This is a genomic window from Pseudarthrobacter raffinosi (assembly GCF_023913835.1).
In the GTDB taxonomy this organism is placed as follows: Bacteria; Actinomycetota; Actinomycetes; order Actinomycetales; family Micrococcaceae; genus Arthrobacter; species Arthrobacter raffinosi.
In genome coordinates, this window is record NZ_JAMXBG010000024.1 from 1 (window position 1) to 55,522 (window position 55,522).

At 66.0% G+C, this 55,522-nt stretch carries 58 protein-coding genes and 2 pseudogenes; 29 read left to right on the top strand and 31 right to left on the bottom strand.

The features are described from left to right. Positions 1–245, top strand: a 245-nt coding sequence (locus NG697_RS18405) for a helix-turn-helix domain-containing protein (protein ID WP_252614892.1), incomplete at its 5' end; no start/stop codon positions are given. Between the two features lie 497 nt (positions 246–742). Then, positions 743–1,123: a VOC family protein gene (locus tag NG697_RS18410; protein WP_252575075.1), complete on the top strand. Its 381-nt coding sequence runs from the start codon at positions 743–745 to the stop codon at positions 1,121–1,123. Between the two features lie 230 nt (positions 1,124–1,353). On the opposite strand, the gene NG697_RS21095 is transcribed toward NG697_RS18410, so the two are convergent. From NG697_RS21095 to NG697_RS18430, 5 genes are all read right to left on the bottom strand, one after another. Then, positions 1,354–1,482: a hypothetical protein gene (locus NG697_RS21095; protein ID WP_256470929.1), complete on the bottom strand. Its 129-nt coding sequence runs from the start codon at positions 1,480–1,482 to the stop codon at positions 1,354–1,356. Between the two features lie 53 nt (positions 1,483–1,535). Beyond that, positions 1,536–1,685: a hypothetical protein gene (locus tag NG697_RS18415; RefSeq protein ID WP_252609358.1), complete on the bottom strand. Its 150-nt coding sequence runs from the start codon at positions 1,683–1,685 to the stop codon at positions 1,536–1,538. Between the two features lie 191 nt (positions 1,686–1,876). Then, positions 1,877–2,260, bottom strand: coding sequence for a PIN domain-containing protein (locus NG697_RS18420; protein ID WP_252567690.1), 384 nt, complete (start codon positions 2,258–2,260; stop codon positions 1,877–1,879). Then, entirely contained in the window at positions 2,257–2,526 is a 270-nt protein-coding gene (locus tag NG697_RS18425; protein ID WP_252567692.1) for a type II toxin-antitoxin system Phd/YefM family antitoxin, read from the bottom strand. Before NG697_RS18425 ends, NG697_RS18420 begins: the two co-directional genes overlap by 4 nt. A 143-nt stretch (positions 2,527–2,669) precedes the next feature. Continuing rightward, on the bottom strand, positions 2,670–3,074 hold the full coding sequence (locus tag NG697_RS18430; protein WP_252609360.1) for a DUF5997 family protein: 405 nt from the start codon (positions 3,072–3,074) through the stop codon (positions 2,670–2,672). Between the two features lie 112 nt (positions 3,075–3,186). On the opposite strand from NG697_RS18430, the gene NG697_RS18435 reads away from it, so the two are divergent. Further along, positions 3,187–3,936 (top strand): LysR family transcriptional regulator substrate-binding protein, encoded by a 750-nt coding sequence (locus tag NG697_RS18435; RefSeq protein WP_252614894.1) that lies wholly within the window; start codon positions 3,187–3,189, stop codon positions 3,934–3,936. A 38-nt stretch (positions 3,937–3,974) separates the two neighbouring features. Here the strand turns inward: NG697_RS18435 and NG697_RS18440 are convergent, their stop codons facing one another. Continuing rightward, entirely contained in the window at positions 3,975–4,310 is a 336-nt protein-coding gene (locus NG697_RS18440; RefSeq protein ID WP_252603372.1) for a hypothetical protein, read from the bottom strand. 17 nt (positions 4,311–4,327) lie between these two features. Beyond that, positions 4,328–5,068 (bottom strand): GntR family transcriptional regulator, encoded by a 741-nt coding sequence (locus NG697_RS18445; protein ID WP_252614895.1) that lies wholly within the window; start codon positions 5,066–5,068, stop codon positions 4,328–4,330. Positions 5,069–5,174: 106 nt separating this feature from the next. Here NG697_RS18445 and NG697_RS18450 point away from each other — a divergent pair, with 106 nt between their 5' ends. Genes NG697_RS18450 through NG697_RS18465 form a run of 4 tightly spaced genes read left to right on the top strand, consistent with a single transcriptional unit; the run spans position 5,175 to position 10,875 of the window. Further along, the gene (locus NG697_RS18450) at positions 5,175–5,933 is read left to right on the top strand and encodes a LamB/YcsF family protein (RefSeq protein ID WP_252614896.1); all 759 of its coding nucleotides are present in this window, start codon (positions 5,175–5,177) and stop codon (positions 5,931–5,933) included. Between the two features lie 59 nt (positions 5,934–5,992). Further along, entirely contained in the window at positions 5,993–7,345 is a 1,353-nt protein-coding gene (locus tag NG697_RS18455; RefSeq protein WP_252609363.1) for an MFS transporter, read from the top strand. Positions 7,346–7,364: 19 nt separating this feature from the next. Next, positions 7,365–9,092 (top strand): 5-oxoprolinase subunit B/C family protein, encoded by a 1,728-nt coding sequence (locus tag NG697_RS18460; protein ID WP_252614897.1) that lies wholly within the window; start codon positions 7,365–7,367, stop codon positions 9,090–9,092. Between the two features lie 7 nt (positions 9,093–9,099). Further along, positions 9,100–10,875 carry an ATP-binding protein gene (locus tag NG697_RS18465; protein ID WP_252603359.1) on the top strand — a complete coding sequence of 592 codons (1,776 nt, stop codon included), beginning with the start codon at positions 9,100–9,102 and terminating at the stop codon, positions 10,873–10,875. An 83-nt stretch (positions 10,876–10,958) separates the two neighbouring features. On the opposite strand, the gene NG697_RS18470 is transcribed toward NG697_RS18465, so the two are convergent. Next, entirely contained in the window at positions 10,959–11,180 is a 222-nt protein-coding gene (locus NG697_RS18470; RefSeq protein ID WP_252609375.1) for a hypothetical protein, read from the bottom strand. A gap of 176 nt (positions 11,181–11,356) precedes the next feature. Between NG697_RS18470 and NG697_RS18475 the strand changes: the two genes are divergently transcribed. The 9 genes from NG697_RS18475 (at position 11,357) to NG697_RS18515 (ending at position 18,077) form a co-directional block, all read left to right on the top strand. Continuing rightward, positions 11,357–11,737 (top strand): DUF1801 domain-containing protein, encoded by a 381-nt coding sequence (locus NG697_RS18475; protein ID WP_252614899.1) that lies wholly within the window; start codon positions 11,357–11,359, stop codon positions 11,735–11,737. A gap of 180 nt (positions 11,738–11,917) precedes the next feature. Beyond that, on the top strand, positions 11,918–12,220 hold the full coding sequence (locus NG697_RS18480; protein ID WP_252567738.1) for an urease subunit gamma: 303 nt from the start codon (positions 11,918–11,920) through the stop codon (positions 12,218–12,220). A 14-nt stretch (positions 12,221–12,234) separates the two neighbouring features. After that, positions 12,235–12,582, top strand: coding sequence for an urease subunit beta (locus NG697_RS18485; protein WP_252567740.1), 348 nt, complete (start codon positions 12,235–12,237; stop codon positions 12,580–12,582). Beyond that, positions 12,579–14,291 (top strand): urease subunit alpha, encoded by a 1,713-nt coding sequence (gene ureC, locus NG697_RS18490; protein ID WP_252609379.1) that lies wholly within the window; start codon positions 12,579–12,581, stop codon positions 14,289–14,291. The genes NG697_RS18485 and ureC overlap by 4 nt, the downstream gene beginning before the upstream one ends. 24 nt (positions 14,292–14,315) lie before the next feature. Beyond that, entirely contained in the window at positions 14,316–14,801 is a 486-nt protein-coding gene (gene ureE, locus NG697_RS18495; RefSeq protein WP_252614904.1) for an urease accessory protein UreE, read from the top strand. Further along, positions 14,782–15,492: an urease accessory protein UreF gene (locus NG697_RS18500; protein WP_252609382.1), complete on the top strand. Its 711-nt coding sequence runs from the start codon at positions 14,782–14,784 to the stop codon at positions 15,490–15,492. The genes ureE and NG697_RS18500 overlap by 20 nt, the downstream gene beginning before the upstream one ends. 42 nt (positions 15,493–15,534) lie before the next feature. Then, positions 15,535–16,149: an urease accessory protein UreG gene (ureG, locus tag NG697_RS18505; protein ID WP_252614905.1), complete on the top strand. Its 615-nt coding sequence runs from the start codon at positions 15,535–15,537 to the stop codon at positions 16,147–16,149. Next, the gene (locus tag NG697_RS18510; protein WP_252614906.1) at positions 16,146–17,015 is read left to right on the top strand and encodes an urease accessory protein UreD; all 870 of its coding nucleotides are present in this window, start codon (positions 16,146–16,148) and stop codon (positions 17,013–17,015) included. The genes ureG and NG697_RS18510 overlap by 4 nt, the downstream gene beginning before the upstream one ends. Beyond that, a complete protein-coding gene (locus tag NG697_RS18515) occupies positions 17,016–18,077 on the top strand; it encodes a HoxN/HupN/NixA family nickel/cobalt transporter (protein ID WP_252614908.1) in 1,062 nt (353 codons plus the stop codon). A gap of 52 nt (positions 18,078–18,129) precedes the next feature. On the opposite strand, the gene arfB is transcribed toward NG697_RS18515, so the two are convergent. Beyond that, positions 18,130–18,552 (bottom strand): alternative ribosome rescue aminoacyl-tRNA hydrolase ArfB, encoded by a 423-nt coding sequence (gene arfB, locus NG697_RS18520; protein ID WP_252609388.1) that lies wholly within the window; start codon positions 18,550–18,552, stop codon positions 18,130–18,132. A 163-nt stretch (positions 18,553–18,715) separates the two neighbouring features. Between arfB and NG697_RS18525 the strand changes: the two genes are divergently transcribed. Beyond that, positions 18,716–19,942, top strand: coding sequence for a multidrug effflux MFS transporter (locus NG697_RS18525; RefSeq protein WP_308293103.1), 1,227 nt, complete (start codon positions 18,716–18,718; stop codon positions 19,940–19,942). A gap of 36 nt (positions 19,943–19,978) precedes the next feature. Here NG697_RS18525 and NG697_RS18530 read toward each other — a convergent pair whose 3' ends face one another. From NG697_RS18530 to NG697_RS18545, 4 genes and pseudogenes are all read right to left on the bottom strand, one after another. Further along, entirely contained in the window at positions 19,979–20,272 is a 294-nt protein-coding gene (locus NG697_RS18530; RefSeq protein WP_056347463.1) for a type II toxin-antitoxin system RelE family toxin, read from the bottom strand. Next, the gene (locus NG697_RS18535) at positions 20,269–20,544 is read right to left on the bottom strand and encodes a type II toxin-antitoxin system Phd/YefM family antitoxin (protein ID WP_056347465.1); all 276 of its coding nucleotides are present in this window, start codon (positions 20,542–20,544) and stop codon (positions 20,269–20,271) included. The genes NG697_RS18530 and NG697_RS18535 overlap by 4 nt, the downstream gene beginning before the upstream one ends. Positions 20,545–20,646: 102 nt before the next feature. Further along, complete coding sequence (locus tag NG697_RS18540) at positions 20,647–21,351, bottom strand: alpha/beta fold hydrolase (RefSeq protein ID WP_252614909.1); 705 nt, start codon at positions 21,349–21,351, stop codon at positions 20,647–20,649. A 9-nt stretch (positions 21,352–21,360) separates the two neighbouring features. Further along, positions 21,361–21,996, bottom strand: a pseudogene (locus NG697_RS18545) (ABC transporter ATP-binding protein); the annotation flags it as partial. A gap of 140 nt (positions 21,997–22,136) precedes the next feature. Here NG697_RS18545 and NG697_RS18550 point away from each other — a divergent pair. Continuing rightward, positions 22,137–23,288 (top strand): GGDEF domain-containing protein, encoded by a 1,152-nt coding sequence (locus tag NG697_RS18550; RefSeq protein WP_252603829.1) that lies wholly within the window; start codon positions 22,137–22,139, stop codon positions 23,286–23,288. 87 nt (positions 23,289–23,375) lie between these two features. Here NG697_RS18550 and NG697_RS18555 read toward each other — a convergent pair. Continuing rightward, positions 23,376–23,543 (bottom strand): annotated as a pseudogene (locus tag NG697_RS18555) (SulP family inorganic anion transporter); the annotation flags it as partial. A gap of 213 nt (positions 23,544–23,756) precedes the next feature. Here NG697_RS18555 and mptB point away from each other — a divergent pair. Continuing rightward, the gene (gene mptB / locus NG697_RS18560; protein WP_252614910.1) at positions 23,757–25,376 is read left to right on the top strand and encodes a polyprenol phosphomannose-dependent alpha 1,6 mannosyltransferase MptB; all 1,620 of its coding nucleotides are present in this window, start codon (positions 23,757–23,759) and stop codon (positions 25,374–25,376) included. Positions 25,377–25,418: 42 nt separating this feature from the next. On the opposite strand, the gene NG697_RS18565 is transcribed toward mptB, so the two are convergent. The 6 genes from NG697_RS18565 to NG697_RS18590 all read right to left on the bottom strand — a co-directional run bounded on the left by NG697_RS18565 (position 25,419) and on the right by NG697_RS18590 (position 31,883). Further along, positions 25,419–25,715, bottom strand: a complete 297-nt coding sequence (locus NG697_RS18565) for a hypothetical protein (RefSeq protein WP_252614912.1) — start codon at positions 25,713–25,715, stop codon at positions 25,419–25,421. 38 nt (positions 25,716–25,753) lie between these two features. Next, the gene (locus NG697_RS18570; RefSeq protein WP_252603837.1) at positions 25,754–26,974 is read right to left on the bottom strand and encodes a glycosyltransferase 87 family protein; all 1,221 of its coding nucleotides are present in this window, start codon (positions 26,972–26,974) and stop codon (positions 25,754–25,756) included. 61 nt (positions 26,975–27,035) lie between these two features. Beyond that, positions 27,036–28,361, bottom strand: coding sequence for a glycosyltransferase family 87 protein (locus NG697_RS18575; protein WP_374209951.1), 1,326 nt, complete (start codon positions 28,359–28,361; stop codon positions 27,036–27,038). Between the two features lie 158 nt (positions 28,362–28,519). Beyond that, the gene (locus NG697_RS18580) at positions 28,520–29,629 is read right to left on the bottom strand and encodes a GTP pyrophosphokinase (RefSeq protein WP_252614915.1); all 1,110 of its coding nucleotides are present in this window, start codon (positions 29,627–29,629) and stop codon (positions 28,520–28,522) included. Positions 29,630–29,742: 113 nt separating this feature from the next. Beyond that, on the bottom strand, positions 29,743–30,792 hold the full coding sequence (locus NG697_RS18585) for a LacI family DNA-binding transcriptional regulator (RefSeq protein ID WP_252614917.1): 1,050 nt from the start codon (positions 30,790–30,792) through the stop codon (positions 29,743–29,745). A 47-nt stretch (positions 30,793–30,839) separates the two neighbouring features. Next, positions 30,840–31,883, bottom strand: a complete 1,044-nt coding sequence (locus tag NG697_RS18590; RefSeq protein ID WP_252609394.1) for an NAD(P)-dependent alcohol dehydrogenase — start codon at positions 31,881–31,883, stop codon at positions 30,840–30,842. A 127-nt stretch (positions 31,884–32,010) separates the two neighbouring features. Here NG697_RS18590 and NG697_RS18595 point away from each other — a divergent pair, with 127 nt between their 5' ends. The 5 genes from NG697_RS18595 (at position 32,011) to NG697_RS18615 (ending at position 37,095) form a co-directional block, all read left to right on the top strand. Then, positions 32,011–32,907: a helix-turn-helix domain-containing protein gene (locus tag NG697_RS18595; protein WP_252609395.1), complete on the top strand. Its 897-nt coding sequence runs from the start codon at positions 32,011–32,013 to the stop codon at positions 32,905–32,907. 36 nt (positions 32,908–32,943) lie between these two features. Then, entirely contained in the window at positions 32,944–33,513 is a 570-nt protein-coding gene (locus NG697_RS18600; RefSeq protein ID WP_252614919.1) for a DapH/DapD/GlmU-related protein, read from the top strand. 133 nt (positions 33,514–33,646) lie between these two features. Further along, a complete protein-coding gene (gene uriH / locus NG697_RS18605) occupies positions 33,647–34,693 on the top strand; it encodes a uridine-preferring nucleoside hydrolase UriH (protein WP_374209950.1) in 1,047 nt (348 codons plus the stop codon). Next, on the top strand, positions 34,694–36,121 hold the full coding sequence (gene uriT, locus NG697_RS18610) for a uridine transporter UriT (protein WP_252609397.1): 1,428 nt from the start codon (positions 34,694–34,696) through the stop codon (positions 36,119–36,121). It abuts the gene before it with no gap. Then, positions 36,118–37,095 carry a ribokinase gene (locus tag NG697_RS18615; protein WP_252614920.1) on the top strand — a complete coding sequence of 326 codons (978 nt, stop codon included), beginning with the start codon at positions 36,118–36,120 and terminating at the stop codon, positions 37,093–37,095. The genes uriT and NG697_RS18615 overlap by 4 nt, the downstream gene beginning before the upstream one ends. A 92-nt stretch (positions 37,096–37,187) precedes the next feature. Here NG697_RS18615 and NG697_RS18620 read toward each other — a convergent pair whose 3' ends face one another. Together NG697_RS18620 and NG697_RS18625 are read right to left on the bottom strand one after the other, a co-directional pair. Then, entirely contained in the window at positions 37,188–38,147 is a 960-nt protein-coding gene (locus tag NG697_RS18620; protein ID WP_252609399.1) for a polysaccharide deacetylase family protein, read from the bottom strand. Between the two features lie 52 nt (positions 38,148–38,199). Beyond that, positions 38,200–39,729 (bottom strand): purine-cytosine permease family protein, encoded by a 1,530-nt coding sequence (locus NG697_RS18625; RefSeq protein WP_252609400.1) that lies wholly within the window; start codon positions 39,727–39,729, stop codon positions 38,200–38,202. Between the two features lie 107 nt (positions 39,730–39,836). Here NG697_RS18625 and NG697_RS18630 point away from each other — a divergent pair, with 107 nt between their 5' ends. Both NG697_RS18630 and NG697_RS18635 read left to right on the top strand, forming a co-directional pair. Then, positions 39,837–41,393, top strand: coding sequence for a helix-turn-helix domain-containing protein (locus tag NG697_RS18630; protein WP_252609402.1), 1,557 nt, complete (start codon positions 39,837–39,839; stop codon positions 41,391–41,393). Positions 41,394–41,657: 264 nt separating this feature from the next. Continuing rightward, positions 41,658–41,855, top strand: a complete 198-nt coding sequence (locus tag NG697_RS18635) for a hypothetical protein (protein WP_252609404.1) — start codon at positions 41,658–41,660, stop codon at positions 41,853–41,855. A gap of 187 nt (positions 41,856–42,042) precedes the next feature. On the opposite strand, the gene purU is transcribed toward NG697_RS18635, so the two are convergent. The 7 genes from purU to glyA are packed head-to-tail and all read right to left on the bottom strand — an operon-like array spanning position 42,043 to position 50,934. After that, positions 42,043–42,939: a formyltetrahydrofolate deformylase gene (purU, locus tag NG697_RS18640; protein WP_252609405.1), complete on the bottom strand. Its 897-nt coding sequence runs from the start codon at positions 42,937–42,939 to the stop codon at positions 42,043–42,045. Positions 42,940–42,941: 2 nt separating this feature from the next. Beyond that, the gene (locus NG697_RS18645; protein WP_252614922.1) at positions 42,942–44,315 is read right to left on the bottom strand and encodes an L-serine ammonia-lyase; all 1,374 of its coding nucleotides are present in this window, start codon (positions 44,313–44,315) and stop codon (positions 42,942–42,944) included. Beyond that, positions 44,315–44,950, bottom strand: a complete 636-nt coding sequence (locus NG697_RS18650) for a sarcosine oxidase subunit gamma (protein WP_252609409.1) — start codon at positions 44,948–44,950, stop codon at positions 44,315–44,317. Before NG697_RS18650 ends, NG697_RS18645 begins: the two co-directional genes overlap by 1 nt. Then, entirely contained in the window at positions 44,943–47,885 is a 2,943-nt protein-coding gene (locus tag NG697_RS18655) for a sarcosine oxidase subunit alpha family protein (RefSeq protein ID WP_252614923.1), read from the bottom strand. The genes NG697_RS18650 and NG697_RS18655 overlap by 8 nt, the downstream gene beginning before the upstream one ends. After that, positions 47,882–48,292 (bottom strand): sarcosine oxidase subunit delta, encoded by a 411-nt coding sequence (locus tag NG697_RS18660; protein ID WP_252614924.1) that lies wholly within the window; start codon positions 48,290–48,292, stop codon positions 47,882–47,884. Before NG697_RS18660 ends, NG697_RS18655 begins: the two co-directional genes overlap by 4 nt. 27 nt (positions 48,293–48,319) lie before the next feature. Next, positions 48,320–49,540 carry a sarcosine oxidase subunit beta family protein gene (locus NG697_RS18665; protein WP_056347533.1) on the bottom strand — a complete coding sequence of 407 codons (1,221 nt, stop codon included), beginning with the start codon at positions 49,538–49,540 and terminating at the stop codon, positions 48,320–48,322. Beyond that, positions 49,537–50,934 (bottom strand): serine hydroxymethyltransferase, encoded by a 1,398-nt coding sequence (gene glyA / locus NG697_RS18670; protein ID WP_308216216.1) that lies wholly within the window; start codon positions 50,932–50,934, stop codon positions 49,537–49,539. The genes NG697_RS18665 and glyA overlap by 4 nt, the downstream gene beginning before the upstream one ends. A 158-nt stretch (positions 50,935–51,092) precedes the next feature. Here glyA and NG697_RS18675 point away from each other — a divergent pair, with 158 nt between their 5' ends. Further along, a complete protein-coding gene (locus NG697_RS18675) occupies positions 51,093–51,764 on the top strand; it encodes a GntR family transcriptional regulator (RefSeq protein WP_252602951.1) in 672 nt (223 codons plus the stop codon). Positions 51,765–51,875: 111 nt separating this feature from the next. On the opposite strand, the gene hxlA is transcribed toward NG697_RS18675, so the two are convergent. Both hxlA and hxlB read right to left on the bottom strand, forming a co-directional pair. Continuing rightward, a complete protein-coding gene (hxlA, locus tag NG697_RS18680) occupies positions 51,876–52,499 on the bottom strand; it encodes a 3-hexulose-6-phosphate synthase (RefSeq protein ID WP_252602949.1) in 624 nt (207 codons plus the stop codon). A gap of 58 nt (positions 52,500–52,557) precedes the next feature. Continuing rightward, the gene (hxlB, locus tag NG697_RS18685) at positions 52,558–53,160 is read right to left on the bottom strand and encodes a 6-phospho-3-hexuloisomerase (protein WP_252602946.1); all 603 of its coding nucleotides are present in this window, start codon (positions 53,158–53,160) and stop codon (positions 52,558–52,560) included. 130 nt (positions 53,161–53,290) lie between these two features. Here hxlB and NG697_RS18690 point away from each other — a divergent pair, with 130 nt between their 5' ends. Together NG697_RS18690 and NG697_RS18695 are read left to right on the top strand one after the other, a co-directional pair. Further along, positions 53,291–54,565, top strand: coding sequence for a helix-turn-helix transcriptional regulator (locus NG697_RS18690; protein ID WP_252602944.1), 1,275 nt, complete (start codon positions 53,291–53,293; stop codon positions 54,563–54,565). Between the two features lie 36 nt (positions 54,566–54,601). Further along, positions 54,602–55,414, top strand: coding sequence for an IclR family transcriptional regulator (locus tag NG697_RS18695; RefSeq protein WP_252602942.1), 813 nt, complete (start codon positions 54,602–54,604; stop codon positions 55,412–55,414). Positions 55,415–55,522: the final 108 nt, after the last annotated feature.

Here is a 55,522-nt window from a genome sequence, read left to right on the forward strand (position 1 = left end):
CAAATCCCCAGACGCACTCATCGCGTTGGCCATGCTCAGCCTCGGCGGTCCCAAACCAATGCTCCCGGGCCGAAATTAACCCACGGAAGAGTCAGGAGAGCCGAAAAAAGACACTCACACCGGAACGGGCCGCCGAACTGGTCCAGCGCGCCAGCAGCGGTGTACCTAAAGCCCTCCTTGCCCGTGACTACGGGATCAGCCGGGAGACCGTCTACCAGTACCTGCGCCACGCCAAGCTGGACTGAACCTCTTGCCGCCGGCGCGGCTGTTACTGCTAGGGAACGCAATTTGCTTGATGGAAGGTCCCATATCGGCCAGTTTCGAAGAGGGTCGGAATGCGCAGCTCTCGTGTCCGGTTTCAGTTTTGTTGGCAAGAATCTCAATAGCCCTGGCAATCTACGGACTGTCGGGATCTGCCTCGCCGTACTTGGCAAACGCAGCTGGCGGACTCTATTGGCGTTACCTTGCCAGGGGCACCTCGCGGCCGCTCACGGGACTTCGGCTCCGCCTACGATGGCACCGAAAGACATCTTCGAATCCGGATCCATGGCCGAGTCCACGCCACATTTCACCGCGGCCTGCGCAGCGATGCGGTTGCGGAGGCCAGCTGCCTGGCGGATGTGCCTTCAGTCTGGGCCCTGGAGACCGCTAATCTCCGGGCTGGCAGCTCTGATGGACACGTAGGACGGCTCTTCTCCGCTGAAGGTTCGCACGCCTCCTGCGGGCCGGGTAGCTTGGGACCATGAGACTGAAAATGTGCAGCATCCATGTCCAGGATCCGGTCACCGCCCATACGTTCTACACCGGGACCCTCGGGTTCGAGACACTCATGGCGATGCCTGAGTACAACCTCTTCATCATCAAGGATCCGGGCTCCGACGCCGGGTCGGTGGGGCTGCTGCTGGAGCCTAGCGACAACCCGATCGGCGCCAATTACATGAACGCACTGCACGACGCCGGTATCGCGGCCATCACCTTCGGGGTTCCGGATGTACAGGCTGAGTACGACCGGCTGGTGGCTGCCGGTGTGAAATTCCAGGGCGAACCGTCAGAGGATCCGTCTGGGATCAGTGCGGTCTTCGACGACGGCTGCGGCAACTTCGTGCAGCTGCACCAGGACTGATTAGCCGGCCTTCGGCACGGCGAGGAATGTGCTTTCCTGAAGTTCACACGTGGTTTCGATGCTGCCTGGCAGGTGGTACCAGCGGGGTGCGGGGCCGAAGTTGAGGACTCTGATGAGGTGGAAGACCTCAGCTTGCGCTTTCCGGCACTGTGCAGCCGCCGTCGTTCAAGGTCGACGACGGCTTCCTCGCCGCCGACCCCGAGCTTTCGGTTGCTCGCCTCAACTGTTGCTTAGTCGTAGTGACGCGCTGACCGGGCGCCGGCCCGGGCGTCCGGGAGGACGATTTTGGGGATCGGGGACCACTCGAAGTCGAGTGCGCCAATTGCTGCGGCGTCAGGCGTGTGCAGCGCCTCGGCCAAGACTTGCTCAATGATCGACGGCGAGGACGCCAGTTGCGCTTGAACTTCAGCGATCAGCGCGTGCTGGTAGTTCTGGCTGGCTGGTATCCCTTGTTGGGGCGAAGGCCCAGCCTCATCATGACGGCCGAGATGTTCTGGTGCTTATGCTCGACGGCGGTGCTGGTCCGGTTGTTCAGCAGGGCCAGCAGCCGATCCCGGAACATCGTTTTACTGTAGGGCTGCCCTAGCACTTCCAATCGCAGCATCTCAAGGTAGCTGGCTACGGTTGCCGCGATTTCAGCTGCTGACCAGTCTCTGGCCGTCAAGGTGTTTCGCTCCCGGTGCGCATAGCGTCCAGGCTATCGCTTCGGCGCACGGACCTGGCCCCGAATGGGTTGGATTGTCAGTCCCGCACTCAGTCGCCTGCCTCCAGGATCTCCACCACATCTTCGACCAACTCGAAGTCCCTGGCGTTGCGGGTCATCAACGGGATGCCAAGAGAGTGGGCTTGCGCGGCGATCATTATGTCCTTACTCCTGGCATGTTGGGGCCTCAGGCGCTTGACCCGCGCAGCCAGCTCGCCATAACTCTCGGCGGCATGCTCGTCAAAGAGAATCCAGTCCATCAGTTCCCGCCAGACGGCAAGGCGGTGCACCCGGTTCCGGCGGATCTCCTCAGACGCTGACGATCGGATTCCGAATTGGAGCTCCGCCAGCGAGATGATGCTCGAGCCGAGTACGGCGCCGGCCGGCCACACGGCCGGTGGTGCGATCAGGACATTCGTGTCAAGGAGGATCACTGGGTAGTCCACGGATCAACAAGGGGATCGGCATCTCTGGATTCTTCATGTTCCGTGAGCCACCCGGTCTGGTCTGCGCCGAGCTGGGCGAGCTTCAGGGCAATTGCCACTTCAGCGGCTGAAGTCCACTTCTTGCGATGCGTTACAGGTGAGATCACTGCGACCGCACGGCCTTGGAGGGTTATCTCAAGAGTGGCTCCGTGCTCAACCCGCTCAATGACAGCCCTTGGATTTTGCTTGAGTTCCCGAACCCCTACCTTGTCCATGGCTGCATTCTACGCTTGATGTAGCCCTTGTTCTACGATTGGCAATGAAAGGAACAACAGAGGCCTGTCCGCGGATCCTGACCGTGAAGGTTCGGATCCGCGAGCAAGCCTCGGATAGGCGCAGGTGACTCAGAAAGCGGCGGCTACTCGGCCTGGGCGCGGGCCTTCTTGGCGTCTTTCTTGGCAGCTTCGTCCTTGACGCGCTGGGCTTCGGTGCGGACGGCGGCGTGGGTGGAGCGCTCGGCGACCAGCCAGGCCGGGGGAGCCTGCAGCAGCGCGGTGATTTCCGCCGTCGTCAGCGCTTCCTCAACACCGCCGCGGGCCAGGCCGCTGATGGAGACGTTCAGCTTCTGGGCCACCACCGGGCGGGGGTGGGGGCCGTTGCGGCGCAGCTCCACGAGCCACTCCGGCGGGTTGGACTGGAGTTCGGCGAAATCGGCGCGGCTGATGGTTGAATCCTGGAACTCCTGCGGTGTTGCCGGCAGGTAGATGCCAAGCTTCTTGGCAACGGTGGCCGGCTTCATGGACTGGGAGTTTGCAGAGGTCATGGTTCAAGGGTATCCGGCTGCTTGCCTGAAAGGCACCAGTCCCGCACCAGCTCCGCGCCATCTCAGCGCCGGTTCCGGCATTGCGGGGCCGCGCGGGCGGTACTGTGAAGACGTGCCCGCAGACAATGAATCCCCCCAGAACGCCAGCCCCGACGAATCGCCGGAGCAGGAGGCGCCCCGTGTGCTCCGCTTCGCCTATGTGGCCGGCGTAACCCCGGGCAAGTGGATCCGCCGCTGGGAAGAGCGCGTGCTGGACATCCCGCTGGAGTCGTTTATGTCCGACGACGGCGCCCAGCTTTCCGTATTGCGTGACGGTTCCGCGGACCTCAGCTTTGTCCGGCTTCCGGTGGAGCGGGAAGGCCTCAACGTGATCCCGCTGTATGAGGAGCAGCCCGTGGTGGTGGCGCCCAAGGGGCACGAGATTTCAGTGTTTGAGGAAGTGGCCCTGGCCGACCTGTCGGCAGAGACTTTCCTGGACGTCGCCGAAATGGGTGGCCCGGAAGCGGCCATGCAGGTGGTGGCGTCCGGTGCGGGCCTGGTGATTTTGCCCATGTCCGTGGCCCGGCATTTCAACGTCAAGGACACCGTGGCCCGCCGGCTGACGGGTGCCCCGGTCACGGAGATCGCGCTGGCCTGGCCCAGCGATTCCTCGGACGACATCATTGAGGAGTTCATCGGGATTGTCCGCGGCCGCACCGCGGCGAGCTCCCGGCAGCCGTCGGCCCAGCAGGAGAAGCCCAAGAAGGAGCCGAAGCCGGACCGGCGCGGCAACGCGGTCAAGAAACCGAAGGTGGCCCAGCGCTACGCCCCGAATCCGGACAAGGGCCGCGGCAAGGGCTCACGCAAAAAGGGCAAGCGCTAACTTGTGAGCCCGCGTTGCTCTAACAGGAACAGCCGGAACTAAGCCGAGCAGGCTTCCGTCAGTGCTGTGACTGACTCAGCCGGCACCTGGTCTCCGGCTTCGGCGATCTGGCCCAGCGGCGTCGTAATTTCCGCGGGCACCCCGGCAGTGTCCGCGGCGGACACCAGCCCGCCCAGCAATGCCTTGTCCTGGACGCTGACCAGCCCGTCCTCCACAACGGTGCAGACCTGCTTCCTGACCTCGTCCGAGGCTGCGGTAGCCACCTTGGAGGCGGCATCGTTTGCGGTGTTTTCAGCGACTTCCTGGACCGATCCGCAGGCGGAGAGGAGGAGCATCAGGGGGACGGCGGACAGGGCTGCAAGGCGGCGTTTCATTCGTCCAGCCTAACGGCTCAGTCTGTTCCGGCTTCGCCGTGCACCTCGCTCAGGTTGTCTTCGGAGCGGTCCAGATACGCCAGGAGAAGGGCGCTCGCGCGGTCCAGTTCCCCGGCTTCCAGGGCCAGGCAGATCGCTTCGTTGTCCGGCAGGTAGTGCTGGTAGAACTGCGCGTCCACGGTGGCTTTGTGGAAGAACAGGCGCATCTCGGCCAGGACCTGGCCCATGATGCTGTTCAGCCGCGGGCTTCCGGCCATGGCCACAATGGCGCCGTGGAAGTGCTGGTTGGCGGTGCCCAGGGCTTCGTCGTCACCGGCTGCTGCAGCTCGTTTGCCTTCCTCGACGGCGGCCCGGACGGCGGCCACGTCCTCCGGGCTGCCTCCGGCGCGCAGCGCGCTGACCTCGATGGCGCGGCGGACGGTATAGACGTCGTGGACGTCCCCTGCCTCCAGGCTTGCCACGAAGACGCCGCGGTTGGGATGGCGGACCACCAGGCGTTCGCTGGCAAGTTCAACGAAGGCCTCGCGCACCGTGTTGCGGGAGACGCCCAGGTCCTCGGCGATGGTGGATTCGGTGAGCCGCGTTCCGGGAAGCAGTGCTCCCTCCGCCAGTTGCAGGCGGAGTTCATCCGCCACCCGCTCCGCCACGGACGGAACGGCGACGCGAAGGCGGCCTGCAGCGGTCCGCGTCGCCGCGTGATTCACCGATCCCCGCGGAGAGACGAACGAAGAGGGGACGATCGGTTCTGAAGAGGCCATACTCGAGAATTTACACGATCGTCACATTGTTGAATCGAAGGATTGTTGAACAATCCGTAAATTTAGTGCATCCTAGTAGGACCACTCAATGAGACGGGGATCACAAATGGCAACGATTGACCTGAACAGCGACGTCGGCGAGTCCTTCGGCCGCTGGAGCCTCGGCGATGACCTGGCCATGTTCGGCTCGGTTTCGAGCGCGAACGTGGCCTGCGGATTCCACGCCGGCGATCCCAGCGTCATCCGCAGGACCTGCCGCGAGGCAGCTGCTGCCGGCGTTGTCATCGGTGCCCACGTCGGCTACCGGGATCTCGCCGGTTTCGGACGCCGTTTTATGGACATCAGCCCCACGGAACTGGCCGACGACGTGGTGTACCAGATCGGTGCCCTGCAGGCCCTGGCCGCCGTTGAAGGAACCCAGGTCCGGTATGTGAAGCCGCACGGCGGACTGTACAACGCCATCGTCACGCACACAGTGCAGGCCCAGGCCGTCGTCGACGCCGTGAAATCGGTTGACCCCAACCTTCCGATCCTCGGCCTCCCAGGTTCGGAAGTCCTGCGGCTTGCAGAAAAAGCCGGCTTGCGCGCCGTGACCGAAGCGTTCGCGGACCGGGCCTACAACCCGGACGGCACCCTGGTGTCGCGCTCCCTCCCCGGAGCAGTCCTTGAGGATCCGGAACAAGTGGCGGAACATGTCCTACGGATGGCCACGGAATCCTCAGTCCGCGCAATTGACGGGTCCACCCTCAAAATCCGCGCGGAAAGCATCTGCGTGCATGGTGACTCACCGGGGGCCGTAGCGATGGCCACTGCAGTGAAGTCCGCTCTCGGGGACGCCGGCGTGAGCATCGGCTCGTTCCTCTAGCCCCATCCCATGGCCGCACCCAGGCCCCCGCACTACCCCTCATCCCCCCGGAGGAAACCATGACCAGCACAAACAAGGCCGCAAAGGCCGCGACAAGGAAGCCGCCGCCCGGCGCGCTCAAGGCGTACGTCGCCAGCCTCACCGGCACCTCGCTTGAGTACTACGACTTCGCCATCTACTCGGTGGCGTCAGCCCTCGTCTTCCCCAAGATTTTCTTCCCCTCGGACGATGAATTCGTGGGGCTCCTCCTGTCCTTCTCGGCCTTCGCCGTGGGCTACCTCGCCCGCCCGATCGGCGGCATCATCTTCGGCCGCCTCGGCGACAAGGTGGGGCGCAAGTACGTCCTGGTCTTCACCCTGGTGCTGATCGGTATCGCCACCGTCCTCATCGGTGCGCTGCCTGACTACTCCGTGATCGGCATCTGGGCCCCCATCATCCTGGTGCTCCTGCGCCTGGCCCAGGGCATTGGCGTCGGCGGCGAATGGGGCGGCGCCGTGCTGCTGTCCAGCGAATTTGGCGACCCCAACAAGCGCGGCTTCTGGTCCTCCGCAGCCCAGATCGGGCCGCCCGCCGGCAACCTCATGGCCAACGGCGTCCTTGCGATCCTGGCCGCCTCGCTGAGCACCGAAGCGTTCCTCTCCTGGGGCTGGCGGGTAGCCTTCCTTGCCTCCGCCCTGCTGGTGGTCTTCGGCCTGATCATCCGCCTCAAGCTCGAGGAAACCCCGGTCTTCAAGGCCATCGCAGCCCACGGCGACCAGCCGAAGGCGCCCATCAAGGAAGTCTTCACCACCCAGCCCCGCGCGCTGATCTCCGCCGCCCTGTCCCGCGTCTGCCCGGACGTGCTCTACGCGCTCTTCACGGTCTTTGTGGCCGTCTACGCCACCAAGGAACTGGGCATGACCACGGGCAACGTGCTGGCCGCGATCCTGATCGGCTCCGCGTTCCAGCTCTTCCTCATCCCGCTTGCCGGCGCACTCACTGACCGCTTCAACCGCCGCTGGGTTTACGGCATTGCCGCTGCCGCCACCGCCGTCTACATTCCCCTGTTCTTCCTGATGATCGCGGGCAAGTCCGTGGTGATGCTGATCATCGGCGTGGTCATCGGACTGGCCCTGCACGCCTTTATGTACGGCCCGCAGGCAGCCTTCATCACTGAGCAGTTCCCGGCCCGCCTCCGCTACGCCGGTAGCTCCCTGGCCTACACGCTTGCCGGCGTCATCGGCGGCGCTGTGGCTCCGCTGATCTTCACCGCCCTTTACGGCGCAGCGTCCGGCGGCTGGTACCTGATCGCCGGGTACATCCTCCTCACGGCCATCATCACGATCGTGGGCATGCGCCTCGGCCGCGACCCGCAGCCGGAAGAGGACCTCCGCCTGCTGCACCGCGACGACGCGCGGGAGAGCCACGCCTGAGCGGCGCGGCCTGATCCCCATGGAAACAGTCACTAAGCCAGCTTCCGCGGCCCGCGTGCTCGCCGTCCGGCCGGTAGGTACGACGGCGGTGCTCGCCGAACTCTCCGGGCTCCACGACGTCCTGGCCCTGCAGGCCCTCCTGCTGGAGCGGCCGCTGCCCGGCCAGGTGGACGTCCTGGCCGCCGCCGAAACCGTGATGGTGAAGGCGGATTCACCCGCTGCGGCGCGCAGGATGACGGCCCGGCTGCTGGAGATGGACCTGACGGTCCAGTCCCACGCCGAAGGCAAACTGGTGCAGATTGAGACCGTGTACGACGGCGACGACCTCGCGGAAGTGGGGCGGCTCACCGGGCTGGGCACTGACGGCGTCATTGCGGCCCACACCGGGCAGGTCTGGACGGTTGCATTCGGCGGCTTCGCGCCGGGCTTCAGCTACATGGTGGGGGAGAACCAGGTACTGGAAGTCCCGCGCCGGAGTTCGCCCCGCACGGCCGTCCCCGCAGGTTCGGTGGCCCTGGCCGGCAACTATTCGGCCGTGTACCCGCGGAAGTCCCCGGGCGGCTGGCAGCTGATCGGCCGCACCGCGGCTACCATGTGGGACCTCAGCCGGGAGCAGCCGGCCCTGGCCGCGCCCGGTGACCGCGTGCAGTTCCAGGCGGTACGCGAGCTCATTGAAGTTACGGCACCGCGTGTTGCTGCCTCGGATTCCCAAGCCTTGGCTGCCCGGAAACCGGACATTCAGTCCGGCCTGCTGATCCTGTCGCCCGGGCTCCAGAGCCTGATCCAGGACCTCGGCCGCCCCGGTCACGCCGGGCTCGGCGTGTCCTCGGCCGGTGCGCTGGACCGCTCCTCCCTGCGACGCGCCAACCGGATCGTGGGCAACGACCCGTCGGCCGCCGTCGTCGAATCCGTTGCCGGCGGGCTGCGCGTGCAGGCCGTGGGGGACCAGGTGCTGGCAGTGGCCGGCGCACCGTCGGCTCTGACTGTTGTGACGCCGTCGTATGCTCCCGATCCGGTGGCTGAAGACGAAGGCGACCAGTCCGAGTTTGACCAGTCCGAGCAGGTGCGCGAGGTACCCATGGCCACGGCGTTTGCCCTGCTGGACGGCGACATCCTGACCATCAGCGCACCCGAGCGTGGCTTCCGCAGCTACCTGGCCATCCGCGGCGGGGCAGCAGTGGACACGGTGCTGGGGAGCCGGTCCACGGACACCATGTCCGGGATCGGGCCTGCGCCGCTGGCCGCCGGGCAGCTGCTGGGCGCTGGCGCTGCAACGTCCTCCAACGTGGTGGGCAACCCCGAACTGCAGCCCGACTTCCCGGACACCGGCGTCACGGTCCTTGACATCGTGCCCGGGCCCCGCGATGACTGGTTCGACGCCGCAGCACTGGAATCCCTTTGCGCCCAGGACTGGGCGGTGACGCCCCGCTCCAACCGCGTGGGCATGCGCCTGGACGGCCAGCCGCTCAGCCGAAGCCGGGACGGGGAGCTGCCCAGCGAGGGAACCATGGCCGGCGCACTGCAGATCCCGCCGGAGGGGCAGCCCGTGCTCTTTCTGGCCGACCACCCCATCACCGGCGGCTACCCGGTCATCGGGGTGGTGGTGGACCACCAGCTGGACCTGGCCGCCCAGGTTCCCATCGGCGGGTCCATCCGGTTCCGCTGGGCTCCCGGCTACGGGCTGCCCACCGGCTTTTCCGATTCTTCCCCCGACGTTTCCCAGACAAAAGATTCCCAGACGAAGTGAGCAACTGATGCGCAAGGTCCTGATCGCCAACCGCGGAGAAATCGCCGTCCGCATCGCCCGCGCCTGCGAGGACGCCGGACTGGAGTCCGTGGCTGTCTACGCGGACGTTGATGCCGACGCCATGCACGTGGGCGCCGCCACCGAGGCGTACAGCCTGGGGGGCAACGCGCCGTCGGAAACGTACCTCGATATCCCCAACATCCTGCGCGTGGCCGCGGAGTCCGGGGCCGACGCGGTGCACCCGGGCTACGGCTTCCTGTCCGAGAACGCTGGCTTTGCACAGGCGGTCCTGGACGCCGGCCTGACCTGGATCGGCCCAAATCCGGACGCCATCCTCAAGCTGGGCAACAAGATCACGGCGCGTGAGATCGCTGTCCGCGCCGGAGCCCCGTTGGTGGCCGGCAGCGACGGTCCGGTGGATTCGGCCGCGGAGGTCCGCAAGTTCGCCGAGGAGCACGGCCTGCCGATCGCCATCAAGGCGGCGTTCGGCGGCGGTGGACGCGGGCTGAAGGTGGTCCGCGAGATGGACCAGATCGAGGAGTCCTTCGATTCCGCGGTCCGTGAAGCGGTGGTGGCCTTTGGCCGCGGCGAGTGCTTTGTGGAGCGGTACCTGGACCGGCCCCGGCATGTGGAGGCGCAGGTGCTGGCGGACCAGCACGGCAACGTGCTGGTGGTGGGCACCCGCGACTGCTCGCTGCAGCGCCGGCACCAGAAACTGGTGGAAGAGGCGCCTGCACCCTTCCTGACCGAAGCGCAGACCCAACAGATTTACGACGCCGCCAAGGCAGTGTGCCGCGAAGCCTCCTATTCGGGGGCTGGGACGGTGGAGTTCCTGGTGGCCGCCGACGGCACCGTCGCGTTCCTCGAGGTGAACACGCGACTGCAGGTGGAGCACCCCATCACCGAGGAGACCACCGGCGTGGACCTGGTCCAGGAGCAGTTCCGGATCGCCGCCGGCGAGCCGCTGCGCTTCACCGCCGATCCCAAACCGAGCGGCCACTCATTCGAGTTCCGGCTCAACGCGGAGGACGTGGGCCGGGGCTTCCTGCCGTCGCCCGGCACCATCGCGACGTTCAGCGGCCCGACGGGTCCGGGTATCCGGCTGGACTCCGGGGTCCGCTCCGGTTCGGTTGTTGCTCCGCAGTTCGATTCCCTGCTGGCCAAGCTGATCGTCACCGGCGCCGACCGGCAGCAGGCGCTCCGCCGTGCCCGCCGTGCCCTCGCCGAAATGGAAATCACCGGCGTGGCCACCGTCCTGCCGTTCCACCGGGCCGTTGTCCAGGCGCCGGACTTCACGTCCGAGACCGCGCTGGGCATCCACACGCGCTGGATCGAGACTGACTTCGCGGATTCCATCGCGGCGGATCCGGAGTTCGGTACGTCCGTTCCGGACGGTGAGCGGCGCACCATTACCGTCGACATCGACGGCCGGCGCCTCGCCGTCGGCCTTCCCGCTGACCTGCTGGATGGCTGGGCGCGCTCCGGTGCGGCCGTTCCTGCGGGGGTTTCCCTGGACGGGGCTGGTTTGGACGGCGCTGCCGACGGCGGTGCTGCGGCAGGTGCCGCTGATTCCGGCGAGCTGCGGGCCGACATGGCCGGGACCGTGGTCAAGTGGCTCGTGGAGCCGGGCGCCGAAGTGTCGGCGGGGGACGCCGTCGTCGTTCTTGAGGCGATGAAGATGGAGACCCAGGTGACCGCCCACCGCGCCGGTACGCTGGCCGGGATCCGCGCAGAAGCCGGCGGGGTTGTGAACGCGGGCGCCGTGCTGGCGCTGATCGGCTGAGCCGTTCGGGCATGCCTGGCTCCAGCGAAAAGGTCCGGCCGTGTTCTCACCCCGCCGGACCTTTCCTGACGTGTAGAGGTACTTCAGTCGACGTGCTTGGACAGGGCCACCAGCACGCCTGCCATCGCAAAGTACTTGTTGCTGCCGAGATCGCGGACCGTCTTGATCCCCATGCTGGCGAGGACTTCAGCGTGCTTGTCCGTGAGGCCGGCCAGTGCGGACGGCGGGGCGTCCAGGACTTCCTCCAGGCTCTTGTTCTCGTAGTCCTTGTCGAGTTTCCTGCCCAGCTCAATTGAAACGGCCATGATCATCCTTTGCTTGAACGAAACAACAGTCACAACCCGGCGGCAGCATCACCGCGGATCCCGGGGCCCCGAAACTACCCGATCCCCAGATGAAACACACTCCAGTACTACGGCCTGCGGCGCAGCCTGGATCCGCGCCGGTGGGGATTGAAGACGAAGGTGCTTGACTATGCGTCATGACACTAAATCGAAACCTGGTGGTTGACTCTTTTCTTGAGTCGCTGGACCAACCGTTGAAGCCTGTGATTGAGCGCCTTCGGCTGGCTGTCCTGGACGCGGATGACGCCATAACGGAGCGCATTAAGTGGAAGGCACCCAGCTTCTGTTTCGAATCTGTTGACCGGGTCACCTTCAACTTGCGGCCGCTTCATCACGTGCAGCTTCACCGCGGTGCCAAGACCATCGAGGATGACTTCGATTTTGATCCCTCTAAATGGAGCGGGCTGTTGGAAATGATCGGGCAGGACCGCGGCCAGGTGATTTTTCCAAGCGCGGAGGCCGCGGCGGCCCGGCAGGAGGAATTCGTGGCGCTGGTGCGGGAGTGGGTTCGAGCCTGACCTGCGGGTTGACCTGCGCATACCGGCAGTGAGTGCATGATTCGACGGCTTTGGCTGGCGGTGCCCTGACATGATTCTGATAGTCTTCAGTCATCCACGGGCCTCCCGGTCGCTTCTTAGGCCGGTTGTAGATAACGAGTGGGAGCTCGCGATTTATCGCGAATGATTAGGAGGCTTTTTATGCATCTAACGCCACGCGAAAGCGAAAAACTGATGATTGTGGTTGCTGCCGATCTTGCACGACGGCGGCAGAAGCGCGGACTTAAGCTCAACCATCCGGAATCCATCGCGATCCTTACCTATGAGCTGGTCGAGGGCGCCCGCGACGGACGCCGGGTCGCCGATCTTATGAGCTATGGCACCACCATCCTGACCAGGGAAGATGTCATGGAAGGTGTCGCCGACATGATCCATGACGTCCAGGTCGAGGCGACGTTCCCGGACGGCACCAAGCTCGTCACCGTGCACAACCCCATTCGCTAGGCGAAGGAGAACCCATGAAACCCGGCGAATACGTCCTCCGCCCGGAGCCCATCACGTGCAATGCGGGCCTCATTCCCCGCGCCCTGGCCGTGATCAATCGCGGTGACCGCCCAATCCAGGTGGGGTCCCACTATCATTTCTTCGAGGTGAACGATGCCCTCGAGTTCGACCGGGATGCGGCCCACGGCTTCCGGCTGGACATCCCGGCAGGCACTGCTGTGCGGTTCGAGCCCGGTGATGCCAAGACGGTCAACTTGCTTGCTCTCTCGGGCGAGCGTGCGGTGTTCGGATTCCGGGACCGCATCAACGGCCCGCTCGAGCCGAGCCGCGGCCTGATCTCCCTGCAGGACGACACCAAATGAGCTTCGAGCTGAGCCGCAAACAGTACTCGGACCTCTACGGCCCCACCACGGGAGACGCAGTTCGCCTGGCGGACACTGATCTGTTCCTCGAGATTGAGCACGATCACACCAACTACGGTGAAGAAGTCGTGTTTGGCGGCGGCAAGGTCATCCGTGACGGCATGGGCCAGAACGGGCAGCTGGTCCGCGACGACGACATCCCGGACACCGTGATCACGAACGTGATCGTGTTGGACTACACCGGCATCTACAAAGCCGATGTGGCCCTGCGCGACGGGCACATCTTCAAAATCGGCAAGGCTGGAAACCCCCAGATTTCCCAGGGTGTGAACATCACCATCGGTGTCGCTACCGACATCATCGCGGGCGAGGGCAAGATCCTCACCGCCGGCGGCATTGATACGCACGTGCACTTCGTAAGCCCCGATCAGGTGCCGGTGGCCTTGGCGTCGGGGATCACCACGCTGATCGGTGGCGGTACCGGACCGAGCGAAGGGACCAAGGCCACCACCGTTACTCCGGGCGCTTGGCACATTTCGCGCATGCTTCAGGCGGTTGAGAACCTGCCGATCAATATCGGCCTGCTCGGCAAAGGCCACGCCAGCGCCATGGAGCCCCTCGCGGAACAGATCCGCGCCGGGGCCATCGGGCTGAAGGTGCACGAGGACTGGGGCGCCACCACGTCCTCGATCGACATGTCATTGCGCGTGGCTGACGAGTATGACGTGCAGGTGGCCATCCACTCCGACACGCTCAACGAGTGCGGCTTCGTCGAAGACACCATCCGGGCCATCGGCGGCCGCGTCATCCACACGTTCCACACCGAAGGCGCCGGCGGCGGGCATGCCCCGGACATCATCAAGATCGCGGCGCTGCCCAACGTCCTGCCGGCGTCGACCAATCCCACCCTGCCGTACACGGTCAACACCATCGACGAACACCTCGACATGCTGATGGTCTGCCACCACCTGAGCCCGGACATCCCCGAGGATGTGGCCTTCGCCGATTCGCGTATCCGCAAGGAGACCATCGCAGCGGAGGACGTGCTGCACGACATGGGCATCTTCTCCATCACCAGCTCCGACTCCCAGGCCATGGGCCGGGTCGGCGAGGTGGTCCTGCGCACCTGGCAGGTAGCGGACGCCATGAAGCGCCAACGCGGAAAGCTCGACGGCGACCCCGAGGTGGGAGACAACTTCCGGCTCAAACGCTTCGTGGCCAAATACACGATCAACCCGGCGATCGCCCACGGCATCGCGGACTCGGTCGGAAGCGTCGAAGAGGGCAAATTTGCCGACCTTGTGCTCTGGGACCCGATGTTCTTCGGCGTCAAGCCCGAGTTCGTGCTCAAGGGCGGGCAGGCGGTCATGAGCGTCATGGGGGATCCCAACGCCTCCATCCCCACGCCGCAGCCACGCACCCTGCGCGGCAACTTCGGGGCACTCGGCACCGCGGTACATGCCTCATCGATCACGTTTCTTTCCCAGGCCGCCATCGCCGCCGGAGTCCCCGAGCAGTTGGGCCTGCGCCGCGTGATCCGGCCGGTGAGCGGTATCCGTACCCTCACCAAGGCAGACATGAAGCACAACGGCGCGACGCCGGATATCGGCGTTGACCCGGAAACCTACGAGGTGACTGTCGACGGCGAGCCAATCTCGGCGGAGCCCTCGACGGTGCTGCCCATGGCGCAGCGCTACTTCCTCTTTTAGACACATATCCCTAAGGGGGCATATATGATCATCGACCACGTCATCGCCAACCGGCATGATCTCCCCGAGGACGAGCTGGCTGGCCTCCATGAGGAGCAGGTTCTGCTGCCGAGCGCGGAACTCGTCAAGAAAATCCAGCGGGTGACCACCGACCACGGCCGTGAACTGGGCATCCGGCTCAGCGATGCCGCAGGCCCGGTGCGGGATCTCCGCGACGGCGACATCCTGTTCCGCGACGACAAAACTGTCATCGTGGTGACTGCGCTGGCAACCGACGTCCTTGTTATCGCAGCGCGCAGCGTCCGTGAAATGGGGGTTGTTGCGCACAACCTCGGCAACCGGCACATGCAGGCGCAGTTCTTCGACGCCGACAGTGAATATGCCGCGGAGGTGATGGTGGTGCAGTACGACCACACGATCGAGGACTACCTGATCCACGTTGGCGTGCCGTACTCGCGCCAGGAGCGTGTGGTGCCCGTGCCGTTCCGCCATGCCGAACACACCCACTGAGCGCGTGAACGAGCCGCCGTCGTACCTGCTGCCGCTGTTGCAGCTCTCTGACTCCGCGCTCCCAACCGGCGGGTTCAGCCATTCCTTCGGGATGGAAACGTTCCTTGAACGTGGCCTCATCGACGGCGAAGTGAGCTTCGCCAGCTGGCTGAGCCAGTTTGTGAGCATCCAGCTGACCTACAGTGACGGGTTCGCCCTGCGCCTGGCGTACGAGGCGTCCTCGGTTGACGATATTGCCCGGGTCGACCGGATGATCGCCGCGGCGGCGCTGCCCCGTGAGGTCCGCGAGGCGGGGACCAAGATGGGCGCACGGATGCTGGCCATCGCCGGTACCGTGGCGCCGGGTGCCCGGCTCGCGGGCTACGCGGCCGACGTCGGATCCGGGCGGTGCGCCGGGCATCCGGCCGTCGCGTTCGGCGTCGCCGGCCGGCAGTTGGGCGTCCCGCTGGAGGAATTGCTCGCGAGCTACCTCTTCACGGCGGTCACGTCGCTGACCCAAAACGCCATCCGAGCCATCCCCATCGGGCAGGACGCCGGGCAGCGTGTGCTGCTGGGAACACATCCCAGGATCATGGATGCCGTCCGCCGGATCCAGGCACTGGATGCCGACGACTTCGGGATCACGGCCCCGGGCCTCGAAATCGCCCAGATGCGCCACGAACGCCAGCGCGTCCGCATGTTTATGTCTTAGCAGTCCGCGGTTCGCCGTACCCAATACGTAGCAAGGAGCACCATGAAACTCATCAAAATCGGCGTCGGCGGTCCTGTCGGCGCAGGCAAGACCCAGCTCGTGGAACGCCTGACCCGCCACCTCAGCGCCGAGATCTCGATGGCCGCCATCACCAACGACATCTACACCATCGAGGACGCCAAGATCCTCGCGGCCAACGGGATCCTGCCACTGGACCGCATCATCGGCATCGAAACCGGCGGCTGCCCGCACACGGCCATCCGAGAGGACACGTCGATGAACTCGGCCGCTGTGGAGGAGCTGCGGCTGCGCCACCCCGGCCTCGAAGTCGTCTTCATTGAAAGCGGGGGAGACAACCTTTCGGCCACGTTCAGCCCGGAGCTTGTGGACTTCTCGATCTACATCATCGACGTGGCGCAGGGCGAAAAAATCCCGCGCAAGGCCGGCCAGGGAATGATCAAGTCCGACTTCTTCATCATCAACAAAATGGACCTGGCCCCGTATGTGGGTGCTGACCTCTCCCTGATGGAGGCGGACACTCTCGAGTTCCGCGGCAACAAGCCCTACTGTTTCACCAACCTCAAGACCGACGAAGGCCTGGAGCACGTCATCAACTGGATCAGGCGCGACGTGCTCATGCTTGATCTCCGCCAGTGACGGGTGCGCCGGCGCCCGAACTCCCGGTGCGCCGCGCCGCCGTCGAACTCGCCGGTACGCTCGCCCTCACCGTGGGTGTGCGGGGCGACCGCTGCATCGCCACGAGCCAGTACCACCAGGGTGCGCTGCGTATCCTGCGGCCGCACTACCTCGATGACACCAGCCAGGTCTGCTACGTGGCGGTCAATCCCGGCGGCGGGTACGTCGGTGGCGACGAGTATGAAATCGACATCACTGTGGAAACAGGGGCCCGGCTCCTGCTGACCACACAGTCAGCGACAAAGGTCTACCGCACGCCCGAGACCCGCGCTGAACAGCGGACGCACATCCGGCTCGGTCCTAACGCGAGCCTGGAATCTGTGCCGGACCCGCTGATCGCCTACCGCGGGGCGACTTACCGGCAGGCCACCGTGATTGAGATGCACGGCAGCGCCTCGCTGGTGATGGCCGAGATCGTCACGCCGGGCTGGTCACCGGACGGCGCCCTGTTCGGCTACGACGAAATCCGCCTGCGGAACGAGATCTCGGTCGACGGGCGCCTGGCGGTGCTCGACAACCTGCTGATCCGTCCGCTGACCGGTGCCGCCCCGATAGACGGCATGGCCTTCCTCGAGGACTACACCCACGTCGGTTCCCTCCTGGTTATGGATGCCCGCGTGGACGCCGCGCTGCTGAACGAGCTGCATGAGTTGCTGGTGCCCCTTGCCGACGGCTGCAAGCTGGGCATGTCACTGCTCGACGGCGGCCTGGCTATGCGAGCCCTGTCCCACGCCACCGAGCCGCTGGACGCCGCCATCCGCGCCGGCATCGATTTTCTGCGGTTCCGCTGGCACGGCCAGCCCCGCCTCAACCTGCGAAAGTACTAAATGAAAGCCCTCTTGAACCACCACGAGCGGGAAGCCCTCCCGACGGCCCGCCGCTTGGCGGTCACCTTCGCGGCAGTCGCCGCCCTCCACATCGTTATGCTCGCGCTGCTGGCCGATTCACTGCGCACAAACCACAACCCTGTGGTGCTCGGCCTGCTCATCACCGCCTACCTGGCCGGTGTGAAGCACAGCTACGACTGGGACCACATTGCGGCGATCGACAACTCCACCCGCCGCTTCGCCGCCCAAGGCCGCAGCCCCGTCAGCGTGGGCTTCGCCTTCAGCATGGGCCACAGCATGGTCGTCGTGCTTGCCGGCGTGCTTGTGGTCAGTGGTGCCGGCATCATTCAGGACGCACTTAATGACGGCTCGTCCGCGAACATGGTTTTGAGCATTACCGGGGCATCTGTCTCGGGCCTGTTCCTGCTGACCATCGGTGTTTACAACGCCGCCGCGTTCCGGCGTACCGCCTTGTTGTACCGCCGGGTCAAGGACGGTGCCACCGTCACGCGCGAGGCGCTGGCACCGACCGGGCTCGTGGCCCGCCTGCTCGACAAACCGCTCTCCCGCGTCAACCGCCCACGTGACATCTTTGTCCTGGGCTTCCTCTTCGGCCTCGGCTTCGACACGGCCTCGACCATCGCGTTCCTGCTCCTCACGGCGACGGCCGCCCTCGCCGGCATCTCCCCGGTCGCGCTGATGGCCCTGCCCTTCGGCTTCATGGCGGCTATGACCTTATGCGATACGGTGAACGGCGTCGCGATGATGAAGATGTACCGAAGCGCCGTTGTGGACCCCAAACGCCGTATCGGTTTCAACATGATCATCACAGGTGTGTCCGCAGCCTCTGCCCTGTTCATCTCGATCATCACCATCGCAGGCGTACTGCACGCGATGCTCGGACTCACCGACCCGGTGACCACCTTCCTTGCCGAACTCGACCTCAGCCACGCCGGGCTGGTCCTCGTGGCGCTGCTGCTGTTCATCTGGGGTGCGCATACCGGGGTGCGCCGCGTCGGCGACGCCGCCTCAGCCACAACGGGCGGAAACCCGCAGGGATAGGGCTCCACGGCGGGATCGCCTTGGTGCCGCCGGCGCCAGGCCGGGGGCCGCGCTACTCGGCGGACGGCCGCTGCCGTTGCCGTTTCGTCGCCGACCGCTGCTCCTTGGCGGCGAGGCGACGGCGGTTCGAACCCCGGGTGGGTTTGGTCGCCCGACGGCGGGGGCCTTCGGGTGCCAGACCTTCCGCCACAAGCTCGGCGAGCTTCGCCAGGGCGGTCTCTCGGTTGCGCAGCTGGGAGCGTTGCTCGGAGGAGGCCACGGTGATCACCCCGGCGACGAGGCGTGGTCCAAGCCGCCTGAGCAGCATCAGCCGCTGGTCATCCGTGAGCACGGCGGAGCCGGCGATGTTCCACGAGACTTCCGCACGGCTGTCTGTCGTGTTGACGTGCTGACCGCCTGGCCCGGACGACCGCGAGAACCGCCAGCGGAGTTCCGACGCCGGAATCGTGAGCGCGGGCGACACCTCCAGATCCATGCAACCAGCGTTGCACACTATGGGCGCTTACCCGCTACGGCTGCGGCAGGGGAGGGAGGTACTGGCAGACCCCTGATAACCAGAGCCCTCGCTAGGACAGGCATGACCGCGTTCTATTGAACGTGAACCGCAGTCCTGCCCCTACCCACAGACCGGAGCCAGCGTGACCGCCGTCGTAACCCCGATTCCCGCACGCGAGCAGACAGTCGGCCGCCCCCTGGCGATTGTGCTTGGCCTGCTGACCATCTTCGGTCCCATCTCCATGGACCTCTACCTCCCGGTCCTCCCAGCCCTCACCGCTGAGCTGCAAAGCACGACGTCGGTGGCCCAGTTGACCATCACCGCCTGTCTGCTGGGCCTCGCCATCGGCCAATTAGTAGCGGGGCCGCTCTCGGACCGCCTCGGGCGGCGGACGCCGCTGCTGATCGGTGTCGTTGCGTACACGGTCACTTCTGTCTTTTGTGCGATCAGCCCGACCGTTGAGACGCTCATCGTCGCGAGGTTTGTCCAAGGCCTCGCCGGAGCCGTGGGCATCGTCATTGCGCAGGCCGCCGGGCGGGACGTCTACTCGGGCGCCAAACTCATTCGCTACTACGGCCGCCTCACGGTTCTCGGCGGACTGGCCGCCATCATCGGCCCGGTCATCGGCGGGCAACTCGCCACCGTCACCGACTGGCGCGGAGTCTTCCTATTTCTCGCAGCCGTCGGCGTCGCCGTCCTGCTGGCGTCATTGGTGGTCTTCCAGGAGACCCTGCCGGCGAACCGCCGGGTGACCGGAGGGTTTTCGCAGACCCTCCACGGTTTCCGCCGGCTCCTCGCTGACCGCGTATTCGTCGGGGCCGTGCTGATCACCGGTTTCACGTACTTGGCGGTCTTCGCCTATCTGAGCGGGGCAACCTACATACTCCAAGGCATGTATGGGCTCTCCCCGCAGGGCTACTCGTTCGCGTTCGGCCTGAATTCACTGGGCTTTGTGGTCTTCGGGTTCATCGCCGGCCGGCTCGCTGAACGGTGGTCCGAACGTGGGACGCTCACCGCGGGCCTGATAATGACGGCGGCCGGCGCCTTGGGGCTGCTGGCGGCGGCGGCCCTGCACCTGCCGCTGATTGCCATTGTCCTGTCCCTGTTCACCATGGTCAGCGGCGTGGCCGTCACCAGCCCGCCGGCCACGTCGCTTGCCCTCAAGGATTATCCCGATATCGCTGGGACGGCATCCTCATTGTTGGGACTGGCCCGGTACGCCTTCGGCGGCATCGCCGCTCCCTTGGTGGGCATCGGCGGCGCCAACGACGCCGTCCCCCTCGGCATCGTCGCGGCCGCTTCAGCGGCAGCGGCCGTGCTTTGCCTGGGGCTGGTCAAGAGGCGGCGTGGTCAGGATCGAATTCGCTGACCCGGACCACACTTGCACACTGTCTATGGGTCTTTGTCAGCGAGGCTTGTAGACGTCCGCGCGGTGCTCGATGCGGTGGACATATAAGGTGTGCTCTTCAACATCGAGGGTGAACAACACGCGGTAGTCACCGCGGCGTGCGGTGCGCAGGCCCAGGAGTTCACTTGTGAGGGGCTTGCTGAGCCGGCGTGGATTGTCGGCCAGAACTCCAGTAACGAATTCGACAATTGCGGCAGCAGCCTTCTCCGGCAGCCGACGAAACCCCTTCAGCGCGGGGCTGGTAACTTCGATTCTCCAGGGGCCCTGCTCGTTCGATGGTTCCTCAGTCACCTCGGCGGTAGCCCAAACTCTCGGCGCAGGTCATCGCCGCTGACGGTGTTCCCTGCCTCGATGTCGCGCCGGGCCTGTTCCAAATCTGTCCTGATGTCCGGCTGCGATAGCCAGTGGATGGTTTCCTGGAGTGACTCGAGGTCGTCAGCGGACATCAACACCGCTGACGGGTGCCCGTGGCGGGTGATCTGGATGATCTCATGCGTCTTGTCCGCCTCCTCCACGAGTGCGGAAAGCTTGTCCTTGGCTTCGCTAAGGGGCACGGTTTTCATACTGTGATTATAGCCTGAAGTCAGGCTATTTAATGGCCTGACTTTTAGCCGATGATGAACCTCGCGGGGGATCGGCTGATGTCACTGCTTAGACCCGCCGCGTCACCCCGTCCGCTCCACCGCCGCCAGGATCGCCTGGCCCAATTCCACAGGTTTAGTGAACTGGGGCCAATGGCCGGTGGGGAGGTCCACGTACTCGACGTCGCGGATGCGGGCCAACTCGGCGGTGAAGGGATGCCGGGCGTCGATCCATTCGGTGAGGAGCGACGACGGGAACTGGCACGCGATCACAGTCGCCGGGACGTCGTACCTGCGGACGTCATGCAGGCGCTGCCGGCCATGCGCAACGCCCCTGGGCTCGGGGATGGCGCGCGCCCGGAACGACGCGCGCAACTCATCGGTGAGGTCCACCAGATCGGCGTCATCGAAGCCATCCCACGGCGGCAGGGGCACGTCGTCGCCCTCGGTGGGCAGCCCGTCATTGATGACGCCGCCCTCGCCCAGGGGTCCGCTGTCCACGTAAATATTCCGGGCAACGCGGTCCGGCCGTGCGTCCGCCACGCCGTGGATGACCGCGCCACCACCGGAGTGCCCCACGAGGACCACCTTTCCGTCGAGACCGTCCAGAACGTCTACGACGGCGGCAATATGGTCCTTCAGAGTGATGCCTCCACGCCGTGCGTCCACAGATTCAAGGCCGGGAAGAGTCAGTGGATGGGTTGTGTGCCCCGCCGCCGCCAGCGCCGGCGTCACCTTCTCCCACGATGACGCGTCCAACCAGAAACCGGGTACCAGGATGATGTCCATGACCGAACCCTACTCCGCGCCCCCGGCGCTAGGTAAGGCGCCGGGTACCACCGGGGCGGTCAGGCCGCCGTCGCGCATTACAGCGACGGCGTCGGTCAGCGGCACGAATTCGGTGTCGTGCGTGACCATCACCGTGGCCACCTGGAACTCGTCGGTGACCCGGCGCAGCAGCCCGACGATCGACGCGCTGCGCGCGTGGTCCAGCGCCGCCGTCGGCTCGTCAACCAGCAGCACTTTCGGACTGCCCATCAGGGCCCGGGCAATGTTCACCCGCTGCCGCTGCCCGCCCGAGAGCTGGTGCGGACGCTTGTCCGCGGACGCGGCCAGCCCCACCAGATCCAGGAGTCCCGCGGCGCGCGAACGCGCGGCCCTCAGCGGTTTGCCACGCAGGTGGTGGCCAATCATCAACTGCTCGACGGCGGTCAGGGACGCCAGGAGGTTGGGCTGCTGGAAGATGATGCCCACCTTCTCCCGGCGCAGCGCGGTCAGTTCCCTGTCCTTCAGCCCCGCGGTGTTGATCCCGTCAACGATCACGTCGCCGCTGGTGGGGCGGACCAGGGTGGCGGCGACTGCCAGGAGGCTTGATTTGCCCGAGCCGGACGGGCCCACCAGCGAGACCATCCGGCCCGCTGCGACTTGGAGGCTACGGCAAGCTCGGCGTGGACAACCGGACCTCCGCCATCGAACTGGCCACGCAACGACGGATCATCCTTATGAGGCGAAAATGTCCGACGGCGGTGCAATACTGAGGTTTGCATCACTCGGCAGCCGGGGGAACTTCTGAAATGGTCTTGGATACAGCGACGCTGCGGGTCGCGTTCGGCCTGATGGCTTTGGTCCTGGTGCTGCTGTTCTACTTTTCGGCCTACCGCTACACACGCTCGCCGTACAGCGGCTGGTGGTGCCTCGCTCTGGTGTTCTTCCTGTCCGGATCCACCGCTTTCCTGCTCAACGGAACCCCACACCAGTGGTGGGCCAACACTCTGGGCAACGTCCTGCTGGTCCTCGGCGGTGTAGCCGTCTGGGCCGGCGCACGCTCGCTCCGGGACGTGCGGCCGCTCCGTTGGATCTTCACGGGGCTGCCGGTGGTCACGCTGGTGGCATCCGCCGTCGACCATCCCGGCACCAACACCTGGTCCGGCGGCCCGGTCTTCCTCGCCGCGATGTGCCTGACGGTGGGGCTTGCTTCCCGGGAACTCTGGCGGCTGGAGCCGGGATATTCGCGCGTCCGGGTCCCCATGGCTGCCGCGGCGGCCGGGTTGTCCGCGTTTTATTTCGGCCGGCTGGTGTACTTCCTCCTGGAGGGCCCGAATGGACCCACGTTCGTCACGTATTTCGGGTCCGCAGTGACCACGTTGGTGACCATGGTGCTGCTGGTGGTGGTGTCCTTCAGCATGGCCGCATTGAGCAACGAACAGCAGACCCGGGCCCTGCGGATGGTGGCCACCCGGGACGATCTCACGGGGCTGCTCAACCGCAAAGCTTTCCTGGACCTGGCCGCGGAACTGTTGAATGACAGGGCCGTCACCCAGGGAACGGGCGCCCTGATCCTTGCTGACCTGGACCACTTCAAGGCAGTCAACGATACCCACGGCCATGCCGCCGGTGACCTCGCGCTGCAGGCTTTCGCTGGCGCCTGCCGGGACACCGTCAGGTCAACGGATCTTGTGGGCAGGTACGGCGGGGAAGAGTTCATCCTCCTCATCCCGGGCGCCTCCGCCGACCGGGCGCAAAAAACAGCGGGGGAGGTCAGCCGGCGCCTGGCTGAGGTCCCCACTGCCGACGGGCTGGAGATGCCCACCGTCAGTTACGGTGTGGCACTGTACGACGCCGGGACCTCCGATGTGGAAGACCTCATCGCCGCCGCTGACCGGGCCCTCTATATGGCCAAGTCGTTGGGCCGGAACCGCTCCGTCCACAGCGACCCGCGGGGCTAGCCCGTCAGTTGAGCTTTCCCGCCAGCCGCGTCCGCATCTGAATGCTGGCGGCATTAAGCCCGATCAGCTCCACTTCCAGCCCGTTCCGCCCGCGATCACGGAGAAGGCGATAGCTTCCGGGATCAGTGCCAGCGCCACCACCAGGCCCGCCAGCGCCTCGGTCTTGAGCCGCCGTGGGGAGCGAAGGGTGGCGCGGACTGATTGGAGCTGCTGCGGCGTGCCGGTCCGGGCATCGGGGACGCTTCGTGCGGCCATGGCTGGGTCCAATCGTGCTGGTGAAGCCGGCAGTGGGGGCTTCGTTCTTAGGCGGGGATGGGGCGGCGCGACGCCCCATTGCGAAATAGGGGGCGCGTCCGCCCCTCCCAGTCTGGGGCACGCCGCTGGCCAACTGCTAAAATGACTGGGTTGTAGACCGGCCTATAGCTAGTCCAGCCAGCGCCGTAACGTAAGTAGGGGACCACACAAGACATGACGGCAGGCGGTTCACACATCAGCACTTCGGAGAGCTTCCCCGGTCCGTCGAAAAAGACAGCGGCCGGCACGGAGCTCCCGAAGTCTGCTGCGCCCGCCTCAGCTCCCCCCACCAAGCGCCGGGTGTACATCGCCACCTGGCAGGGGTTCCTCGGCGCCCTCATGATGTTTGTGGGCTCGATCGGAACCGGCTGGATCGCCAACGGCTCACCCATGATCCGCCAGCCGGTGGTCATCGCCCTGCGGACCGAGGGCTGGGGCGTGACGCTGTCCACCGTGCTCCTGACGGTGGGGGCGATGCTCCTGATGCGGTCCTGGCTCCGGCTGGGCCAGCGGTTGGACGACTGGGGCGAACACTCGCTGCGGTCGGTGGTCATAGCCATCTCCGCCTGGTCCCTGCCGCTCCTGCTGGCCGTCCCCATCTTCTCCCGCGATGTCTACGCCTACACCGGCCAGGGCCGCCTGGTCATGGAAGGCCAGAACCCCTATACGGTGGGCATCTCCACCCTCAACAACTGGTTTGCCCTCGGCGCGGACCCGGCCTGGGCCGAGAACCGGACCCCCTACGGGCCCTACTTCCTGTGGCTTGCCCGCGGCGTTGTGGAGCTGACAGGGGCACAGCCCGACGTGTCCGTGCTGCTGTTCCGCCTGATCGCCGGCGCAGGGGTTCTGCTCTGCGTCATTTACGTGCCCAAGCTGGCCGAACTGCACGGCATCAACGGCGCGCGGGCACTCTGGATCGCGGTGGCCAACCCGCTGTTCCTCATCAGTTTCGTGGCCAGCGCCCACAACGACGCACTCATGGTGGGCCTCGCCGTCGCCGGTGTCTACTTCGCCGCGACGAAGCGCTACCTGGCCGGAATCCTCCTTGTCACGGCCTCCATCGGGATCAAGCCGATCACCGTGCTGCTGCTACCGTTCATCGGGGTCATGTGGGCGGGGCACGCCGCCTCGTGGACGCGGAAGTTCCTTATTTGGGGAGCGACGGCGGGAATCAGTTTCGCCGTTCTGGCCGTCAGCGGGATCCCGTACAACCTCGGGTTGGGCTGGGTCTGGGCCATCATGGACCCGACGCCGGGGTACACCGGCTATTCGCCGTCAGGGTTCCTGGGGCAGCAGGTGGAGTTCCTCGGCAACGTGCTGGGACTGCCGGGCGGCACCATCGCGGACCTGCTGCGGACGGGCATGAAGTGGGCGGCCATCGGGCTGGTCCTGCTGCTGATATTCCGCGGCGACTACTCGCGGGCGGTGCGCCGGCTGGCCCTGGCGTTCACCGCCGTCGTGATGCTTTCGCCCATCATCCAGCCCTGGTACATCCTCTGGTTCCTGCCGTTCCTGGCTGTGACGGGCATCCGGAATGACTGGCAGATCCGGTGTCTCTACGTGGGCGTGACGTTTTTTGTGGTGTTCGGCGCACAGGACCAGCTCTCGGTCTGGTCCTTTGTGGAGCTGGCCATTGACGCGTCGTCGCTGGCGTTCGTGACGGCGCTGCTGTTCACGTTCTATCTGCTGGTCCTGGACATCCACACGCGGAAGTTGCTGATCGAGGGTAAACCCCTGGACTGGGCCCGGCGTGGTTGGCGTTGGGTCCTGGACCAGCGCCGCAGCGCCCGCTGAGGCGCGCCGGCTTCGTCAGGTCCTGAGAGTTGACGAGCCGAACTAATGCGCTGGCTGGCGCTGGAGACCCAAGCGGTATCCCAACCAGAACGCCAGTGTCAGCAGGCCCATTGCAATGAGTAAATAACCGGCCCGTGCACCGCTGTCCATCAGGACTATCGTGACCGCTGTGAAGGTTTGGTTGGACAGGGGCGCGTAGGCGAACCACCCGATCTCCTGCCGGGGCGCCAGGATGGCAGCAAGTCCTGTAGCAACGGCTGCTGCAGCAAGGAGCGGTGCCAGCAGCGGCAGCCAGCGGCGGAACCCCGGCCTGTTTGTGTTGTCTGCCCCCGCGGTCATGGCACTACCCTAGTGCGGCCCGGGTCAGGCGGCCCACATCAGGCGGCCTGCGGGACCGCCTGCGATTTGCGGCCCAGCTCCGCGGTCCGCTTCACCGACCACCACAGCAGCACCACCAGGAGCACGTTGCGCGTGGTCAGGATGGCGGCCATGACCGGGTGGGCGTGGATGAGGGGCGTGTAGAACAGCGGGTAGATCACAAACGTGGTCAGGGCAATGCCCATCAGCAGCGTGGCAGGGACCTTCCACCGCTCCCAGTCGTGCGTGAGGCCGGCGATGATCACCGGGGCCAGCCAGATGATGAACTGCGGCGATCCCACCTTGTTGAACACGATAAACGCCGTGGTCATCATCAGGGCGCCCTCGAGGAAGAGTTCCTCCCGCTCGGCGCCCCGGTTCAGCGCCCGGACCAGCAGGACGGCGGCCACCACGGCGGCGAGGATCAGCAGGGGCTGCATCAGGAACGCGGCCACGTCCGCGCCCGGGCCGTAGACCTCGGTGGAGTTGATGGCCGTGTTGTCCGCCATCTTGGAACCGGCGATGTTGAACACGCTGAGCCACACCCACGGCGTGGAGAATGTGGCTTCCAGCTGCATGCCGCGCTCGCCCTGGTTGGTCAGGAAGTCCATGATGTGCGGCAGGCCGCCGGACAGGTACGTGCCCAGGCCCACGACGGCGGTGACTGCGACGCCGGACACCAGCACCTGGATCCGTTTCCGGCTGGCAATGACGATCGGCACCAGGACCGCTGCCGGCCACACCTTGAGCCAGGTGGCCACGCTCAGCAGGATCCCTGCCACCACGGGGCGTTCGGCCGCGTACAGCAGGGCAATCAGCACGATGGGGGCGGTAATTCCCTCCACCCGGGCGAAGCTGAGGTAGCCCATAAAGACGGTGAAAAACAGCCACCACCAGGCCGGGGCGATGCCCTTCACCTTCCGCGGCCCGCGCGTCAGGAATGCAAGCCCGACGGCGTTGAGGCCTGTGATGATGAGGAACCAGCACAGGAGGTACAGGCTGGGTCCGGCAATGTTCGCGAGGAAGATGGGGATCTGCGCCAGCACCGGGTACACCCAGGGGCTGATCTTGCCGTCCAGGCTGTCCGGGCTGTAGCCGTCCATGGCCCACTGGCGGTACTGCTCGGTGTCGCTGAACGTATCGCCGTTGAGGAAGAAGGACGCCATCCAGCCGAGGAAATACAGGTGGATGACCGCGAAGCCCCACCAGACGCTGGACGGACGGGCGAACCAGTCCACCACGCGGGCGGGCAGGACTGTGCGGCGGACGCTGACCAGCCGGTCGAAGAACTTTGTGGAAATCTCAGGACTCCTTGAGCGCGGGGACGGACGCTGAAGTCTTTTTGCCCAGCGAGTACAGGCGCCGGACCGACCACAGGAACAGGACCACCAGAAGGACGTTGCGGATGGTCAGCACACCGGCCATAAGGGGGTTGTTGTGGCTGAGGGCATCATAGAACAGCGGGTAGATGAAGAACGTGGCCACCGCGATCGCGATGAGCATGGCCGCGGGGACCCGCCACTCACGCCAGCTGTGCGCCAGGCCCACCGCTACGGCCGGGGCGAGCCACACCATGAACTGCGGCGAGCCCACCTTGTTGAACACCACAAAGGCGGTGGCCAGGGTAAGCGCCCCGGCCAGCAGCAGCTCGGTACGGTCCACGCCGCCGTCGGCCTTTCCGTTGCTGTTGAGCTTGCCGTTGTGCAGCGCCCAGAAGGTCAGTCCGGCCACGAGCAGGGCAGCAAGAATGAGGAGCGGCTGCATCAGCACGGACATCACCGCGGTGCCGGGTCCGTCCACCTGCATGGAGTTGATATCGGTGTTCATGTACATCCGGGAGTCGCCGATGTTCAGCACGGACAGCCACAGCCACGGGGTGGTGAACGTTGCCTCGAGCTGCATGCCCCTGTCACCCTGCTGGGTCAGGAAGTTCAGCAGCTTGGACACACTGCCAACCGCGGCGGCAAGTGCCACCACCACCGCTGACGTGGCCACGCCCGCCAGCACCACCAGGAGGCGGTTCTTGACCACGGCGAACAGGGCCAGCATCACCGCGGCCGGCCAGACCTTTACCCACGTGGCGGCGGCGAGCAGGACCGACGCAACAAACGGCCGGCCCACACCATAGGCCAGGGCCACCAGGACGATCGGTGCGGTGAGGCCGTCCACGCGTGCGAAGCCGAGCCAGCCCATCAGCAGCGTGAAGATCAGCCACCACCAGGCCGCCGGGATGGCGTCCTGGTTGCGGCCACGGTCCGTGAGCTTGGCCAGGGCCCAGCCGTTGAGGAGGGTGGTCATCAGCACCCACAGGAAGAAGAACGGTCCGGGGCCGGCAAGCCCTGCCAGCGCCATGGGGATGAGCGCGAGGATGGGGTACACCCAGGGGCTGGGGCCACCGCTGAGGTTCGCTTCGTCGAAACCGGCCCGGGCCCAGTCGCGGTAGATGAACGTGTCGCTGAACGCTTCGCCGCGCAGGGAAAGCAGCGCCGCGAAGATCAGGAAGCCCAGGTGCACCAGGATAAAGCCCGTGAGCAGTCCACGCGGCGTGTTCAGCCAGGACCGTGCGGCCGCAGGCAGGATGACGTTGCGGATCCGGGTGAGCGTGGCGAAGAATGCGTCCGTGGAAATGGCGGAATCCTTGTCAGAGAGGGGCAAAAACAGGTGCCGGATCTTGCCGCGGGGCTGGAGCCGGGAGCATCGGAGGTCCGTCTACAACAGCCTCCACCATGAGTCAAGGGTAGTTGAATGTCAGCGGTGCCCAATAATCCTGCGGCTCCGCGATTGGTCTACTCGGACTTGGTCTGGCGGTAGCGCACGATCTGTTTGAGCCGCCGCAGGAGGCTGTCGCGCCGCGGGTGCGGGACGGCGTCGGGCGCCTCTGCGGTGAGGTCAATGTGTTTGGTGCCGTATTGCCACAGCAGGAGGTCATCCAGCAGGCGGTCCGGGCCGGGGGAGTAGCGGTGGTCCAGTGCCTTGCGGACCTCGGTGATCCGCTGGGCGCTGAGCAGGCCTGCCAGCTGGACGGTCTGGTTGAGGCCGTGGGCAGCCATGAGCTCGGCGGCCCAGCCCCAGTCGTCATCCACTTTGCGGTCCACGTGCGGCAGCAGCGTGCGCCAGACGTCCCGGATCCGGTTGGGTGTGAGCTGCGCGGCGCCTTCGCCCTCCATGTCCCAGTAGCTGCGGACTTCCTCGTAGCGTTCGTGGAGGTCCGCGAAGGCGCTTTCCACTGTTTCCAGCATGGCGGCGGTGGCGGTGAACTGCCGGTCGAAATGCGGCGTCCAGGCGCGGGGGTCCTCGGCTTTGAAGCGGATGTCGTGCTCGATCTCGCTCCATGCGTGGGCGAAGACGGTGCGGATCTGGCATTCGAAGAAATAGCTGCCGTTGGCCGGAATATCCGGGTTGAAGGCCTGCTGGTAATCCTTCACCGCCTCGTTCTGGATGGTGCGCAGGATCAGGTGGCGGCTCGAATAGCCGTACGTGCCGGACTCGATGGAACCGATGTCCTTCTCCCGGTCCCCGCGGCAGTCAAACACCTGCCGCTGGCGCTTGATGATGTTGGCCACCAGGGCATTCTCGGTTGGCAGTTTGGTGATGACGCGCACGCCCACCATGTCGTTGAGGGTGCGGAACGGGTCCGGGAACTTCAGCACCGGGGGTCCGCCGGGTTCCAGCGGTTCCTCAATCCGGGAGATCTTCTCCCGGAAGGATTCCACCGACTTGGTGCGCCCGGTGACAAAGAGCGGCGTGACCTCGGTGTCCTTCAACATGTCGCGGAGGATATGGAGAACGTCCTTGGTGACCAGCTTCAGGGCAGGGCGGACGCGATCGTAGATCTCCACGTTCTCCTGCACGGATTCACGCAGGCTGATGTCCAGGGCGTCCCAGTTACTCGGCATGCCCCCAGCTTACGGCGGGGGTGTGACAGCACCCCATCACACCCCTCTCTCACTTATTCTAAGAAATGCGGCAACGCTCTCTCACTTTCTTAGGGAAAGTGAGAGAGCGTTGGCTATGAAGGGGCCGTTGCCGAGGTGGAGTTGCGGACCACCAGGGAGCTTTCCAGGGTCAGCTGCGGCTGCTCCAGCTGGTGGCCTTCCATAAGTCGGCGCAGCTGCCCGCCGGCCTTCAGCCCCAACGAGGTCGCCGGCAGATGCACGCTGGTCAGGCTGGGATTGCTGGTGGCGGAGTGCGGCAGATCATCGAAGCCGGCGATGGCCAGCTGGCCCGGGATCTGGACGCCTGCCACCCGCGCTTCCTGCAGCACCCCATAGGCGTGGGTGTCAGTGCAGCAGACGACGGCGGTGACCCCGGCCTGCTGCCACGCGGGCCAGGCGGCGGCGAACGCGGCGGCAGACGCCCCGACGTCGATGGTGGTCCTGATGATGTGGCCGGGCCCCACCGATATTCCGTGGGCCGCTGCCTCGTCCAGGAAGGCTTCGCGGCGGATGGCGAACGTCGCTGTGCCGGTGACACTGTCCACGTAGGCCACCTGCCGATGCCCTGCATCTGCCAGGTGTCCCGCCAGCTCCCCCGCGCCGTGCGCAACGTCCAGATTGACGGACGGCGCGTAGGCTTCCAGCCCTGGGGCATCGAGCAGGACCACGGGGCCCGCGGCAGAAAGTTCTTCCAGGAATTCGGCGTTTGGGGCACCCACGAGCAGCCCGGCCGGCCGGAGTGCCATCAGCTTCCGGACGTCGCCGGCCTGCGGAAATTCGCCCGCGTCGGTGACGGACAGCAGCAGCTGGTAATCAGCCCCGAGTGACTCCCGGACCCCGGCGATCACCTTGGCGAAAAACGGGTTGGAGATGTCCGGAGACACGAGGATCACGATGGAGCTGACGCCTTTGGCCAGCGAGCTGCCGATCCCGTCCACCACGTACCCGAGCTCGGAAATTGCGTCCCGCACTCTGGCAATGTTGTCCTCAGAAACGCGGCCGGCAGTCTTGCCGTTGGCCACCAGGGAAACCGTCGCCGTCGAGACGCCGGCGCGGGCCGCGACCATGGCGGCGGTGATGCGCCGAGAGCGGACGGATTGCTGCACCTGCTCCGCGGATTCCATCCTTCGATCGTAGTAGGCGTGGAGGGCCGGTGCTGCCCGCCGGTGTTCTAGACGAGAGTGGAGGTGTCGATGACGAACCGGTAGCGGACGTCGGAGGCAAGGACGCGTTCGTAGGCATCGTTGATCTTGCTGGCCGGGATGACTTCGATTTCGGCACCGAGGTTGTGCTCGGCGCAGAAGTCGAGCATTTCCTGGGTTTCGCGGATCCCGCCGATCATGGAGCCGGCGAAGGAGCGGCGGCCCATGATGAGGGCGAACGCGTTGACCGGGAGCGGTTCAGCGGGAGCACCGACGTTGACCAGGGCGCCGTCGAGGGTGAGCAGCTGCAGGTAGGCACTGATGTCGATCGATGCGCTCACGGTGTTGATGATCAGGTCGAAGCTGCCGGCGAGATCCTCAAAGGTGGTCTCGTCGCTGGTGGCGTAGTAGTGGTCCGCGCCCAGCTTCAGCCCGTCCTCCTGTTTTTTGAGCGACTGTGAAAGTACGCTGACTTCCGCGCCCATGGCGTGGGCGAGCTTAACGGCCATGTGGCCGAGGCCGCCCAGGCCGACGACGGCAACTCTCTTCCCGGGGCCGGCACCCCAGTGCCGCAGTGGGGAGTACGTGGTGACGCCCGCGCACAGCAGGGGAGCGGCGGCGTCGAGCGCGATGCCTTCGGGGATCCGCACGACAAAGTCTTCGGTCACGACGACGTGCGTTGAGTAGCCACCCTGCGTGATGGTGCCGTCGCGGTCCACAGCGCCGTAGGTGCCGACGTTGCCATTCAGGCAGTACTGCTCTTCGCCCTTGAGGCAGTTGACGCATTCGCGGCAGGAGTTGACCATGCAGCCGACGCCGACCCGGTCGCCGATAGCGTGCTTGGTGACCGCCGTGCCGATCTCGGTGACGATGCCGGCGATCTCGTGGCCGGGGGCCAATGGGTAGGACTGGGGACCCCAGTCCCCGCGGACGGTGTGGATGTCAGAGTGGCAGATGCCGGCGAACTTGATGTCGATCAGGACATCAAGGGGGCCGACGTCGCGGCGTTCGATCTTCGTGGGAACGAGCGGCTCAGCGGCGGACGGTGCGGCGTAGGAACTAACGGTAAACATTCTTCTCCTGTTTAGGGGGTGCCTTTGCATCAATATCACCCTATTTCCATCGGCTGAAGAAGGCTGCGTTTATGGGGGTACAAGCTCTCCCCCCTTTAGCCTGGTGAACCGGGGCTATCGTGGATTCATGGACAACCTGCCCGACAACCGCGCCGACATCCGGGACTTCCTGGCCAGTCGCCGCGCCAAAATCCGCCCGGAGCAGGTGGGGCTTCCCGCGGGCAGCCGTCGCCGCGTTCCCGGACTGCGCCGCGAAGAGGTTGCGGTCCTCGCCGGGGTGAGCACCGAGTGGTACGCGCGGCTGGAGAAGGGCAACATCAGCGGCGTGTCTGACGAAGTCCTCAAGGCTGTGGCCGGGGCACTGCACCTGAACGATGACGAATGCCGGTACCTTTTCGAGCTGGCACGGGCCGCCCGGCCCGTGCGCCGGACGCCATCCCGCCGCAAGGAAGCGGGGCTGGCGGTCACTGTCCATTGGCTGCTTGACTCCATCACCATGTCGGCCGCGTTCGTCCGCAACGGCCGCCTCGATATCGTGGCCTCTAATGCGCTGGGGCGTTCACTCCACGCGCCCATGTTTGCCAGCGACACCACCACTGCCAACGGCCAAGCAAACTTCGCACGCTTTCACTTCCTCGACCCGGCCGCACGGGAGTTCTTCGTCGACTGGGACGCCGGCGCCGCGGCCACCGCCGCCCTGCTGCGTGCCGAAGCCGGCCGTGAGCCCAACGACCGCTCTCTGCGCGAACTCGTAGGCGAACTATCCACCTTGAGCCCCGAGTTCCGCACGCTGTGGGCATCGCATGACATCCGTTTCCGACACGAGGGAACCAAGCGGCTGCGACACCCCGTGGTAGGCGACCTGGAGCTGACCTACCAGTCCCTGACGACCACCTCCCCGGGTGCCGTCAACGACGTCAGCTTCTACACCGCTGAACCCGGGACGACCCACGAAGAGCGCATCAAACTCCTTACGAGCTGGGCGGCCACGGCGGTTTCGGAAGCAGCAAAACCGAACAATTGACGCGCACGCGTGACGAGCTTTGACTGAAAGGACACCATGGAACTCGCCGATCTCCTTGAGGCGCTGAATGCCGGACACACCATCACCGGGGACTCGCCGTTGCATGAGGTCATGCACCGGGTCAGCCAGGATGCCCTGCGCATCACTGGCGAACTCAATGGCGGATATCAGGAACCGGAGCGGGTCCGGGAGCTGTTAGCTCAGCTGACCGGCAAGCCGGTTGACGAGTCCGTGACGGTCTTCCCGCCCTTCTACTCCGACTTCGGGAAAAACATCTCCCTCGGGGAACGGATTTTTATCAATTCCGGCTGCAAATTTCAGGACCAGGGCGGCGTGGTCATCGGGGACGACTGCCTGATCGGGCACAACGTGGTGATTGTCACGCTCAACCATGACCTCATGCCGAGCCGTCGCGCGGACATGCACCCTGCCCCCGTGGTTATTGGCCGCAATGTGTGGATCGGGGCGAACGCCACCATTCTGCCGGGTGTGACGATTGGCGATGATGCCGTGGTGGCGGCTGCGTCTGTGGTCACGAAGGACGTACCGGAAAGTGCCATTGTTGTCGGGTCGCCTGCACGGGTATTGCGCTCGCTCGCCACCTGAACCCACCGGAGTCGGAAGCACCACACCCAAACATCAAGCGCTTGACGTGCGCAACGTTAAGCGCTTGACGTGACGGCCGCGCGGATGCCATGATCACACTGAATACTTTCGGCCACTGCTCCGGCAGGCCCCAATGACGTGGAGATTTAACGTGGAATCCAAACCGATGAAACCCGGCCCCAAGAAAATCATTCTTGACTGCGACCCCGGGCATGACGACGCCGTGGCCATCCTGCTCGCACACGGCAACCCTGACATTGAACTGCTGGCCGTCACCACCGTGGTGGGCAACCAGACGCTCGAAAAGGTCACCAAGAACGCGCTCGCCGTCGGGACCATCGCCGGCATCACCGGTGTGCCGTTTGCCGCCGGCTGCGGCCGGCCCCTGGTCCGCACCATCGAAACCGCGCCGTCCATCCACGGCGAGACGGGCATGGACGGCCCCGCACAGCCCGAGTCCACCATCGAACTGGACCCGCGCCACGCCGTCGACCTCATCATTGACACTGTGATGGCCCACGAACCGGGCACGGTCACTTTGGTCCCGACCGGCGGCCTCACCAACATCGCGCTGGCAGCCCGCAAGGAACCGCGCATTGTAGAACGCGTCAAGGAAGTTGTCCTGATGGGCGGCGGCTACCACGTGGGCAACTGGAGCGCCGTGGCCGAATTCAACATCATCATCGACCCCGAAGCCGCCCACATCGTGTTCAACGAAAAATGGCCCGTGGTGATGGTGGGCCTGGACCTCACCCACCAGGCCCTGGCCACTCCGGACGTGGTGGAGAAGATCGCAGCTGTGGGTACCGCACCCGCCAAGTTCGTGATGGAACTGATGGAGTTCTTCACCCAGACCTACAAGGACGCCCAGGGCTTTGACTTCCCGCCCGTCCATGATCCGTGCGCCGTGGCCTATGTGATCGATCCCAGCATCGTCACCACCCGCAAGGTTCCGGTGGACATCGAACTGCAGGGCACACTGACGCTCGGCATGACCGTGGCCGACTTCCGCGCCCCCGCACCGGATGACTGCACCACCTCCGTGGCCGTTGACCTGGACCACGCCCGTTTCTGGGACCTCGTAACGGATGCCCTGGTTCGGATTGGGGAGCCCGACGACGGCGCTCCCGCCGCCGCTGCTGAACCCGCCGTCCTCGCAGCAGCCACGGGAGGCAAGTAGATGACCGCCACCCTCACTGAGGCAAAGACCAGCCGGGGCAACGTCACCGCCCTGATGGTCGCCCTGCTGGCCGCGTGCGTCGCGTTCCAGCTCAACGCCTCCATGCTCAGTCCCGCCTTGGTCACCATGGGCAAGGAACTGAACACCGATCAGGCCGTCATCGGCCTCTCCCAGACCTGGTTCTTCACCGCCGCCGCCCTGTTCTCCCTCTTCCTGCCCCGCCTGAGCGACATCATCGGCCGGAAAAAAATCCTGATCGGCATGATGCTCCTGATGGCCGTTGGTTCGGTCATCGCGGCCATGGCCCCCGACGTGACCTGGCTCTTTGTGGGCCGCATCATCCAGGGCGTCAGCGGCCCCACCGTGCCGTTGTGCCTGATCATGCTGCGCTCCGCCGTCAGCAACCCGCGCAAATACGGGACGCTCATGGGCCTCATCACCGCGGTCAACGGCGGCGTAGCCGGCGTCGACTCCTTTGTGGGCGGCTACTTCGCCGAGCACTTCGGGTTCCGCAGCATCTTCTGGCTCATGGTGGTCCTGGCCCTCGTCGCCACCGCCCTGATCGCCTTCCTCGCCGGCGAGAGCAAGCCGGCCGCCGGCACCTCCATGGACTGGCTGGGAGTGTTCTTCATCGTCGTCGCCGTGGGTGCGCTGCTCACCGCCCTGAACGAGGGCTCCAAGCTGGTGGGCGCCTTCGCACCCGGCACGCTCATGCTGGCCATTGGACTGGTGGTGGTCGCCGCCGTCGCGTTCTACGCGTTCTGGACCGTGGAAAAGCGCGCCAAACAGCCCATGGTGGAAACCGTCCACCTGCGCCAGCGCTCCACCTGGGCGCCGCTGCTGACCACCACGCTGACCATGACCGGCATCTTCGCCGTCATCAACGGGATCGTGCCGGCGTATGTGCAGGCCGCGGACCCGGGATTCGGCATCGGCCCGACCGAAATGTCGCTCATCATCCTCACCCCGTACGCCCTGCTCGGCTGGCTGGTGGGTCCCCTCAGCGGCAGGCTCGCGCCCATCCTCGGCTACACCAAGGTCCTGCGTCTCGGCATGCTGGGCAGCATCGCCGCCCTGGCCATCATCGCGTTCTTCGGCCTCAGCAGCCTGCCCATGATGATCGCCGGAACCGTCTTGCTGGGCATCATGTACGCCGGTACGGTCAACATCATGCTGAACGGACTCGGAGTTGTCCTCTCACCCGCCGGAAACCCGGGGTTCCTTCCCGGCATGAACGCGGGCGCCTTCAACCTTGGCGCCGGCCTGAGCTTCCTGGTGCTGCCGGCAGTGCTGGTGGCCACCTCGGCCCTCGGCGACGCCCAGGCGTCCTACCTCTCCGTGGTGGTGACGGGCCTGGTCATCACGGTGGCCGCGTTCGCCGCGTCGCTCCTCATCCCCAAGCCCGTCGAGGCTGAGGTGACCGAATGAGTTCCGCAGCAGCCGGCACCCAAGGCAGGATCGTCGTCGTCGGATCCCTGAACGCTGACCTGACCATCTACTGCGAGCGGCTGCCGCTGCCCGGTGAGACGGTGCATGGCAGCGGTTTCGCCGTGAACCCCGGTGGCAAGAGCGCCAACCAGGCCGTCGCCGCCAGCCTGCTGGGCGGGGCCGTCAGTTTGGTGGGTACCGTCGGTGCGGACGCCAACGGCGACATTCTCCTGTCCTCCGCTGCCGGCGCCGGGGTGGACATCTCCGGCGTGCGGACCTCAGCAACCGAGGCCACCGGCGTCGCCGTCATCGCCGTGGATTCCAACGGCGAGAACAGCATCATCATCTCGGCCGGCGCCAACGGCACCCTCTCGCCGGCGGACGTCGCCGTCGAGGCTGAAGCGTTCGACGGCGCCGCGGTGGTCTGCCTCTGCCTGGAGGTCAGACTTGACACGGTTGAGGCCGCCGCAAGGGCAGGGCACGACGCCGGCGCCACAGTTCTGCTGAACCTCTCGCCTTACGCGGAGATCCCGCAGCATCTGGCGGACCTGACCGATGTCCTGCTGGTCAACGCGCATGAGGCGTCGCTGTTCCTCGGCTCCGCCGCCATTCCCGGCAGTGATGCGGATGTCCGCGATTGGGAAGCGGTCAGGCTGCACTTCGCCGAGCGGGGCCTCCAACGCGTCCTGGTCACGCTGGGGGCCCACGGCTCGGTGGTGCTGGATTCGCTGGCGCCTTCGGGGCAGCAGCTGGTCCGGGTGGCACCCATCAAGGTCAAGGCGGTGGACACGACCGGCGCGGGCGACGCCTTCACGGGGGCGGTAGCCGCCCGCCTGGCAGCCGGTGCGCCGCTGGCTGACGCCGCCGCCTTCGCCTCGATTGCCGCCGCGCTGGCCACCGCCCGCAAGGGAACGCAGGCAGCCTATCCGCAGGTGGCGGACGTGGAGCGCCTCCTCGCCTCGGGAACCGTCTGACGGTCTGAGGGCAGTACAAAAGAAGCGCCCGACGGCGGCAGTCTCCTGCCGCCGTCGGGCGCTTCCTTGTGTGCCTCTTACCGCAGTCGGGGTTACCGGCTGTGGCTACCGGCCGGTGTCTGCTGCCGGACCGCGGCCGGCGTGAACCGGGCCCCCGTTTCCGGGAAGGAGGGGACCTCGATCCGGGCGTGGGTGTGGACCTCCTCGACGGTCCTGCGGGTGTGTTCGGCGATGGCCTCCATGGTGGTGACCCACATTCCGTCCATTGATTTCACCCGTTCAATCAGCTTCTCCAGGGCCACGGCCTTGGACGGCCGGCCCGAGATGAACGGGTGGTTGGTCAGGACAAAACAGCTGCCCTGGGCATGGTGTGCCTCAGCCTCCAGGGTCCACATTTCCAAGACCTTGGCCGGGCTTTCGATGACACCGCTGCCAGTGACTCCGGGGTAGAACGCGTACTGCTCCCAGTCATCCAGGGTCCAGTCGACCGGGATCTCCACGATGTCCCGGCTGTCGCCGGGGGCGACGCCGAAACGGTACGGTGCGTCGCCGTCGAGCAGGCTCGAATCGTAGAGGAAACCTCGGTCCGCCAGGAGCGCAGGGGAGTGCCAGTTCAGTTCCCACCACGGCGCGCGGTACCCCACCGGTTCCACACCGACCCTTGCGAGGGCCTCCAGCCCGCGGTCGATGTACCGGGCCTCGGTCTCGGCGTCGATGCCCTGCATGGGCTCGTGCAGGTACCCGTGGTGGGCCACCTCGTGCCCGGCGTCCACGATGCGCCGGACCGTGTCCGGGTAGCAGTCTGCCGTGAAGCCGGGAACGAAGAAGGTGGCCCGGATGTCCTGTCGCTGGAGGATCTGAAGCAGCCGCGGGACCGCCACCTTGGGCCCGTACGACTGGTGGGTCATCAGGGACATCCGGCGCGTGCTCTTCGGATCGTGGGCGATGGTGCAGGACTCGGCGTCGACGTCGAACGTGAATGAGGCTGCTGCCCGCTTGCCCTCAGGCCATGTGATGGGGTGGGCGGAATCCGCGAATGCTTCAAAGGTCATGGTGTGGTTCCTAGAGGTTCAGTGTCCGTCAGTAATTCAGGTTTGAGGAGTGTCAGCGTCCGGCGGGCGCGCTGGGCCGGGCGGCGAATCCCAGGTCTGCGGTGGCCTGCGCAACGGTGGCGGCCGGCAGGGCGGAATCCAAGTGCCTGCGGTGGAACTTCGGGCCAAGGATGGCATAGCTTCCGGCGCTTGCAAGGCCGCCTGCGAGCCACGAGAGGTCCCAGCCGCCCAGAGCCACAGCTATGGGGCCCTGCATGGCGGGAACCAGTCCGTACATAAACAGCCACGTGGCGAAGATGCCGACCAGGAGGGAGGCGACGCCGGCCCAGTTGACGTCGGGGAGGCGCTTGGTGCCTACGGCGTCGAAAAGCCTTTCCGGGTTGCCCGGCCACCGCTTCTCGAGCCAGAAGTAGTGGACCAGCATGACTCCGCCCCACGCGGCAACCCACGCCACGAGCCCGATGAGCCAGGCGTCGAGGACTGTTGCGAAGTCTTCCTGGAAGATGAAGAACACGACGGCGGCGAGGGAGAAGACGCCGACGAACAGGTTGAGTTTGCGGCGGCTGATGGTGATGTCCAGCGACTGCGTGGCGACCGAAAAGGTGTAGATGTTGAGGATGTTGGTGGCGATGGGGCCGTGCAGCACCATCAGCAGCACCGGCAGCGCGAGGACGCCGAAGTTCTGGACGATGAGCTTCCCAGGGTCGATTTCGCCGCTGTTGGTGGCCAGGCTTGCGCCGAGGATGCCGAGCCAGACAACCGGGATGAACTGGCCAAGGACCGACGCCAGGTAGACCTTTTTCTTGGGAACTTGGGTACTCACGAACCGGGAGTAGTCGGCGGCGTAGGTGAACCAGGTGATGCCCCAGCCGATGCCGATGGCGGTCATCACGGCGCTCATGGCCGCGATCCGTTCGGAGCCTTCCAGGATGTTGCCGGCGGGGCCGGCGTACGTCCAGTTGATCTTCATGCCGAACCAGGCCACGGCGGACATGACGGCCAGGATGAGGATGGTGGGCGGCACGGTCCACTTTTCGAAGGCTGCGATGGCTTTGTAGCCGAACCAGGCGATGGCTACCTGCGCGGCCATGATGGCGGTGGCGACGCCGATCTTCCAGCCATAGTTGTGTGCTGTGGGATCCACCCATCCGAGCGTGCCGAAGAGTGCCATGACCAGGTCCAGGATGATCCACGTGTTAACCGCGCACCAGCCGATCACCAGGACCGCCTGGATGGCTGCCGGCAGGTAGTTGCCGCGGCGGCCGAAGGCTGCGCGGGCCAGGACCATGCCGGTGGCGCCGGTCTTCTGGCCGAGGAGGACGAAGCAGCCGAACAACAGCATTCCGATCAGGTTCCCCAAAACCAGAACGGTGACCGTGTCCGCGAAGCCGAGGCCGAGATGGATGCCGAGGGCACCCAGTACCCAGTTGATCGGTGCAAGGTTTGCGCCGGCCCAGATCCAGAACTGACCCGAAACTTTCTGAGTTCGCTGGGACTCGGGAATCGGCTGAAGCCAGGCTTCGCAGTCCTCGGCCGGCGTCATTGCCGGCCCTGGCTGCGTTGTGGAGAGGTTGTCTTGCATGGGGGAGCCTCCATGAGTAAAAGGGATAAGCCCAGATTATGTGGCCCAGGCCACATGCACCACATACAATGTGTCTGCCAGTTCATGAGAAAACGCGACGGAGTGTCATGCCAATACGCCTGCAGGATGTCTTGAAACATTCCACCCTCACGCCGGCGGACCCTGTGATCCGCGCAGCGGCGGCCATTGCGGCCCAGACGCAGCTGCGCTGGATTCATTCCAGTGAGGTATTGGACATTGCCCCGTTACTTGGCGGCGGTGAACTGTTGCTCACCGGCGGTCAGGCCCTCGTCTCGGCAACGGACAAGCGGCGTATTGGCTACATCTGGGAACTGGCGGAACGTGGAGTGGCTGCGCTGGCCATAGAGACTGGCACGGAGCTGGCCTCGATACCGTCGTCGATGGTGGCAGCAGCTGAAGCCGCCGGGCTTCCCTTGATAGAGCTCCGCAAAGTTGTGCCCTTTGTCGGCGTCATGGAAGCGATCAACTCGTTGCTTGTGAGTGAGTCAGCTGCCCACTTGCAGCAGGCTGACCAGGCCAGCCATGCCATGGCAGTGGAGCTGGCCCATGGCGGCAGCCTTGATCGGATCCTGGCTGTCCTGGCGGACGCTACCGGCTCGGAAGTTGAGCTGACGTCCACCGCGGGCGCCCCGCTGGCCAGCGCGCTGCCGGCTGATCATGCGGAGGAGCCGGAACCCGGAGCGTCTATCGAGGCCGCGCCGGATCGTGCGCGGATCATCCAGGTTGACGTGTCCGTGCGTGGCATCCCTTCAGCCCGCCTTACGCTTCACGCCCTGGCGGGAGCTGATGTGAACCTGGCGAGGATCGCGGGCAACCGCTCGGTGGACATTCTGGCGTTGGCCCTGCTGCAGCGCATGCCCCCGGGCCTGAAGGAGATGGCGGGTGCGGCGCTGATCCGCGCCGTCGATTCTGGAACTCAAAACTGGCGGCTCCAGCAGCTCGCTCCGGCAGCCGGGATCCCGTTGGCCGCGCAGCTGGTGGCTGTTGTGGTTCGGTCCCCCGGCTCACGGCAACCCCGGATGGCCGTGGAGCACCTGCTGGAGCGGGTGGGGCATCACAGTGCAAGTTACGCCGACAACGCGGAACTCTTGGCGCTGGCCGTTCTCCGCCCCGGGAAGACGCAGGAAGACCGGGACGCAATTCTGGCCGGACTGCAGTCGCTGGCGTTGCCGGAGGGAACTGTCAGCGCCGTCGGTCCGGTGGCCACCGGAATCTCCGCCGCGCCATGGTCCCTGACGGAAGCCCGGCTGACGCTGGACCTTGCCGCCGGCGCCGAGCCGCTCAAGGCCGGGCCGCTCAGAGCCGGGCCGGGACAGTCCGGAGTGGTCCTCGACGCCGACGCTTTCGCGGTGGAGCGGCTCGCTTTCCATTCCCTGGATGACACGCAGCGCACTGACTATGTCAGCCAGCAGCTCGGCGCCCTCCTCGTCCACGATGCCCAACGAAATTCCGCGCTTGTTGAGACGCTGCGGGTCTGGCTGGATTCCGGCTGTAACACGGCGCAGGCTGCGCGTGAGCTGCACCTGGAGCGCCAGTCGATGCATCAGCGGCTGCAGCGAATCTTCTCACTCTGCGGCGGCGATCCCCGCGGAACGGGCCGTCTGGCAGCGCTGCACCTGGCCGCCCGGCTCGCCGCACTCTAGCCGGCCCCGGGCAACGCTCTCTCACTTGATGTGGGTTTTCCGGCGATCCTCTCTCACTTCATGCAGCTTTTCGGCAGACCCTCTCGCACTTACCCAGGGCCAGCGCCCGCCTGTGGATAACTTCTGCAGCATCACACCGTCTGGGACTTCGATCTGGAAGGCGCGGCCCGGCTTCGGTGCCAGCTGCTGCCGCCCTGGCTTGCCGATTCCACAGAGCTTCATCTGAGTAAGCCGCGTTCACTGCCAGCGGTCCGCCGGAAGGGAGTGTTCGGCCATACCGTCCTGGCGCTGGAAGACGAGATCGAACTGATCGACGGCATCCGCATGGGCGATCGCCGTCGACCGATCTCGCCTACCGTCACCGCCGGCTCCATCCAGTGCGACGGCGGACATCACCTTGGCGGCGCACGGCTCCTCAGCGACAGGAGACGAGATATGGCTGGTTTTGCCAGCAGCGACTGAGCGTCCGCGGAAACGCGCGTCGCGACGACGTCGGCCCTTTAGACCGTGACGCTCCCTGACCACGGTGAGAGAGCGTCACGGTAAAACCCGCATTAAGTGAGCGAGGATCGCCGGCAAAGTCACATTTAGTGAGAGAGCGTCCTAGGGGGTAGGGGGCTACTAAAAAGGTAACGGGGGAGTGGGGGCGTTAGCGGAGCACTACCGTCCTGTTGCCCTGCAGGATGACCCGGCCTTCGCAGTGCCAGCGCACAGCATTAGACAGCGCCTTACACTCGGTATCCCGGCCGGCAGCAACCAGGTCCTCCGGCCCGTACGTGTGGTCCACTTCCACCGTCTGCTGGGAGATGATCGGCCCCTCGTCCAGCTCGGCATTCACGTAATGCGCAGTTGCCCCCACGGTCTTCACGCCGCGCGCGTAGGCCTGGTGGTATGGCTTGGCGCCCTTGAAGCTGGGCAGGAACGAGTGGTGGATGTTGATCGCCCGGCCATCCAACCGCCGGGTGAGGTCGTCGCTGAGCACCTGCATGTAGCGGGCCAGCACCACCAGCTCCACGTCGAACGTGTCCACCAGCTCGAGCAGCCGGGCCTCGGCCGCCGGCTTGGTGTCGGCGGTGACCGGCACATGGAAGAACGGGATGCCGTGCCATTCCACCAGCGCCTGGTGGTCCGTGTGGTTGGAGACCACGGCCGCCACGTCCACCGGCAGTTCGCCGCTGCGGGCGCGGAACAGCAGGTCGTTGAGGCAGTGCCCGAACTTGGACACCATAATCAGCACGCGGCGCTTGGCGCCGTGCGGCTCCAGCCGCCAGCGCATCCCGAACCGTTCGGCTACCGGGCCGAAAGCAGCCCGGAGCGTTCCCGCGGTGGAGGCATCGCCGTCGGACGCGAAGTGCACACGCATGAAGAAGTGCGCCTCCGACCGTTCGCCGAACTGCTTGCTGTCCACGATGTCGCAGCCATGCTCCAGCAGGAAGCCGGACACGGCGTGGACAATCCCGGGCTGCTCCGCGCAATCCAAAGTCAGGACGTGTTCCACGGTGGTGACGGGCCGCGCAAGCGACGCCTCATTCTGGATGGCTGTCATGGCTAGCACTCGATCACGTTGACGGCGAGGCCTCCGCGGGAGGTTTCCTTGTATTTGGTTTTCATGTCCGCTCCTGTTTCGCGCATGGTTTTGATGGCCTTATCCAGCGACACCTTGTGGCTGCCATCGCCGTGGAGGGACAGCCGCGCAGCGTTGATGGCTTTGACACTGGCGATGGCGTTCCGTTCGATGCAGGGGATCTGCACCAGCCCGCCTACCGGGTCGCAGGTCAGGCCCAGGTTATGTTCGATCCCCACTTCGGCGGCGTTCTCCACCTGGGCAGGCGAGCCGCCCAGAACTTCGCAGAGGCCGGCGGCGGCCATGGAGCACGCGGAACCTACTTCGCCCTGACAGCCCACTTCAGCGCCGGAGATCGAGGCGTTAAGCTTGAACAGGATCCCGACGGCGGCCGCGGCCAGCAGGAAGCGAATCACACCGTCGTCGTTCGCTCCCGGAACGAACTTCACGTAGTAGTGCAGCACCGCCGGGACGATGCCGGCCGCGCCGTTGGTGGGGGCGGTGACGATGCGCCCGCCGGCGGCGTTTTCCTCGTTGACGGCGAGGGCGAAGAGGTTCACCCATTCCATGGCCCGGAGGGGGTCGGTGACGCCGGTATCAGCGGTCAGCGTGCGGAATAACGACGGCGCCCGGCGCCTGACGTTCAGCCCGCCGGGAAGGATCCCTTCCGCGGCGCAGCCGTTGTCCACGCATTCGCGCATGACCGCCCAGAGTCCCAGCAGCTTTTCGCGGAGTTCCGCTTCGCTGCGCCAGACGAGCTCGTTGGCGAGCATGACGTCGGAAATGGACATGCCTTCGCGGCTGCAGATCGCCAGGAGTTCGTCGGCGGTGGTGAAGGGGTAGGGGAGGACGGTGGCATCGGCCACCACGCGGTCGCCGGCATCGGCGTCACCGTCCACCACGAAGCCGCCGCCGATGGAGTAGAAGCTCCGTTCGCTGAGGACTTTGCCGGCGTGGTCCATGGCGCGGAACGTCATGCCGTTGGGGTGGGCGGGCAGGGACTTGCGGCGGTGCAGCACCACGTCCTCGTCCCAGTTGAAGTCCACGCGGTGGTCCCCGCAGATCCTGAGTTCGGCGTCGAGCGCCGCGGCGGCCACCTGGTCGTCGGCGGTGGAGGTGTCCACCGTTTCCGGGTCCAGGCCCTGCAAGCCCAGGACCACCGCCTTGTCGGAGCCGTGGCCCCGGCCGGTGGCACCCAGCGAGCCGAACAGCTCGGCCTGGACCCGGGTGGTGGAGCTCAGGAGCCCGCCGCCCTTAAGTCCGTCGGCGAACAGCTTCGCTGCCCGCACCGGGCCGACCGTGTGTGACGACGACGGCCCGATGCCGACGGAGAACAGGTCCAGGGCGCTCAGCGCCATCAAGGTACCTCGGGGGAAGCGAACTCCCTCATGGCGTCCAGGAGCCACCGGCCCAGGAAGTCCGCGAACGAAGCCCGGGGGAGGAGCCGGAAGCTCTCCTCGCCGGTCTTCTGCAGGACCACGGGGATGTTGCCGATTTCCGTGGACAGGGCGGTTCCCACGGTGAAGCTGCGCGGGTGCAGGTCCAGGGCACAGCCCTTTTCGAGGGTCGCACGGGCCCGCGGGCCCGACAGCTCGAACGTTGTGCGGTTCGCGGAGAGGTCCACCACCTGGCCCGGAGCATCGCCCAGCGCGGCCACGAGCGAGCCGATGAGGTCTCCGCCCAGGGAATCGTGGGCTTCTTCCGGTGCCACCACCAGGAACTCGGACGGTCCCAGCCAGAGGATGATAACGCGGTCCGTGCCGCCCACGTCGCCGTAGCGTGCCGGCAGGCTGCCGGCAACGGCGGCGATCCGTGCGCCTTCCTCGGAGCGGGGGTCCACGCGGACGCCCGCCATCGTCTGGAACGGGCCCTCTTTCAGGACCACAGTCCCTTGGATGGAGCCGGCCGCCAGGGCAGCGGCCAGGTGGGAGGCTGGGCTGCGGCGGATGTCCCGGAGTCCATTGATGCGGTTGATTGCTGCTGTGTTAGCCATCTTTGCGGGTCCCTTCGGGGTCAAAAAGTACGGTTTCTGCGATAACAACGTCAACCAGCTGGTCGCCGGCGGCGGCCACCAGGGTCTCGCCGATGCGGTTGCGGCCATTCTTGATCAGTGCCAGCGCGAAGGACCTGCCCAGCGCGGCGCTGTGGTAGCTCGAGGTCACGAAGCCCTGCATGGGCACCGGGCCGTAGGCGGGGTTCGTGGTGATCCCCTTTTCCACGAGCTGGGTGCCTTCGGGCAGCCGCAGCGTCCCGTCCACAGGCAGGACGCTGACCAGGTGCTTGCGGTCCCCGCGCTGGGCATCGGCCCGGGCGTAGGAGCGCTTGCCGATGAAGTCCTTGGCCTTGGACACCACCCATTCCATCCCCGCGTCCTGCGGGGTGACTGTGCCGTCCGTGTCCTGCCCGACGATCGGGTAGCCCTTCTCGGCGCGGAGGACGTGCATGGTTTCGGTGCCGTAGGGGGTGATGTTGAATTCGGCCCCTGCCGCGGCCACGGCTTCCCAAGTGTTCAGCCCGTACCAGGACGGCACGTTGATCTCGTAGGCCAGCTCGCCGGAGAAGGAAATCCGGCAGACCCGCGCCTGCACGCCGGAGGCGAGGGTGGTTTCGCGGAACGTCATGAACGGGAAGGCTTCCGCTTCCAGCCCGCCGCCCGCTGCCAGGTCCGGCGCCAGTTTGGCGAGCACCGCCCGGGATTTAGGCCCGACGACGGCAATGGTGGTCCACTGTTCGGTCACCGAGGTGCAGTGCACGTCCAGCTCAGGCCATTCGGTCTGCAGCCATTCCTCCAGCCAGTCCAGCACCTTCGCGGCACCGCCGGTGGTGGTGGTCATGAAGTACCGGTCATCGTCGAGGCGCAGGGTCACGCCGTCGTCGAAAATCATGCCGTCCGCCATGCACATCACGCCGTAGCGGGCGGAACCCGGGGCGAGCTTCTTGAAGGCGTTGGTGTAGATCCGGTTGAGGAACTCGCCGGCGTCCTTGCCACGGATTTCGATCTTGCCCAGGGTGGTGGCGTCCATAAAGCCCACGGATTCGCGGACAGCCGCGCACTCGCGGAGCACGGCAGCATCCATGTCCTCCCCGGCCTGCGGGTAGTACCAGGGCCGCTTCCACTGCCCGACGTCCTCGAACAGGGCACCTTGCGCGACGTGCCAGGGGTTGATGGACGTGACGCGGGCGGGGTCGAACAGCTCGCCGCGCTGGCGTCCGGCGAGGGCTGCGAACGCCACCGGGGTGAACGGTGCCCGGTAGGTGGTGGTGCCGATGTCGCCGATGCCCCGGGATGCTTCGCCGGCGGTGCGGAGAGCGGCGGCGATGACGCCGATCGCGTTGACGCCGGAGGTCTTGCCCTGGTCGTTGGCGGTGCTGATGGAGGTGTAGCGCTTGATGTGTTCCACGGACCGCATTCCGGCGCCGGTGGAGCGCAGGACGTCGGCCACGGACTGGTCGCGCTGGAAGTCCACAAAGTGGTGGTGCCAGTCATCCGGGGTGCCTGCCTGGCCGGGGACCAGCCAGAGCTGGCGGGTCGGGCCGGAGGCCTTCGGCCCGCCGAGGACGGCCGGTTTTGTGTCGGACTGGAAGCCCGCAGCAATGGCAGCTGCGGCGCCGGCGGAGATGCCCTCGGCCACGCAGTCCTCGAGTTCAAAGCTGCCGCGGCCGGAGCCAACGGACTGCTGGTTCGGCACCACGGTGCTCGGCACGAACGCCGCCAGGTCCTCGTCCCAGCGCAGCTTGCCCTGCCGCTGCGAGTGGAGGTGGACCAGCGGGCTCCAGCCGCCGGAGACTGCCAGCAGGTCGCAGGCGATCTCTTCGACGCCCGAGGTGAGCTCGCCGTCGTCGTTAATGCTGCGGACGGTGACGGCGTTTAGCCGGCCGGTGCCGTTCGCGGCGGTGTTGGCCACCGCGCTGCCGATCAGCACTCGGGTGCCGGCTTCGACGGCGGCAGCTGCCACTTCAGTGAGGGCGGGACGGGCGTCGACGACGGCCGCCACCTTGACGCCGGCGGCGCGCAGGTCCGCGGCGAGGGCGTAGGCGCTGTCGTTGGTGGTGCTGATGACCACGCGCTGCCCGGCGGCCACGGCGTAGCGGTTGAGGTAGCTGCGGACAGCCGAGGCGAGCATGATGCCGGGGCGGTCGTTGTTCTCGAAGACCAGGGGCCGTTCGTGGGCGCCGGGAGCCAACACCACCTGATTAGCACGCACGTGCCAAATCCGCTGCCGGGAGACGCCGGGGGCGGCCGGGCTGGACAGGTGGTCGGTGCGGTTCTGGACCGCGATGACGTAGTTGGCATCGTAGGCGCCGAAGGCCGTGGTGCGGTTCAGGACTGTGCTTTCGGCTCCGGAAATGAGTTCGGCTTCCACATCAGCCACCCATTCCAGGGCGGGCTTGCCTTCGATGGTCTCGGCCCGTCCGGGCGCAGTGGATCCGGACAGGAGCGATCCGCCCAGTTCGGGCTGGTCGTCCATAAGCATCACGCGGGCACCGGTGCGGACCGCTTCACGGGCCGCGGCGAGGCCGGCGGGGCCGCCGCCGATCACCAGGACGTCGGTGTGCACGTACTTCTTGTCGTATTCGGCGCGGTCTTCCTCAGGGTCCAGACGGCCCAGGCCGTTGAGCATGCCTGCTGTGAGGCCGTCCACCAGCGTGACGGTGGTGGCGGGGAGCATGGACTCTGCCACGTGGCCGGGGAAGCGGGGTTCGATCCTGACCAGCGCGTTGGCTTCCTCCACCCCGGCGGACATGATGCCGCGGGGCCGGTCCTCGTAGAGCGAGTTTCCGGCGGCGATCCGGCCGTTGGCGAGCAGCGCGGAGGCGAGTGTGTCACCGGGGTGTCCGGTGAATTCCTCGCCGTCCACGGTGAAGCGCCAGGAGATGGTGCGGTCGATGCGTCCGCCGGCGGCGAGGCGGGCGTTCTGGGAAGTCACTTGGATGCTCCTTCCGGGGCGGTGGTGCTGGAGGCGGTGATGCTGGTTGAAGAGGTGCTGGGCGCGGCGTTTCCGGTGGTGGTGCTGTCAGCGGCGGTGCTGGCAGTGCCGGCGTCGGTGGCGTTCGTTTTGGCGGTTGCGGGCCGGGGAGTGCCCATCGGGTAGACGGCCTGGATGTCGTAGGTGACGGTGTCGCGGAGCATGTTGAACCACTGGCGGCAGCCGGTGCTGTGCAGCCAGCGCTCGGCGAAGGCGCCCTTGGTGTTGTCCCGGTAGAACAGGTACTCGGCCCATTCGCGGTCGTTCAGCCCGGCGGGGTTTTCCGGGTAGGCCACGTGGGCCTGGCCGCCGTAGTGGAACTCGGTCTCGTCGCGGGAGCCGCAGTTGGGGCATGGGATAAGCAGCATGTGCGTCTTCTTTCTAGGGGACGGCGGCTAGTGGGCGACGGCGGCAGCGCCGTGTTCGTCGATCAGGGCGCCGGTTTCGAAGCGTTCCAGCGCAAACGGCTTGTTCAGCTTGTGCGGGGTTCCGGTGGCGATGGTGTGCGCGAATGTGAGCCCGGCGGCCGGGGTGCCCTTGAAGCCGCCGGTGCCCCAGCCGCAGTTCACGAACATGTTCTCCACCGGCGTGGTGCCAACGATGGGGGAGGCGTCCAGGGTGGTGTCCACGATGCCGCCCCACGTCCGGAGCACGTGCGCCCGGGCAAAGATGGGGAAGAGTTCGACGGCGGCAGCCATCTGGTGCTCGATCACATGGAAGGAGCCGCGCTGGCCGTAGCCGTTGTAGGAGTCCACGCCGGCTCCCATGACGAGTTCGCCCTTGTGGGCCTGGGAGACGTAGACGTGCACGTGGTTGGACATGACCACGGTGGGGTGGACGGGTTCGTGCAGTTCGGAGACGAGTGCCTGGAGCGGGTGGGACTGGATGGGAAGCCGGAAGCCGGCCATTTCCGCCAGGACCGAGCTGTGCCCGGCGGCGCAGAGGCCCACTTTTTCGGTGTTGATGGTGCCCTGGTTGGTTTTTACGCCCACCACGCGGTTGCCGTCCTTGACGAAGCCGGTGACTTCGCAGTTCTGGATGATGTCCACGCCGAGCTCGTCGCACTTGCGGGCGAAGGCCCAGGCCACGTGGTCGTGCTTGGCGATGCCCGCACGCGGCTGGTACGTGGCTCCCATGACGGGGTAGCGGATGTTGTCGTTGATGTTCAGGATGGGGCAGAGTTCCTTGACCTGCTTCGGATCCAGCCATTCAGCGTCCACGCCGTTGAGCTTGTTCGCACCGACACGTCGGATGCTTTCGCGGACGTCACCCAGGGTGTGGGCGAGGTTCATCACGCCGCGCTGGCTGAACAGGAAGTCGTATTCGAGCTCCTCCGGCAGGATTTCCCAGAGCTTGAGGGCGTGCTCGTAGATGGCCGCGCTCTCGTCCCAGAGGTAGTTGGAACGGATGATGGTGGTGTTCCGGGCCATGTTGCCGCCGGCCAGCCAGCCCTTTTCCAGGACGGCGATGTTGGTCATCCCGTGGTTCTTGGCCAGGAAGTAGGCGGTAGCCAGGCCGTGCCCGCCGCCGCCCACAATCACGGCGTCGTAGGAGGACTTGGGCTCCGGGTTCCGCCAGAGGAAATCCGGGTGTTCCGGGAGCTGTTGGTTGCTCACTGGGCTGCTCCAATCAGGTCTGTATCGAGTTCGGTGAAGGCGGCGATCTCGGCGCCGCTGCCGTCCTGGGAAAGATGCTCGTAAAGCGGGAACTGGCCGGCCAGGGCGGTGACCCGGGCTCGGAGTACGACGGCGGCGTCGTCGCTGAGGCGCGCACCGCCGGAGGTGCCGTCCCCGGCGTCGTTGTTGGCAGTGCCAGTGACGGCGGCGATGAGCGCCGTCGCGATGATGTCCGCAACTTCGGCGAACTCCACGGCGCCGAACCCCCGGGTGGCGAGGGCCGGCGTGCCGATGCGGAGTCCCGAGGACACCATCGGCGGGCGGGGATCGAACGGTACAGCGTTGCGGTTCACCGTAATGCCGATCCGGTGCAGCGCGTCTTCGGCCTGCTGGCCGTCCAGTTCCGAGTGGCGGAGGTCCACCAGGACCAGGTGCACGTCGGTGCCGCCGTTGACCACCGAGATGCCGGCCGCGGCGACGTCGTCGCGGAGGAGCCGTTCGGCCAGCAGCTTGGATCCTTGCAGGACGCGTTCCTGGCGTTCCTTGAATTCAGGGGTGCCGGCGAGCTTGAAAGCCACGGCCTTGGCGGCGATGACGTGCTCCAGCGGGCCGCCCTGTTGGCCGGGGAACACGGCGCTGTTGATCTTGCGGGCGTACTTTTCCTTGGCGAGGATGACTCCGCCGCGCGGGCCGCCGAGGGTCTTGTGTGTGGTGGTGGTGACCACGTCGGCGTAGGGGACAGGGTTGGGATGCAGCCCTGCGGCGACGAGGCCGGCGAAGTGCGCCATGTCCACCATGAGGTAGGCGTCCACGAGGTCGGCGATCCGGCGGAACTCGGCGAAGTCGAGCTGGCGGGAGTAGGCGGACCAGCCGGCGACGATCAGCTTCGGGCGGTGTTCCAGGGCCAGCGCCTCGACCTCGGCCATATCGATCCGGAGGTCCGATTCACGCACGTGGTAGGGGACCACGTTGTAGAGCAAGCCGGAGAAATTGATCTTCATGCCGTGGGTGAGGTGGCCGCCGTGGGCCAGGCTCAGGCCCATGATGGTGTCGCCCGGGTTCAGCAGGGCGAACATGGCGGCGGCATTGGCCTGGGCGCCGGAGTGCGGCTGGACGTTGGCGAATTCGGCGCCGAACAGGGCCTTGACGCGGTCGATGGCGAGCTGCTCGATGACGTCCACGTGCTCGCAGCCCCCGTAGTAGCGCTTGCCCGGGTAGCCCTCGGCGTACTTGTTCGTCAGGACGGAGCCCTGCGCCTCCATAACGGCGGACGGGGCGAAATTCTCCGAGGCGATCATTTCCAGTGTTGACTGCTGGCGGACCAGCTCATTGTTAATGGCCTGCTGGACCTCGGGATCGACTGCGGAAAGTCGCTCGTTCAACTGCTCAACCACGGATGCTCCTTTGAAATACCACTGTTGTTATGACTGATATATCAGTGTGAGGTCAATGGTATGATTGGGATCACAGCAGAGTCAATAGCTGGAACCAAAGTGGCATGGAGCTTCCGCTTGTAAGTCGGAGCCTGAAAAGTGAAGAACGGAGTGGCGCCTTGAATGCACTTCTTGCCTTGCCCCCCGCGGAGGGCGAAGCGCCATCGCAGGCAGAGGCCGCCTACCGGCAGCTGCGCGACAAGCTGATCATGCTGGAGATCCGGCCGGGTGAGCCCATCAACGACGGGCAGCTGGCGGCCGAGCTCGGTTTCGGCCGCACTCCCGTGCGCGAGGCGATCAAGCGGCTTGAGGTTGACCATCTGGTGGTTTCCTATCCGCGCCGCGGGACCTTTGCCACCAATGTGGACTTCACGGAGCTCGCCGACGTCTCGGAGATCCGGGAGCTGCTGGAGCCGTTGGCCGCGCGGCGGGCGGCCAAAAGGGCAAGCGAGTCCATGCGCCGTGAACTGCTGCAGGTGGCCGATGCCATCGCGGAGCTGGATCCCAGCCCGGGGGAGTCCCGGGACCTGATGCGCTACGACCTGACCGTGCACCGGCTGATCTATAAGGCGGCCGCCAACCCGCACCTGGAAGACACGCTGATCCGCTACGACAACCTGGCCACGCGCATCTGGTGCCTGGTCCTGGACAAGGTTCCCTCGGTGAGTGGCCACATCACCGAGCACGTGGAGCTGCTCAAGGCGGTGGCTGCGGGGGACGCCGACAAGGCCGGCGAACTGGCCCTGCACCACGTCACCAGCTTTGAGGAAACCATCCGCAAGGTGCTCTAAGCCGAACCGGAACGCTCTCTCACTTTCTGCACACAAGACCGAATCCCTCTCTCACCGGTTGAGAGAGCGTTCCCTAAATTCCTGCGTTAAGTGAGAGAGCGTTCTGGAGGGCTAGATGATGGCGGCGCGCAGCTCCTTCGCTGCCAGGGCGGGGTCGTCGGCGCTGTAGATGGACCCGCCGACGACGGCTACATCCGCCCCGGCGCGCTGCACGGCTTCGATAGTGGAGATGTTCACTCCGCCGGCCACGGAGAACGGCACGCGCGCTTCCTCCCCGGCGCGGAGGAGCACGTCCAGGTTGTAGCCCGGCTTGGCCTGCTCGTCCAGTCCGGCGTGGAACTCGATGAACTTGGCTCCGAGGGCGCGGGCTTCCCTGGCGCGGGTCACCTTGTCCGCCACGCCGATCAGGTCCACAACGATGCCCTTGTTGTGGGCCTTCGCTGCCTTGACCGCGCCGGCGATGGTGGAATCGTCGGCGCCGCCGAGGACTGACACCAGGTCTGCACCCGCGCTGAACGCGATGTCAGCCTCGAGTTCGCCGGCGTCCATGGTCTTAAGGTCGGCGAAGACGATCTTGTCCGGGTGGGCGGTCTTGACGGCGGTAACGGCGGACAGTCCGGCGTTCTTCACCAGCGGCGTTCCGAGCTCAATGATGTCAACGTATTCGGCAACCTTGCCGGCGAGGTCGAGGGCGGCTTCGACGGTCAGGACGTCCATGGCTACTTGCAGTTTCATGTGGGTTCTTCTTTCGGGTGGGGACGGATTTCGGTGGAGAAAGGTGGGCCGGTGCGGGCTATTCGAGGTTCGCGTGGCGCTGCCAGAGGTCTTCCGGTGACGCAGCATCCTCGTCCCAGAGGCTTTGGAACACCGCCTCGGTGGTGGTGAACAGCACCTGCTCAAAGAGGCTGCCCGAATATTGCCGGGACACCGCCGAGCCGTGGTCAGTCTTTTGGGCGGCGGGGATAAGTACGACGGCGATAGCAACGGCCGCGAGCGGGGAACCGGAGCTTGTGGTGTAGGCAGCCACCCGGGCACCTCGCGCGGCCGCGGTTTCCGCCGCCGTGACAACGCTTGCGGTGCTTCCGGAGCCGGAAGCTGCCAGCAGCAGGTCGCCGGTGCGGATGGCGGGCGCCGTGGTCTCACCGACGACGTGCACCGTCAGGCCGAGATGCATGAGCCGCATGGCCGCCATCTTCAGGACAAGGCCGCTGCGTCCGGCGCCGGTCACGAAGATCCTGTCGGCCAGCCTCAGCTCGGTGACGAGGGCTGCGACCTGCGCCGGGTCAACGCGCCCTGACACTGCACTGATCTCGCCCAGGACCAGAGCCCGGTTCCGGTCAAAAGCCTTGGACGTTCCGGTCAGGCCGGCTGGACTGGTTTCTGCGGTGACACTCATTGGCGGCAGCCTCCTTCGTTTGCGACTCCTCCATCCTGTCCCGTCCGTTGAGTTGGGCCAACGCCATCATCGGACAGTCCTGCCCACCCAAACGGGTAGGCGGCGTCCAGCGCACCCGTAAACTGGGCAGGTGGATACGTCTTATGGAGTCCTGCTCGAAGCCATCACCGCGCTGTCCGCCGCCCCGCTGGCCACCATCGCGCAGCGGCTGCGGGAGGCCACCCTTCCCTATCTCGGTAGCAGCGCCCTAGTCATCTTCACCGAGGACTGCACTGGACGGCCCCAGAAGAAGGCCGGCGACGAAGCCATCATCAGCAGGGTTTCCATCGCCGAACTGGACCACATCCGGGCGCTACTGGTCCGAGAATGCCCGAACGGCGAGTCCTGGAGCGGAGAGGCGCTGATCGGCGGGGAGGTGCGTCCTGTCCTTGCCCTGTCCTCACCCAGCAACGCGCTGCTCGTCCTCGCCGATCCGCAGCCCGTACCGGACCCCGCCGGCCAGGAGGCAGAGCGGCTCGTCCGCTATCTCTGGACCCTGGCCGCCGAGCGGATCCGTGAAAAGGTGGCCGATGCGCCGCCGTCGTACCTGATTGAATCCCGCGCGGCGTCGGCCGAACGCTTAAGGGTGACCGCCGAACTGGTGGACCGCCACTCCACCACTTTGGAAACCGTGCTTGCCGCGCTGAGATCGCCTGCGCTGAGTGACGACTTGGCGCGGAAGTCCGCCACCGACGTCGCCGCGCGGGCACTCGTAGCGCTACGCACGCTCAGCGACCGCACCACGGAACTCGTGGAGGAACCCGTCGCCACCGCGTTCCAGCGTCTCCGCGAGGACCTCAAGCCACTGGTGAACTTCAGCGGCATCGACGTCCAGTTCATCGAGCCTCCCGTCAACGGCCGCGCCCTGCCCGGCGAAGTGGCCCATGCTGCCAGGGCGATCGTCCGCGGGCTGGTCCTGGCCATGATGGACCAGGCCGGAGTCCGCCGGATCCGCACGCAGTGGGATTGCGACGGCGAGAACCTCCTGGTCAACGTCCGCGACGACGGTCCCGGCGAACTGTCCGCGGCGACGCCTTCCATGGCCCGCCTAACCCGGCGCGTCGAAGCCCTGGACGGCACCATGTCGGTGGACGTGATGCCCGGCTGGGGCGCCGACGTCGCCGTGTCCATCCCGCTCGACCCGCCGGCGAGGCAGCTGGCCGACGTCTCCGACTGGAAGCTCGGGAACCGCGAACTGGAGGTCCTTCAGCTGCTGGCATCAGGCCAGCGGAACCGTGCCATCGCCGCGAAACTGCACATCAGCGAAAACACGGTGAAGTTCCACCTCCGCAACATATACCGGAAGGTGGGCGCCTCGTCCCGCACCGAAGCCATCGCGATGGCCCACAGCAACGGCCTGCGCTGATTTCGCCAAGCCGCAAACTACTTGAGAGTATGGACCATGGCATCCAACAATGACCGAGATCCCGACGCCGATGCGGACTCAGGCCAGCACGGCGGCGTCCAGTCCGTGGACCGGGCCCTAGCGGTCCTGGAGATCCTGGCCCGCGACGGCCACGCCGGCGTGAGCGACATCGCCGAAGAGATGGGCATCCACAAATCCACTGTCTCCCGGCTGCTGGGTTCGTTGGTAAGCCGGGAAATGGTCCACCAGAACAGCGAGCGGGGAAAGTACCAGCTGGGCTTCGGCATACTCCGGCTGGCAAGCTCCATCCCCGGCCGGCTCAGCCTGGTCCGCGAAGCCCGGCCAGTGCTGGAAGGCCTGGCGGACGAATTCAAGGAGACGGTGAACCTCGCGGTCCTGCGCTCCAACTACGCCGTCAACGTGGACCAGGCCATGGGGCCGTCAACGCTGGCAACGTATGACTGGGTGGGCAGCCTGACACCGCTGCACGCGACGTCGAGCGGCAAAGTCCTGCTGGCGGCGCTGCCCGCGGACGAGCGGGACCGCGTCCTGAAGGAGACCGGGCTGCCGGCCCGGACTCCGCGGACCATCACCAACCGGAAAGAGCTCGAAACCCAGCTGCTCGACGTCGCCCGTGACGGCTATGGCGTGGTGCGGGAGGAATTCGAAATCGGGCTCAACTCGATGTCAGTGCCCGTGTTGAACCATATGGGGGCGGTCATCGGTGCAGTCAGCATCTCCGGGCCGGCCTTCCGCTTTGATCCGGAAACGGCGCCCGGACTCATCGAGGCACTGAAGCAGGCGGGGCTGCAGATCAGCGCCAAGATGGGCTACACCGGGACCCGGTGATCTAGCCTCTAGATGATTAATTCCTTTTGGGTTCAGTGGTCGTAGGCGATCAGGGAGCGCTTGCGGGGTGCGTCGATCAGCCAGTTGTGCCAGATTCCGGCCGCGAGG

Coding starts and splice junctions, on each gene's coding strand:
- NG697_RS18410 (WP_252575075.1), top strand. CDS start 743: ATGAGACTGAAAATGTGCAGCATCCATGTCCAGGATCCGGTCACCGCC.
- NG697_RS18415 (WP_252609358.1), bottom strand. CDS start 1,685: ATGTTCCGGGATCGGCTGCTGGCCCTGCTGAACAACCGGACCAGCACC.
- NG697_RS18425 (WP_252567692.1), bottom strand. CDS start 2,526: ATGGACAAGGTAGGGGTTCGGGAACTCAAGCAAAATCCAAGGGCTGTC.
- NG697_RS18430 (WP_252609360.1), bottom strand. CDS start 3,074: ATGACCTCTGCAAACTCCCAGTCCATGAAGCCGGCCACCGTTGCCAAG.
- NG697_RS18440 (WP_252603372.1), bottom strand. CDS start 4,310: ATGAAACGCCGCCTTGCAGCCCTGTCCGCCGTCCCCCTGATGCTCCTC.
- NG697_RS18445 (WP_252614895.1), bottom strand. CDS start 5,068: ATGGCCTCTTCAGAACCGATCGTCCCCTCTTCGTTCGTCTCTCCGCGG.
- NG697_RS18450 (WP_252614896.1), top strand. CDS start 5,175: ATGGCAACGATTGACCTGAACAGCGACGTCGGCGAGTCCTTCGGCCGC.
- NG697_RS18455 (WP_252609363.1), top strand. CDS start 5,993: ATGACCAGCACAAACAAGGCCGCAAAGGCCGCGACAAGGAAGCCGCCG.
- NG697_RS18460 (WP_252614897.1), top strand. CDS start 7,365: ATGGAAACAGTCACTAAGCCAGCTTCCGCGGCCCGCGTGCTCGCCGTC.
- NG697_RS18465 (WP_252603359.1), top strand. CDS start 9,100: ATGCGCAAGGTCCTGATCGCCAACCGCGGAGAAATCGCCGTCCGCATC.
- NG697_RS18470 (WP_252609375.1), bottom strand. CDS start 11,180: ATGGCCGTTTCAATTGAGCTGGGCAGGAAACTCGACAAGGACTACGAG.
- NG697_RS18475 (WP_252614899.1), top strand. CDS start 11,357: ATGACACTAAATCGAAACCTGGTGGTTGACTCTTTTCTTGAGTCGCTG.
- NG697_RS18480 (WP_252567738.1), top strand. CDS start 11,918: ATGCATCTAACGCCACGCGAAAGCGAAAAACTGATGATTGTGGTTGCT.
- NG697_RS18485 (WP_252567740.1), top strand. CDS start 12,235: ATGAAACCCGGCGAATACGTCCTCCGCCCGGAGCCCATCACGTGCAAT.
- ureC (WP_252609379.1), top strand. CDS start 12,579: ATGAGCTTCGAGCTGAGCCGCAAACAGTACTCGGACCTCTACGGCCCC.
- ureE (WP_252614904.1), top strand. CDS start 14,316: ATGATCATCGACCACGTCATCGCCAACCGGCATGATCTCCCCGAGGAC.
- NG697_RS18500 (WP_252609382.1), top strand. CDS start 14,782: ATGCCGAACACACCCACTGAGCGCGTGAACGAGCCGCCGTCGTACCTG.
- ureG (WP_252614905.1), top strand. CDS start 15,535: ATGAAACTCATCAAAATCGGCGTCGGCGGTCCTGTCGGCGCAGGCAAG.
- NG697_RS18515 (WP_252614908.1), top strand. CDS start 17,016: ATGAAAGCCCTCTTGAACCACCACGAGCGGGAAGCCCTCCCGACGGCC.
- arfB (WP_252609388.1), bottom strand. CDS start 18,552: ATGGATCTGGAGGTGTCGCCCGCGCTCACGATTCCGGCGTCGGAACTC.
- NG697_RS18535 (WP_056347465.1), bottom strand. CDS start 20,544: ATGAAAACCGTGCCCCTTAGCGAAGCCAAGGACAAGCTTTCCGCACTC.
- NG697_RS18540 (WP_252614909.1), bottom strand. CDS start 21,351: ATGGACATCATCCTGGTACCCGGTTTCTGGTTGGACGCGTCATCGTGG.
- NG697_RS18550 (WP_252603829.1), top strand. CDS start 22,137: ATGGTCTTGGATACAGCGACGCTGCGGGTCGCGTTCGGCCTGATGGCT.
- mptB (WP_252614910.1), top strand. CDS start 23,757: ATGACGGCAGGCGGTTCACACATCAGCACTTCGGAGAGCTTCCCCGGT.
- NG697_RS18565 (WP_252614912.1), bottom strand. CDS start 25,715: ATGACCGCGGGGGCAGACAACACAAACAGGCCGGGGTTCCGCCGCTGG.
- NG697_RS18580 (WP_252614915.1), bottom strand. CDS start 29,629: ATGCCGAGTAACTGGGACGCCCTGGACATCAGCCTGCGTGAATCCGTG.
- NG697_RS18585 (WP_252614917.1), bottom strand. CDS start 30,792: ATGGAATCCGCGGAGCAGGTGCAGCAATCCGTCCGCTCTCGGCGCATC.
- NG697_RS18590 (WP_252609394.1), bottom strand. CDS start 31,883: ATGTTTACCGTTAGTTCCTACGCCGCACCGTCCGCCGCTGAGCCGCTC.
- NG697_RS18595 (WP_252609395.1), top strand. CDS start 32,011: ATGGACAACCTGCCCGACAACCGCGCCGACATCCGGGACTTCCTGGCC.
- NG697_RS18600 (WP_252614919.1), top strand. CDS start 32,944: ATGGAACTCGCCGATCTCCTTGAGGCGCTGAATGCCGGACACACCATC.
- uriH (WP_374209950.1), top strand. CDS start 33,647: ATGACGTGGAGATTTAACGTGGAATCCAAACCGATGAAACCCGGCCCC.
- uriT (WP_252609397.1), top strand. CDS start 34,694: ATGACCGCCACCCTCACTGAGGCAAAGACCAGCCGGGGCAACGTCACC.
- NG697_RS18615 (WP_252614920.1), top strand. CDS start 36,118: ATGAGTTCCGCAGCAGCCGGCACCCAAGGCAGGATCGTCGTCGTCGGA.
- NG697_RS18620 (WP_252609399.1), bottom strand. CDS start 38,147: ATGACCTTTGAAGCATTCGCGGATTCCGCCCACCCCATCACATGGCCT.
- NG697_RS18625 (WP_252609400.1), bottom strand. CDS start 39,729: ATGCAAGACAACCTCTCCACAACGCAGCCAGGGCCGGCAATGACGCCG.
- NG697_RS18630 (WP_252609402.1), top strand. CDS start 39,837: ATGCCAATACGCCTGCAGGATGTCTTGAAACATTCCACCCTCACGCCG.
- purU (WP_252609405.1), bottom strand. CDS start 42,939: ATGACAGCCATCCAGAATGAGGCGTCGCTTGCGCGGCCCGTCACCACC.
- NG697_RS18645 (WP_252614922.1), bottom strand. CDS start 44,315: ATGGCGCTGAGCGCCCTGGACCTGTTCTCCGTCGGCATCGGGCCGTCG.
- NG697_RS18650 (WP_252609409.1), bottom strand. CDS start 44,950: ATGGCTAACACAGCAGCAATCAACCGCATCAATGGACTCCGGGACATC.
- NG697_RS18660 (WP_252614924.1), bottom strand. CDS start 48,292: ATGCTGCTTATCCCATGCCCCAACTGCGGCTCCCGCGACGAGACCGAG.
- hxlA (WP_252602949.1), bottom strand. CDS start 52,499: ATGAAACTGCAAGTAGCCATGGACGTCCTGACCGTCGAAGCCGCCCTC.
- hxlB (WP_252602946.1), bottom strand. CDS start 53,160: ATGAGTGTCACCGCAGAAACCAGTCCAGCCGGCCTGACCGGAACGTCC.
- NG697_RS18695 (WP_252602942.1), top strand. CDS start 54,602: ATGGCATCCAACAATGACCGAGATCCCGACGCCGATGCGGACTCAGGC.